A 57,671-nucleotide genomic window follows, 5' to 3' on the forward strand; every position below is an offset into this window, starting at 1 on the left:
AATCCAACCTTTTTTGCCGTCCCAGCTTTAGAGATTGCTTACACATGTTGCGATGACTGGCTAAACAGTCTAAAAAGCTATATCGATGATAATCTTTCTTTTACAAAGGAGTTTTTCAAGGGGAATTTTCCAAAAATCAAACTAATTGAACCTGAAGGAACTTATTTAGTATGGATGGACTGCAGGGACTGGAGTCCAAATGAAAACGTTTTAAAACATTGGATATTAGAAGAGGCAAAGGTAAATGTAAGCTTTGGTTCTTCATTTGGAAAGAAATACGAGGGCTTTATCCGTTTGAATCTTGCAACACCTAGAACGCTCTTACATGAAGGATTAAACCGTATTGCACAAGTATACAAAAAGATTGCACAATAAAAATATAAATAAGGGTGAATAAGATGGTGAAATCAAAAGTAATTAAGGAACCAACAATGTTCTTAGCTTTATTACCGATTTTTGCAATGGTTATATTTTTGTCCTTCGGTTATATCTTTTTTCAATTGCCTCCAGAGCCTTTAATCATTATGTCCGCCATTGTTGCTGGAGCCATTGCGATTTATTTAGGCCACTCGTATCAAGATATTATGGATTCCATTTCTGAAAAAATTGCTAAAACCATGCCAGCCATCCTGATCTTAATTGTTGTCGGTTTTATGATAGGGGCTTGGATGGTTGGCGGAACGATTCCAATGATGATTTACTATGGCCTAAAGATTATTGATCCGCAATTTTTATTAATTACAGCTTTCCTTGTCACTTCCGTCGTATCTCTTTGTACAGGGACCTCTTGGGGTTCTGCTGGTACAATCGGGGTTGCATTTATGGGCGTTGCAGCTGGAATGGATGCCAACTTAGCAGCTGTAGCAGGTGCAGTAGTGGCAGGTGCCTATTTTGGAGATAAGTTATCACCATTATCGGATACCACTAATATTGCATCCATTGCAACGGGTGTAAATCTATATACGCATATAGGACATCTACTTTATACAACAGTTCCTTCTTTTATTGTTGCCGGTATTGTTTATATTGTTGTCGGTTTAAATTCAGGTTCAGCAACTGCAGAAATTCCTGAAAAGGTTTCCACTATTATGAGTACATTGGATCTAGCTTTTAACTGGAATCTTCTTTTAGTTGTTCCAATTCTGATTGTGCTTGTTGGTTCTGTCTGGAAAAAACCTACGATTCCGGTCATGCTGATTTCGTCGATTTTCGCAATGGCCAATGCATTGGTTTTTCAAGGATTTACTTTGAATGATGCTGTCTCTTCAGTTGTGGGTGGCTTTAATATTTCGATGATCAAAGCACCAGGATTCGATCCGAACACCGTGATTGCAGATATTCCTAGATTGTTAAACCGCGGTGGTATGAATTCAATGATGGGAACACTATTAATCTGTTTCTCTGCCATTTCCTTCGCCGGGACTTATTCAGTAACGAAATCTCTAGATTTAATCATTAACAAAATGATGAGTAAGGTTAAATCGACAGGCAGTCTTATTGTTACAACCATTATTACGGGACTGACAATGATTGGTGTAACAAGCAATGGTCAAATTTCTATTCTCATGCCAGGTGAAATGTTACGAGATAGTTATATTAAAAGAGGACTCCATCCTAAAAACCTTGGACGTACGGTAGAAGATTCGGCTACAATTATTGAACCTATCTTACCATGGACTGCGGCAGGGGCTTATATGGCTGGAACATTAGGAGTTGCCACCTTATCCTATTTGCCTTGGGCTGTATTATGTTGGACAGGAATTATTTTTGCTACTATTTGGGGCTTTACGGGCTTTGGAATTGCAAAGTTATCGCCTGAAGAGCATAAACAAATGCTTGCGGAGATTGAAGGTAATCAGGAAAATCTTTCATCTAAAGCTGCGGGATAATCTGAAGAAAAAAGGATTAGTTGATGGGGTAGAAAAATCAGCTAATAAGGAGTAAAGGAAATCTATGAAGGTTGTTAAAGAGGAATTTGGAAGATTGTTAGATCAACCCATTTCCGCTTACACGTTGAAAAACGACAATGGTATTGAAATTACCTGTCTAGATTATGGTTGTATTATTTCTGCTATTAAGGCTCCTGACCGCAATGGTCATATCGAAAATATTGTTCTTGGATTTGATCAATTGGATGACTATCTCAAATGGTCACCTTATTTTGGAGCCGTTATCGGAAGAGTAGCAGGAAGAATAAAAGGAGCCCAGTTTGAATTAAATTCAAAGACTTATGTATTGAGCAATAACGAGAACAGGAATCATCTTCATGGCGGAGAACGTGGATTTCATAATGTCTGTTGGAAGACAAAGATGATTCAAAGTGAGGGGACAGTTGGCGTACAATTTTCGTATTTCAGCCCCGACGCTGAAGAAGGGTATCCAGGTAACTTACATGTAAATGTAAGTTACTTGCTAACTAATCAGAATGAATTGGTCATTTCCTACCATGGAACGACAGATGAAGATACCCTTCTAAATCTAACCAATCATTCCTACTTTAATTTAAGTGGAAATATGAAGCGGGATATTCTAGAACATTTTCTTAAATTAAATAGTTCTAGTTTCCTAGAACTTGATTCTGAATTCATTCCTACTGGAACTATTTTAAATGTTGATCGGACACCTTTTGATTTCCGGAATGGAAGAGCATTGAAGGAGGGTGTTCTATCAAGTCATCTGCAAAATAAACTGGTTGGAACTGGTTATGATCATCCCTTTATATTAAATGACAATCATCCTATTTATTTGATGGATTATGAGAGTGGTAGATGCTTAACAGTTGCAACTGACCAAGCTGCGGTTGTTCTGTATACAGGTAACCAAATCCCAAGTGGTTTTTCCATTCAAGGTGTAAAATCTCGAAAATATCTTGGTGTTTGCTTGGAAACACAAGGATTGCCAGATGCGATTCACCATTCCCATTTTCCATCTATTGTGCTTAAAAAGGGTGATGAATATCATGCTAAAACAACCTATACCTTTAGTGTTTTTAAATAAAATCATTGGAGATGTGATCTAAAATGAATACCATTTATACAGAAAATGCACCTAAGGCAATTGGTCCTTATTCACAAGGAGTTAAAGTGGGAAATCTTCTTTTTCTTTCAGGACAAATTCCCATTGACCCTGAAACAGGTAATGTCGTAGAAAATGATATCATTCTTCAAACACAACAAGTGATGAAGAACATCAAAGCAATCTTGGAAAGTGAAGGACTCACACTAAATCATATTGTGAAATCAACTATTTTTTTAAAAGATATGAGTCAATTTGCAACGATAAATGAAGAATATGGTAAGGCATTGGGAGACCATCGTCCGGCTCGATCCACAGTCGAAATCAGCCGACTTCCTAAAGATGTATTGATTGAAATTGAGGTCATTGCAAATACAGAAAAATAATGTTCTTAATACTTATTTTGGTTCTCGCAAAAATTCATAAATGGACAGCGCCACTCAAACCCAAACAGTGGTGGCTACAATGAGAAGTGTTCACAGCACTTCTCTTTTTTATTATTTTGAAGCATGGGGACGGTTCTTATGCATCAATTTTTAACTGATTACCTTCTTGTTAGATTGAAAGGTTCGATGATTTAAAGCCTGAAACAGATTTTAAATCATGAGAACCGTCCCTGTGCATCTTCCCTTAGATCCAGAAAATGAGGGTCATACCCCTACCCACGGTTTATTTCTTCTATAACTAACATCTTTATATGATAATACTTCGGTTAATTCTGAAACTTCCCTTATAAATAATCGTATAACTTTATAGAAGCGCTAAATGATCAATCCTCCAAGGGTTGTTTGAACCTAGAAAAACTCAACACATATAAATGCTTGAAATTGAGAAGTAGATTTATTGTCAAAGTAAAAAAGCGAAACAAGAAGGAGGTTTTCATGATTCCAGATTGGAAACTGGCGGATGAAGCACTCAGGAACATTGAAGTGCAAGGTAATGAAAATAATCAACCTGTTACCATTATTGGGTTTGCTGAAGGTCTGAAATGTATCGGAATCGGAACGGATGCTGCCGTTTTTCAGTATCATATGACACCGAACTATGTATTTAAAGTATATTCCCATCAAGCATTAAAGAAAAAAGAAGTGGAGAAACATGTCTACGAACATTTAAAGGGGTCCCGTTATTTTCCACAACTTTATGGGAGCGGAATCAACTACATCGTTTTAAGTTTCGAAGAGGGAGTAACTTTTTATGATTGCCTATTGCAAGGCATTCCAATCACCGAGCAAGCGATTCAGGACGTAGAGGAGGCTCGGGAGTATGTCCGTAGTCAAGGATTGAATCCGAGAGATATTCATCTAAAAAACATCCTTTTGCAAAATGGAAGAGGAAAAGTTTTAGACGTATCGGAATATGTCAAAAAGGGAAACGACCGCCGCTGGGAACACCTTGTATGGGCATATAAAAACTTTTATTCCTTCATTTCTGGCATCCAAGTGCCTTTATGGATTCTGAAAACAATAAAACATTGGTATCTCCGGATTAACTTAGCAAGTTTTGTGTTGGAAAAATTTACTCAGCGAGTAAGCCAGCTTTTATGCAAACAGCGTAAGTAACCCGTGATTGGTTCTATCACAGGCTTTTCACGGTTGCAATAAAAAAACAGAATAAAAGAAAGAGATAAAAACTCTTGCTTTTTATGATTTTTAATGGCTAGTGTTAGGGTTCTTTGCCATCATCAAGTCATTCTTATATGCCGCCATCGCAAGTTCATACCTCACCTTTTTGCCCGCTTCCACGTAATCCGCTTCCTTCACAAGACCTGATAATGAATACCGGTGTCCACTGAACTCCACGTTCAGCTCAGTGATTTGCTTGAATTGGAACCTCTCCACAGGAACGCCGTTCCCATCCTTCAAAAGGTATTCACCGTACTTCTCGTTGCATGTTTGTGCCACTTCCTCCATCACCTTAAAGGCATCGTCCGGATTTTGCTTATAATCGAGGACAAGACTTTCGTTCACCCGGCGCCTTCCCCGGCTCCCGTTCTGAAGTTCTGTGATGTTGCTATAGGAGACTGTATAGAGGTAACCGTCATACTGGCGGATATTCAAGTGACGCATGCTGATTCCCTCGATTTCCCCCTGATGGTTTCCGTTGATGATGACATAATCGCCGAGCTGGATTTGGCGCTCAAACAAATAAGTCAGCCCCATAATGTAATCACGGATGATATGCTGAAAGATCAATGCCAAGGCACCTGCCACCACGACCGAACCAGTGACAAGCTTTTCCAGTTTGAAGAAATGGCTAAGGACATAAATGAAGAAAAACACCAGTCCCAATACCTTTGTCACCTGGTTGGCGAAATGCATCAATGTCTCTTCCCGCTTTTCATCCAAGAAGCTCGTTTTGTCAAAGAAAAGTCTGATGGATTTGCGGATCAAATAAACTGTAAATATAATCAGCAGTGCCACCGTTAAAATTTTTATGGGCAACTGCTGGAATAATCCCAAGAAAGACATCCTATCAACCCCTGTTTTTTTTACACTATACCATAGGAATGCGGATAAGGAGAAAAAATTCGGGTGCCACTGTTTCCGCCCGAATTTTGTCATAAGATTGATAGAGTTTTTTATGTCAGCAGTCCAATATTTGATGCAAAAGAACCGTCCCCGTGCTTCATCTAACAATTTTTGATGCATGAGAACCGTCCCCATGCATCACCCGACTTCTTCCACGTGTTCGAGCTGTTCGATGATTTCAATGAATGGTTCGACGAATTGAGGGTCGAATTGTTTGCCGGAGCAGGCTCTTAGTTCGGCGATGCCTTCTTTAAATGTTTTTGTTTTTTGATAAGGACGTTCGGTTGTCATGGCGTCGAAGGAGTCAATGATGCATAAAATCCGTGCTAGTTTAGGGATCGATACTCCTTTTAGGCCATAAGGATAGCCGTTCCCGTCATACCGTTCGTGATGGAGTTCGACTAACGGAATTAAATCTTCCAGTTTCTTATTGGTCGAGATAATTTCCTTGCCCCAGGTCACATGCTTTTTCATCATTTCCCATTCATGGGGCTCAAGCTTTCCTTTTTTATTTAAAATATCCCGTGGAATTTCGAGCTTGCCAATATCATGAATGAGAGCGCCAAGGATCAGATTCTTACGCTCACTATCCGATAAGTTTAACTTGCGGGAAAAATCAACGGCATACTGGTACACCCGTTTACTGTGACGATAGGTATAGACATCTTTCGAAAGGAAGATTTTCAGCTGCTGCTCCGCTTCTTCGAGCTCTTTGTCCATCGAAAGGGAGTGCTGCACCGTATATTCGGAATGCTCATTAAAGAGCTGGACCAGGTTTTTCCCTTGGTTCTTTGCGGAATACATGGCCTGGTCCGCTTGATTTAACAGCTGCGAAATACTATAGGTTTCCTTCGAGCATTCCGCGATTCCAGCTGAAAAGGATAGGCAGCCATAGGCTAGTTTTTCAACCCCTTTAAAATGGGTATCATTTGTTTTCTTTCTAAGTTCATTGATAAAAGAATGGGCCCGATGAAGACTTGTCCTCGGCATGAGAAGGGAGAATTCTTCTCCACCATAGCGAGCAACTGTATAGCTATTCAATTTTGCTTCATTTTCTAAAAGAGCACCGAACTCCTTCAGAAGCTGGTCTCCTTGGATGTGCCCAAAAATATCGTTATATTTTTTAAAATCATCAAGGTCAAGCAAGGCGACACTTAAAGGCTGCTCCAAGTCCTTGGCAATCGAGACTTCTTTTTCCAAAAGTTCTTTAAAATATCCATGATTATTTAGACCTGTTAAGTAATCTCTGTTAGCTTTTTCAGAAATCTTTTTAAACAAGCTAAAATGCTGTTGAAATGCTACCGATAGTAAAACGGTAATGCAGGTAAATAGAAACAGGCCAAAGATGGGATTGGAACTCATTAAAGTAGCCAGAACTAGCGAAAGCATTAGAGTACTAAAATAAGGGGCAATCGCCTCTTTAATCATTCCTGTTAACACATTCATTAGATTTTCATCGGCGACTAATAAAAAATAGATCCCTAGTAAAAGGATATTTACTGCAAAATAGACACTTAAAGAAACAGCATATGGAATTAAATTACTTGGTTGAATCGAACCTGTTGTTCCACCTAAGTAAAGAAAGACATAATGAGCCGTTATAATCATTAAAGTGTAAATTGAAAAATTATAAACATGTTTCCACCATACCATTTTTCGCAGGGAGAAAAGAAAAATCACAGAAAAAATCAATAAAACATAGAGTGTTATATTTAAGCCGAATAAAAACAGGCTTGCCAAAAATACGGAAGAATCCATCGAAAGGGCATTACCCTTAGGCGGAAGGAGAATATTATAATGATTAAGCAGCAGGATGGCGCCAACTAACGCATAAATGACAGTCCAATCATGACTGCTGTAGTTTCTAAAGTCAATTGAGACTAAAAATACGATGATGCTGCCTATGGAAACTAGGGAAATGTATCGATTAGCTGGAGTTTTAAACAGTCTCATTATTTTTCACTTCTCATATCGATAAATTTTTAAAAGAGAAGTTATGCAACATAACTTCCCTTCGGTAATCATTATTCACCAAATTTGAATCCTGATGTTAATGCAATTATAACAGAACCAATAATGATTGCATTATAAAGTAAACCTGTGATCTTAAGGCCTTGAGCTTTTTTCATCGTGTTTCACCTCCTTTCAATGAAAGGGAGGTATCTTCATTATTTTTTTTATTTGGCTGGAGCATTAAATATTGGATAAACAGAAACGCGCCAATATTCATCACCACATCGCCAATGCTAATGACTTGTGTCCGTGGATATGGGGGGCCCAATGGTATTATATCGCCCAAAAATCCAAGTATCGTAGAGTCCGTTAATAGAACATGTTTCGCGTATAAACCGTCCTTAAGGGCCTGGATATACATGGGATCGAGCACAGCTGCGGCTTCCTCCGAGACCGGCATTCTTCCCCCGTTTACCACCATCACCAAAAAGTTTAAAAACACACCGATAAAAATAATCATAAACCCTTTATGATGTCTGTTTAAGTACAAAAATAGCAAACCAATGATATATACTGCCATATAAATAGATTCACTGGCTTTTCCAAGCAGCTTGATATCATTCTGATAGACAAAGGTAATAATTTGAACAATCAACAATAAAGGAAAAACCCAGCCCCACTTCAGCTTTAACTGGGCCAGCCCCCTCAGATTCCCTTTCCGGATAAACCCAACAACCAAAGCCAACAAAATCCCATCATACACCATCTCTACTTGCCCACCTATATTCAATTTTTTATATCAATTAATTACACAATCTATGAAACTTAGGTAATATTTACAATTATTATAGTAAAATATTCCCCCAACAAATTACAACAATTTTTTATAAATTTCAACAATAAATGTTGAATCATGGGTGAAGCATGGGGACGGTTCTTGTGTACTTGGTGGCACGAGTGTGTGTATAACTAGCCCCTTGGGTATCCATGATAAATTTACATAAAAAACCTTCCAATTATTGAAAACGGAAGGTTTTTGGGGGGCTCTTTTTTAGAATTTTAAATTACAAGTAAAAAGGAGATCTTCCCTTGTTACTTCTTCCAGCCTATTTTGAACAATGGTTTCTACTCTTTCTGCCATATTCGTGATGATAATTGGTGTAACGATTTCTTTATTATTACTCTTTATAAACGGAATATCGAAGTTTACCAACAAATCTCCGACTTTAACAGATTGACCTTGTTCTACATAAACTTGAAAACCTTCTCCGTTTAGTTGAACAGTATCTAAGCCAATATGGATTAACAATTCTAATCCATTGACTGATTTAATTCCAATGGCATGTTTCGTAGGGAAAACCTGAATGACTTCCCCGTCAACGGGTGCGACAAGTTTCCCGGCACTTGGTATGACGGCTACACCATCACCCATCATTTTCTCTGAGAAGACTGGATCGGGTACTTCTTCTAATGAAACAACTTTTCCATCGAGTGGAGAATAAATTTCTACTTCGGGTTTTCCCTTTTTCTTAAACAATTTTTCGAACATGATTATCTCTCCCTTTTTCCATTTCCGACATAATGCGTGTATCATTTACAGATACGAAGAGTTCTATTTGTCTACCCAATGCTGGATACTTTTCATCAAATAGACTCCAAAGCTTTTAACGTCCTATCCCGAATCTGAATCCGGTTAATATAGTCTTTTGCCACAAGTTCTGTGTAGATTAAGTCAAAAAGTAAAAACAAAGGCAGAGTCGGCGAGATGTTTTGACCCATATGCATATTACTCTTACTCATCATGAGAAGGGGTAAATGAGCTAATTGATATAGGTCAGATGTTTTGTCACTCGTGATGGCAAGAATCTTTGCACCTTGTTGCTTGGCAATTTTAATCGCATCAATGACTTCTTTTGTTTTTCCTGAAACGGAAATGCCAATTACTAGGCTACTGTCTGTGCATAATGCTGAATCCATCACCGCTTGATGTGGATCTGTGATGGAATCGACCTCAATGCCAATTCGGAAAAATTTCCATTTAAATTCTTGGGCTGCGATACCTGAGTTGCCAATTCCGTAAACATGAACTTTCTTAGCATTATTTAAAAGAGAAACTGCGTGCTGAATATCGGTATAACTCATTTTCTGAAAGGTCGTATCGATGATTTGTATATGGTTTTGATAGAGATTAGAAAAATAATCAATCTCTTTTATGTCGCTTGCCGGGGCAGGCTTGTTTCTTAAATCGATATATCGTTTTAATTCGTGTTTAAATTCATTAAACCCTGAAAATGAAATTTTTTGACAAAAACGTGTAATGGTTGCAGGAGATATATGAATTTTCTTGGCAATTTGACTGATTGATAATTGACTAATTTCGTCAGGATTTTCAATAATATATTTTGCTAACTCTGCCTCAGAGCTCGTAAATTTATCCATCGTACAGGTTATACCATGAAGAAGGTTCTCACCAAGATATTCCATATGCTTTCTCCTCATTTAGATAATCCATTCGTTCATTTTAAAAGATCATAACCTTATTGTTAGTTAAGTCTTTGAAAACTATGAATGAACTAGCCCCAGTAAAACTAAATAGAGAAAATAACCAGGCGACTGCCTGAGTTATTTTCGCTGCAACTTATTTTTGCAAAGATTCGACAAATCTTTTCGTGATGATCTGGGGTCTTGTAATTGCTCCGCCTACCACTACGGAGTGGACATGAATATCTAGCACGGAACGGGCAATTTCAGGTGTTGAAACATTACCTTCTGCGATCACCTTTGCGTTTTTCACTTCTTTAACAATTTGTTTAATGACGGCATAGTCATGATCATCGATTTTCAAGCCTTTTGTCTCTTCTGTATATCCGTATAATGTCGGGGCCACAATATCAAAACCTAACTCATCGGCGAAAACGGCTTCTTCAACCGAAGAGACATCAGCCATCAACAAAATATGAGGATACTTTGCTCGTACTTCCCGATAAAACGATTCTAAATTTCTGCGATCCGGCCGGATTCGATCTGTTGCATCTGTCGCAATGATTTCTGCCCCTGTCTCAGCCAAGGCATCTATTTCTTTCATCGTTGGCGTAATAAAGACAGGATGGTTTCCGTATACTTGTTTGATGATGCCGATGACCGGGAGATCTACTTGCTTTTTGATTTCTACAATATCTGAGACGGAGTTTGCCCTAATGCCAACTGCTCCGCCCTCTTTTGCAGCTAGTGCCATTCGCCCCATAATAAACGAACTATGCAGTGGTTCCCCATCTAAAGCTTGGCAGGAAACAATTAATCCATTTTTTATCTGCTCTAACACTTGATGCATAACAAAACACGTCCTTATCTTATTACTGACCTAAATACTCTTCTACTTCGTTTTTGACAATGGTTACTTGAGGTCCATAAATGATTTGAATTCCCGTTCCCTTTTTCACAATCCCTTTAGATCCAGTCTGTTTAAGGACATCGTCCTTCACCAAGGTTTCATCCTTAATCGTTACACGCAGACGAGTTGCGCAACAATCGACAACCTCAATATTATTCGATCCGCCCAAGCCTTCAACAATCGTTTTAGCACGGTCTGTAACAGATACTTGCTCGGTAACTTGTTCGTCGTCTTCACGTCCAATGACTTTGAAGTTCTTTTTTATGATTAAAAATTTAAATGTAAAGTAGTATAAGAAGAACCAAGGAATACCTACCAGTAAAACATATGGCCAATTTGTCTTACCAACACCTTGAAGAATTCCAAATAAAATGAAATCAATAAATCCACCTGAGAAGGTTTGTCCGACAGTAATATTGAAAATATCAGCCATCATAAAAGCAAGACCATCAAAAATGGCATGAACTACATAAAGAAGTGGTGCCACGAACAAGAAACTAAATTCAAGTGGCTCTGTGATTCCGGTTAAGAAAGAAGTTAACGCTGCAGATAACAAAATCCCTGCCACTACTTTTCTATTTTTCTTTTTAGAGCAATGGTAGATGGCCAATGCGGCACCAGGTAAACCAAACATCATCGTAATAAAACGGCCTGACATGAATCTAGATACCCCTTCATAATAGTGTTTGGTCGAAGGGTCGCCCAATTGGGCAAAAAAGATGTTTTGTGTACCGCTAACAATTTTCCCGCCAATTTCCATCGTTCCACCAAGAGCTGTTTGCCAGAATGGAAGATAGAAGATATGGTGCAAACCAAGCGGTCCAAGCATACGTAATATAAATCCGTAGAAAAAGGTTCCGATTACCCCTGTGCTTGTCACGATGGATCCTAGCTGATTGATTAAAGCTTGGAAATATGGCCAGATGACAAATAGAATCGCTCCTACAAAAATCGACGCAAACGAGACGACGATCGGAATAAACCGAGAGCCTCCAAAGAAACCTAATACTTGAGGCAACTGAATTTTATTGTATTTATTGTGCAATCCAGCTGCTACAATCCCAACGATAATACCGCCAAATACACCGGTTTCTAACGTCTGTATCCCAACAGCCATCCCTTGCCCAGCACCTGCCAAATTATCCTTTACCAGGTCACCGGTTAAAGAAAGTAGCGCATGAATGGTACTATTCATTACAAAGTAACCAATCATGGCAGCTAATCCTGCCGTCCCTTTATCTGAACGAGCTAAACCGATGGCTACCCCGACCGCAAAGATGATGGGCAAATTGCCAAATACGATCGAACCTGCGGCACTCATGATTGTAAAAATGGCCTGTAGCCAGCTGATATCTAAAAATGGATAAGCTGAAACCGTATTTGGGTTAGACAGCGCTCCACCAATTCCCAATAAAAGACCTGCTGCTGGCAAAACCGCTATAGGAAGCATAAACGATTTACCAAATTGTTGAGCTTTCTCAAACGCTTTCTTCATTGCTATTGACCTCCTTAATCTTGGATGGAACATCTTGATGTAAAGCCTTGCATACGTATCATAAATCGACAATAAATCGATTTCAACGGGTTTAAAATCGTTTTCAACCATTTTCATGATTCTCTCCCGAACAGTGAAAACCTATTCAAACTGGTGCGCAATTATATATTTCTATCATCTCTAGTAGTAGAATCACTACTGAAAGGAAACCTTGTTCAATCTTTTCATGGCTTTTCTTATTTGTTTGTGGAATTTAATAAAAACGAATAAACAACACATAATCTAACAGTTTTTCTATGAAGTTATAAGTATGAACCGAAAGGGGTCGCGTTGGCGGGCAAGCGGTTACTGTTTCAACGGGGAGGAGAACATAATGAGAATATTAAACGTAGCGAATTATGATGAGATGAGTCAAAAAGCGGCAGAGCTTGTAATAGAAAGGATCCGTCGTAACCCTCATATAAGCCTTGGATTAGCAACAGGCGGAACTCCGGTAGGATTATATGCTCAATTAGTGAGAGATCATCAACTAAACCATACAACTTATCAACACGTGACAACGTTTAATTTAGATGAATACCTGGGACTGTCTAGTGACGACCCCAATAGTTACCGTTATTTTATGGACAAGCATTTATTTGATCACATTGATATTCAGAAAACGAATACCTATATTCCGTCAGGCGATTTTAAGAATCCAGAGCAACAATCTAAGGACTATGAGGATCTTTTAAGAAGTAAAGGCGGTGTAGATCTTCAGATTCTGGGTATTGGCAGTAACGGTCATATTGGCTTTAATGAGCCAGGTACACCCTTTCAGTCTGAAACACACATCGTTGAATTAACACCTTCTACACGTGAGGCTAATGCAAGATTTTTTAATAGTCTTCATGAGGTGCCTACTCATGCTATTACAATGGGGATTGGGAGCATTATGCGCAGCAAAGAAATTTTATTACTGATATCAGGAGATCAAAAAAGAGACGCTTTGATGCAGCTGTTACGAGGCGAAATTACCGAAAATTTCCCTGCTTCTATGTTAAAAACACACCCTAATGTGACCATCATTGCAGACGAAGCTGCCACCGGATCACATCCCCACTCAACTAAACTTTAAAACGGTAAAGTATAACAGCTATGCTAAGGGCATGGCTCTTTTTTTTGTGAAAAATGGGACATGGGGACGGTTCTTGTGCCTCACAAAATGAGGCAAGAGAACCGTCCCCATGTCTCATTCCACAACATGTTTATTGCTGTCAAAAATGGGTTCGCTGGTATTGGGCAAATACCAAAGTGTCTTTAGTTTGATGCCCTTTTCCGCAAACATGGCGGTCAATTCTTCCATGAAGATGCCGCGCGTGGGGTCACAGGAAGGGCTGCTTTGGATGCCAAGAATTCCTGCAATCTCATAGCCGTTTTTTAAGTAATCTTCGGCTTGAAACAAGACGGGCTTCAGGATTTCACGGCAATGCTTTCGGTATTCCGGCGTATTATATTGCTCGTATGTCATCGACGGGCGGTCCAGTCCTAGAAAAGTAAATTCCGGACAGGGAAGCTGCAGCAATCCATAGCCTTGTTTCATGGCCCATTCTACAGCTGAAATAATTGCTCCCGCTGCTCTGGCCTCATCTGGAATGACGGTATTCTGGTTTAAAATACAATGGGAAACAATGAGTATCTGTTTGCTACGCTGCATTTCGGTTCTCCTTTTTTATCAGTTTTGCAAAATACGGCAGCCTGGTGACCATGAACATCACGAGCAGGCAGGTAATGATTTTATCGACAAAGTTCCCGGTAATTCTCGAAATAAACGTGGAAGCAAATACACTATCACCGGCAGCCCGGAGCCAGAGCACCACAACATCCATCCCGCTGCCATTCAAGCCACCGAAAATGGCCACAGCAATGGGCGTGCCGATTAATGGGGCCACAACCGATAAAATCAGTCCTGTTATAAGTGCAACATACCATTTGGTGAAATCAAATCTTTTTGCAATATATCCTACCACTAATGCAATCGCTACATTCACAAGGCCGAAGAAAATAGCGGAACCCCCGGTTGTCACGCCGAGCACGACATTCGTTAAGGCGCCTGCCAGCGCTCCCCACCAAGGCCCGAATAAAACGGCAATTAACACGGTGCCGATTGTATCCAGGAATAAAAGCGGAATTTTTAAAGATGAAACGACGGTACCTAAAATCACATTTAAGGCAATACCCATCGCCGAATAGGTTAAAATCATCGTTTTGCTAGTTTTCATGGTTTCCTCTCCCTTTAAAACTATTTAAATAATAAATTGGCAAACTCTTTGATTAACGGCCGATTTTCTGCTTCCTTAAAGGTGGTAAAGTAAAAGCTGCGCTGAATTGGATTGATATTCTCCACCATTTGGACGCGGCCAGCCTTAACTGCGGGTAGCGCAGCCAGTTTTGAAATAAAGCTGATCCCAAGTCCTGCTTCGACTGCGGCAATCACCCCCTCTGTGCTTCCAATCGATAAGCCAATTTTTAAATCAGTTATTTCCAAACCGTGACCAGCGAGAAATTCTTCCATTCTCTTTCTGGTGCCCGAACCGCTTTCCCTGACGACAAATTCATATTGGTGCAGCTGGCTGAAATCCGCCTCCGCCGTATGAACGAGCGGGTGATCATTCGGAGTGATTAACACGAGAGAATCATCTGTAAGCCGGCGGGAGCTTAGTTTGGGAGAAGCAGGTTTCATCCCGACGATGGCAATATCCACTTGCTGGTCGAGCAGCTTCTTAAGGGAATCCTCAGAATCGTTGATATCGATGGATACCTCGACGTTTGGAAAAAGATCGCGAAAAGCTTTTACCAAACCGGGAACTAGGTAGGTACCTGGAATCGTGCTGGCCCCGATAGTTAGGTTTCCAGTTACGGTGTCTTGAAGTCCATGCAGATCATCCTCAAGTTTCTGCCACCTTCGTCGCAATTCCTTCGCAGCCTGGTAAACCAGGGTGCCTGCAGCCGTTGGCTGAATCCCTGACATCCCCCTGTCAAGCAGGGGAATTCCAAGTTCCTCTTCTAAGCTTTTAATCTTAAGGCTAATCGCTGGCTGGGAACTATTAAGAGCAGCTGCCGCCTCGGAAAAGCTCCCTTTCTCCACAACCAAAATTAACGCATCAAGTTTATTTAAATTCATATGCTCGCTCCATCCGTATTAGCATTTTTTATATTTAATATTTAAAAATTTTATAGGGATTATATACTAATTGTAACCAATTCAAATAAGGATTTATGGGCAATATATCTAATTTTTGTGAAACCATAAGTGATGCATGGGGACGGTTCTCGTGCATCATATCGTGCATCATAGCCCGAGGCAAAGGGAGCATACCAATGTAATTTCACCAACACCTGAAACAAAAGAACCTAATCCCTAATATTTTACTTTTTAAAACTTTCTTAACATAGCACATACATCAACTTAATAATTAATTGATAGTATATATTCTGACATGTTTAGGAGGGTGATAGTTTTGGTTACTCTAAGCGGCAGAAAAATCATTGGCTTATTATCATTAATAATCCTTTCTGTGAATCTGTTTTGCGGTATTCCCCAAGGGGTAGAAGCACACATGAATACAGTTGGTTACTCCGATATTGAGATACATGACAAGACAATCGATTACCGGTTATACCTTGATCCAAGTGAAGTAGCTCAATGGGTAGATGCGCAATCGAAAAGAGTTTTTGTTATTGGCGAAGCATCACAAAATGAAGCTTCTAAACCGGAGGTAAGCTGGACGGCGGAGGACCTCAAGCCTTTCATCCATGAATTCTTAACTGTAACTAACAATGGAGAAACTGCAGAACCCAGCATTAAGGGAATATCCATGGCCGAGCGAAAAGATGCCCCAGCTGTTCTCATTGATATGAATTATGTATTTTCGAAGCCCGTTGATACATATGAAATAGATTACAAGTTCTTTTTTGATCAGTTTGACGCTCTTCATCAAAACTTTGCGACTGTACATATAGGCGATACGGAAGTAGAGAAGATTTTTAACAAAGATGACCGTTCTTTATCCGGTCATGTGGCGAGTGTATCTTCGGGGACCATTACAACGGAAATAACCGTTCCAATCTGGCTTAATACGATGTGGGAGTATGTCAAGCTGGGAGTAGAACATATTTGGACAGGGTATGATCATTTATTGTTTGTAGCCGCTCTTGTCATTTTAAAACAACCATTGAAGAACTATATCAAAATCCTAACGGCATTTACGGTCGGTCACAGTATTACCCTTGCGATTGCAGCGCTGGATATTATCAGGATACCGGCAAACATCATTGAACCATTAATCGCACTAAGTATCGTTTACATTGCCATTGAAAATATTTGGATCAAGAAGCTTAAGTGGCGCTGGCTTTTAGCTCTTGGTTTTGGGCTTATTCATGGTTTTGGTTTTGCCCAGATTCTTCAAGGCACACTGGGTGATCATTATATTTTATCCTTATTCTCCTTTAACCTCGGGGTTGAAATCGGCCAGATCATTGTCGCAGCGGTTCTGCTGCCGCTTTTAATCCTTGCCAGCCGGCGGAAATGGTATCGTCAAGCCGCCTTTTGTGTGTCAGGAGGTATTGCCATAATCGGTCTGTATTGGTTGATTGAGCGAACATTGTTTTAGACTATTGATAGAGAAACCAGGATGTCATATATTCTATAAAGCAAATGTACCACCCGCCTTCTAGCAACATCAGAGGGATTGGGTGGTATTTTGCATTCAATTAGCAGTTTGTTCATCATTGAGGTTTCCAATTGTTAGGAGTTGTGGATAAAACAAGCTTAGACATTATTCGACAAAACTAAACGAAAAGTCCTGGATAAATTTTACTAGTTTTACAACAAAGTTACAATTAATTAAAGAATCATTACACTTTTCCTACAATTCCCTTAATCTTCGATTGATATGTTTTATTGGGGTGTCAAAATTGTCACCAAATTGGTTTTTTAGAAGAAAAGGAGGGAATTTTATCGTAATCTGACTTTTATCGTTTTAAAGATTCGTAGTTTTTAAAAACGTAAGGGATTGAGGGGAGAGGCATTGAAGAAAAAGATGAAGAAGATGAGGAAGAAGCAAAATCGTGTGCTTTCATCGCTATCCGTCATGGCGATGTCTATTAGTTTGTTTTCACCACAAGCATTGGCGATCGAAACAACTAACCAGGTACCGGGAGAAACTGGGACACCGACAGATCAAGCGCCAGGAGAAAGTAAGACGTCAACTGAACAGGTACCAGGAGGAACAGGGGCAGCAACTGAACAAGTACCAGGTGAAAGTGGAGCACCAGCAGAACCCGTGCTAGGAGAAAGCGGTGCACCAACTGAGCAAAAGCCAGCAGAACAAGAGGTACAATCAAATTCTGCCCCACAAATCAATCATACGCCAGTGACGAGCTTGGAACAACCGGAAGATATCAGTATCTCAGCAAAAATTGCTGACGATGAAGCCATCACGGAAGCAAATGTTTTTTACAAAACGAATAAGGATACAGATTTTAAAAAGATGGCTATGACGGCTGGAAACATTGATGGGAATGGATTTACGGACTATGCGGTCAATATTCCGCAATCTGCCATAGAGGGGGCGGCTAGCCTTCAGTATTATATTGAGGCATCGGATGGGGTGAATGTTACCCGTAATCCTGCTGAACCAAGTGAAATATATACGATTCAAATTGGTGAAGAAGTGGGTGGCGAGGGGCCTTATTTGCAAATCACAGAGGTCTTGTTTAATTCCTTGGATTATAGTTCAACAATGGGCGAGTCCTACGAATACATTGAACTTTATAATAACAGCAATCGCCCCATCCCTTTGAATCAATATAAGCTTAGATACGGAAATTGGGCGAATCCTTCGCTTAATGAGTTTGAGATTCCAGGTGATCGCATTCTGCAGCCGGGTGAAACGATTGTCCTTTGGAACCAAAAAACAAACCAAGGTGCGACTATTCAAGATTTCATCGCCAACTATGGTGGAGTCATTTCCGAGAATCAGATTGCTATTTTAGAACCTTTTTATGGATTTGTTAATACCGGTGGACACCATTTTACCTTAATGACCAAAACAGGAGAAATTGTTTCGAAGGTTACTTATAATATGCAAGGAAGTTCTACTGATAAATCGGATGATCAAAATGGCAAAAGTGCTATTTATAAAGCCGAACCTACTGGTGATCCACTTATGACGAAGATGGCTAGCAAAGTCTCTCCAACACCAGGAACGGTTTTGCCTGAGCAAATGCCTAATAAGAAAGTGCAGCTTCCAGAGGACTTTTTAAAGCCAATCATTCAACATATGATTCCAACGGGATCTACTAAGGTGCAGGATCTACCTATTACTGCCTATGTGACAGATGACCAAAATGTAAAGGGAGCAAATTTATTTTATAAGAAAAAAGAAGATGAAACCTTCCAATCCATTCCGATGTCTTCCGGTACGGATGGTCAATATCATGCCGTCATTCCAAAAGAGGCGCTGGAAGGGACAACCAAGCTCCAATACTATATTGAAGCGACAGATGGTCTGAATGTGGGAACTACATTGGATACAGAAGGAAAATTGTTCGAGATTCAGATTTTTAAGTCGGACAAGCAGGTTGAATCCAGTCTGTTGATTACCGAGATTGTTCCTGCGAATGTTGGTACGGAGAAGTACGAGTATGTAGAGGTTTACAACAATACAAACAAAGAGCTCAATCTAGAAGATTATAAACTTCTTTTTGAAAATCGAGGCGGTGCTTCAACGCTGATCGATATTCCAACTGATTTTACTTTACCAGCTCAAGAAACAGCTGTTGTCTGGCTTCAATCCTATGACAGTAAGAAGGAAAGTATTGCCCAATTCAAAGCTCACTATGGTGCAAAACTTGATGAGAGCAAGGTACTGCCTGTTTATTGGAATGGTCTTGGCCTGCCGGATGCCGAAGAGGGCAGAATTCTGATTGCTGCCGATGCCGCTTATCCTGTTTCACATGCGGATAAGGGGATCATTTCACAAGCATGGTTCAGTGTCACACAGGATGATGCCATTGATGGAAAAAGTGTTGTCTATGAGTATCCAAAGGATGGAAGTAACCGGATGTTCTTAAGAGGCTCTGGTCAACAGCCAACACCAGGTGTGCTGGTAAATGCCCAAGTACCGGATGTGCCGGTGGAAGTGGCGGCAGACGAAGTGAGTCCAGTCATCTCCCATCAGCCTTCAACAGCTCCTCAGGAGATAAAGGATTTTACTTTGGAAACAAAAGTAACCGATAACCAATCTATTAAGCAAGTGAACTTGTATTTTAAACGGAATGGGGCAGAGGAGTATACACGTGTGAATATGCTCCGTTCAGATGATGGAAAGTATATTTCTGAACTCATTCCGCGTTACCAAATTCTGAATGCAGAATCTATTGAATACTATTTCACGGCGACGGACGGCTTCAATGCTGTATCTACTCTGGATGATGGAGGTAAGCCTTATCAACTTACCTTTGCTGGTCAGACCGAGCCACTGGTGTTGAACGTTAAGGATGGTGAATACCTGCGTGGAACTGAGGCTTTGGAGGGGCGCAGCAAGACAGCTGATCATCAGTTAAGTATGTCGATCGATGGTCAAGTGCTTGAAACGCAGCCGTCTATGCCGGAAGATGCTTATATTTCCTTTGAAGCACAAGATATGCAAGCCTCCTTTAATAACGGGCTATTCGTTAACGATGAACTTGCATCGATCATGCCGGGTGTGACCAATTATAAATCTGCTATGCTGCCATTACCAAAGGAAATGATCAAACCTGGAGTAAACAAAATAACCTTGACCTCAGGGAATAAAATTGATCCTAAAGGGCTGGAAGGTAATAACGATGATTACCATCTGCAAAACGTAGAAATCCTGCTTTGGAATGGGGACAAACCAGCGATCACTGCCCAAATTCAGTCAGATACCGGGAAATTAACACCAGTTGCGGATCCGAAAGCAAGAATCACCATTAAAGATACATTGCCGCAGATCCACTATACGATTGATATTCCGGCAGCTGCATTCCCGGCTGTTGCAAAAAAAATCGATACGACAACGTTAACAGATGGAGAGCATCAGCTGCAGCTTACCAGTGCAAATGGTGAATCGATTTCGAAAACGGTGGTGGTAGATAACACAGCACCTACTATTGAAACTCTTTCTATTGAAGACGGAAAATCTTATAAAGAGCAAGTGAGCTTAAGTGTGACGGCAACAGATGCTGGTTCCGGAGTAGAGACCATCACTGCCTTATTGGATGGAAAACCGGTAGAGCTTCCGTTCTCTCCAATTTTAGAAGCTGGTACACATACGTTAGAAGTGAGTGTAACAGATAAAGCAGGAAATGTAACAACGAAAAAAGTATCTTTTACGATGATTAACCATAATCCGGATCAGCCAAGTGAAGCAAAGCCTTCCGGTGATTCGAAGGTAAATGGCAAAGCGGATCTTAGTGTCAAAGTGACCGACCCAGATGGTGATGCACTGGATGTTGGTTTTTACAAAGCGTATAAATACGACTTTGCTGGAGGATCACAGATCACTGCCTATTCCAACAAGACTGACCGCGAGCCGCCATTAGAATTAGTTCCTTCCGGAGAGGAAGCTTTCTCTAATGATGCCATTGCAAAGGTAAAAGAGAAAGATGGCCAGTATTTCGTGAACGATACGAATGGTGAATTTCCCTATCACCGATTCGATTTTACAATCGATAAAGAACTCTCGCCAAATGATGAAGTCGAGGTCGTATGGAATGGCCATTCCCTTGAAGGCCGCCAAGTAACGATGTATACGTGGAACTATAATACTCTAAAATGGGAAAGGGCGACATCCGGAATTGGCAATGAGGACTTTGAATTACGAGCGAAAGTGAATGCAGGGGACATGGTGCGCGATAATACGGTGCATGTGTTAATTCAAGATTTATTCCCATCACCAGAAGATGTAGATTTCACCTTTGCATGGGTAAGTGATACCCAATATTATACAGACGCCTATCCAGACATTTATCGAACCATGATGAAATATTTGGTTGATCAAAAGGATGAAAAGAAAATCATCTATTCGATTCATACTGGGGATATCGTTGACGATTGGTACCGTCCTGACGAATGGGCTGTTGCCGATGAAAGTATGAAACTGCTTGATGATGCAGGTATGAACTACGGGGTAGTGGCTGGAAACCATGACGTCAACTTCTCTGAAGCGGATTACTCCGAGTACTACAAGTATTTCGGCAGAGATCGTTTTGAGAAGCAGCCAACCTATGGCGGTGACAACCACAACAACCGTGACCATTATGATCTTGTTTCCCAGAATGGCCAGGATTTCATCGTTATGTATTTAGGCTGGGATGTTCAAGGGGAAACCATTAAGTGGGCGAATGAGGTTCTGCAAAAATATCCTGATCGTCAAGCCATTATCGCCACTCATTCTTACATTACGCCAAGCGGTGCCTATGGAGGGGACGGTCAGAAGATTTGGACTGACATCGTCGCTCAAAATAAGAATGTATTTATGGTCCTTTGCGGGCACTATCATGGAGTTGCCTATAATGTAAAACATACGGATGATGGCAGAACAGTAGTTGAAATGTTGTCTGATTATCAGTCTGGATTAGAAGGCGGCAGCGGATATATGCGTTTCCTTCAATTTGACCTTGATAATCAAAAAATCCATGTCAATACGTATTCGCCATACAAGGATGACGAAAACTTCTTTGACGAACCAGGCAAAGATGAATTTGACATTGATTACCAAGTAAGACCTACTGCTAAACAAGTGGCCACTGATTATATTGGTGTCAATGTTTATACAGATGAACAAATCGGTACAAGCGAGAACGTCCAGAGTGGATCAGCGGCTAGTGTGGAGTGGAAGAAACTTCCTGGTAATAGCTTCAGCAGCTGGTATACAAAGGTGAAAGATAAATTCGGTGGTACAGCCGTGTCGGATGTTTGGAGATTTAAGACAGGGGCACCGGTGGATAGACCCGGAAATGAGAGGAAGAATAATTAGGGGGTCAGACCCACTCGGTTAAAGTGTTAAAGTGTGAGGGCTGTGCGAAAGGCATAGCCCTATTTTTTTGTTGTTGAAATTCATCGAACTATCATGTGATGACTGGGGACGGTTCGAGACCACTGAAAAACACTCCTTTCCGTGCCTTCTTAAAGACCAACTGCCTAGGGGAAGGCAAAAATGTCTTTAATAAGCCTTCTATTTTGCCCGTGAGTGCAAAAAAGTTTCGCACCGGTAAAAATAAGCGGTCTATTCTGCCCGTGAGTGCAAAAAAAGTTTCGCACCGGTAAAAACAGGTGGTCTATTCTGCCCGTGAGCCCAAGAAAAGATGCGTACCGGTAAAAATAAGCGGTCTATTTTGCCCGTAAGCCCAAGAAAAGAGGAGCACCGGTAAAAATAAGTGGTCTATTTTGCCCGTGAGCCCAAGAAAAGAGGAGCACCGGTAAAAATAAGCGGTCTATATTGCCCGTGAGCCCAAGAAAAGATGAGCACCGGTAAAAATAAGCGGTCTATATTGCCCGTGAGCCCAAGAAAAGAGGAGCACCGGTAAAAATAAGCAGTCTATATTGCCCGTGAGCTCAAGAAAAGATGAGCACTGGTAAAAATAAGCGGTCTATTTTACCCGGGATAAACCAAGGTTCCTTTTTCAAAAAAAGGTTAGCTTCCACTGATGATATCATTCAGCAGAACTCTAACCTGAAATTATTTGATTCTTTCTGTTATCTTGTATTGTTTGATTTTACTATATAGGCTTACCCTCGAAATCCCCAATAGTTTGGCCGCTGCACTTTTGTTACAATAGGTTTCTTTCAGCACTTCCTCAATCCGTTCCTTCTCTTTTTTAAAAGGAAGGAACGTAAAAGATGCCCTGGTTTTACGAGCCACAGCTGCTTATGAACAAGCCAATCTATGGAGAAACAGTTGGCCTGAAATAGTTAAAAATCTCTAGGAACGGTGCCTAGTCACCGCCCGGAAAAATCTTGTTTTATAGAATGTTTTATGATTATTGTGAATGAAGAGAGTTGATCATTTAAGGAATGGTTGGCTCTTTTTATTTTTAGAACAGGTGCGAAGGTCAACACCCGAATGCAGACATTTGGATTTAAAGTTGGTTTATAAGATTCGACATTCCTCTGTTACCAATACAAATAGAAATTCAGTTTCAGAAAAGGCGCTTGCCAATACTAAACAATCGTTTGAGTAAATGACAAAATTTTTGGAAGAAGGTGTATGGAAAGCTGAATATATCTATATTTCCACCCATGTATTGCCTGCAGTGAGGGCTGCATTGGACGGGTCTATATTCAGGAATGCCGATGCTTTGCACCGTCAATCGTGCGATTACTGACGATTCTCTCTATGAAATTACAGCAGCCAAGATCCGGCGCGTCCACTTAGTCAATAACGATCCGATTCATCTGGAAACAAGCTATTATTCCTTAACCAAGTTTCCTTATTTGGATCAGTATATAGAAGAATCTAGCTCCATTTATAGCATCATAAAAGACAGGTATTTGACCAAAGCTGTTAAAAACCATAAAACACTGAATGTCGTCTACCCGACAGTAGAGCAGGACAAACTGCTTCAGCTGACTCAAGACAATATTTTATATGAAATTGAGAAGCTGGCATACGACGAGAAGGGTGAGGTCATTCACTTTGCCAAATCGTATTTGCCAACGGATAAGGTCTCGTTTACCATTACTACTGAATAGGTTGAAACAGGATTGTCTCCAGTTCCTTGGGGTTCAATCCTTAATTTTTGAATGCCAACAGTGACTAAGGCCGGGTTCTTCTTAAGCCCGGCCTTTGTTTTATTTGTATGATTCTTGCAGACCATATTTTTTCAGTTTGTTATAAAGTGTCACGCGGGAAATTCCTAGCAATTTGGCAGCGGCCATTTTGTTTCCATAGGTTTTTTTCAGGGCTTGGATTAACTTTGACCGTTCATCTGCGGGAACGTTGTCCCTTTCTTGGAGTGGCGTTTGATAATCCCGCATGATAAGGTCATTTGGCAGCTGGGCTGATGTGATGCGATTATCATCTGCCAGGATTACCAGTCTTTCAATCGTATTTTTCAGCTGGCGGATATTGCCTCTCCAAGGAGAATGCATGAAGGTTACCATCACCTCTGGGGCGATGTCAGGGATTGGCTTTCTATATTTATAGGCAGACTCTTTTAAAAATAATTGGACGAGTTCAGGCAAATCTTCTATTCGCTCACGGAGCGGCGGAATTGGAATCGTCACGACATTGAGGCGATAGTATAAATCCTCGCGAAACATTCCATCCTTGATTAGGATTTCCAAATCCCGGTTGGTGGCAGAGATAATCCGGACGTCGACGGGAATCGGCTGGGTGCCGCCAACCCGGTAATATTGTTTTTCTTGGAGAACGCGCAACAGTTTTACTTGAAGTTCCAGCGGCAGCTCTCCGATTTCGTCCAGGAACAAGGTGCCGTTTTTGGCCGTGTCAATTTTTCCTCGTTTGCCTTCCTTGACCGCTCCCGTAAATGCCCCTTTCTCATAGCCAAATAATTCGCTTTCAAACAGTGCTGCGGGGATGGCGCCGCAGTTGATCGCCACAAAAGGCCCATCGGAACGGGCACTCGCTTTATGAATGCCCTGGGCAAACAGTTCTTTTCCGACCCCGCTTTCCCCTGTAATCATCACAGTCGCATCGGTTTGCGCCACTTTTTTAGCCAGCGTAATCGCATCATTTATTGCCCGGCTTCTTCCTTTAATTTTATGAAAAGCATCCTCGATTTCTTTCGGCTCGATTTTACTTTCGAGGTCCTGAATATAGGCAGTGGTTGTGATTAATTCATCATTCAGCCTTACTATTTCGGTAATGTTACGTTCGACAGAAATGCCGCCGATCACTTTTTCCTCTGCCATGATCGGGAGTGTATTGATTAGTACGTGAACGCCTTCCTTGGGCTGGTTGTATTGTTGGAAGACTCCTTTGCCTTCTTTTAACGTGGACATTAATACCACTGATTCCTTTTTAAAAAATTCGGTTATTTGGGCGCCAATGATTTTTTCGGCAGTGGTTTCATACAATTCCTCAGCCTTAGGATTCCAGGCAATGACTTTTCCAGCGGCGTCCACGACGGTAATGGCGTCATCAACGGTACGGAGGAAGGTTTGATATACCTTCGTGAGATTCTTCCATTCTTGAAAAATCGTTCTTATTAAAATTGCAATAGGTATGATACCTGCTGGATTCCCAGCCTCATCGATTAACACAATATCCTGGTTGAGCGCAAGAGACCCTAGATCAAGTTCGGAAAGTAAAGTATGGGCAGGAATTCTTTTCACTTCATCACTGACTTTATCCTGCTCGAACGGAATGGAGAGAGAGTTTAGTGAGACTTTTTCTTTTAACATACCATCACCTTATACATTATTTAATAGTTTACAAAAGTGTTTACCTCTTTACACTTAGTTTACACTTTTGTACAAGATAATTGTACATAACTTTTAGAAGATGCAGTTTTTTTGAGGGGATTCTGCATTGGCATGATACTTGCATTATAAATAGGTACAAAAAAAAACGGACTTTTTGTTGAAATAGCATGTTTGATGACAATCGGAAAATTGGAGGATCACACAATGGGACTAACTAGAGACTTTTTTATCTACCTTTCGCAAAATAAAGCTTTAAACAGCGGAGCTAAACGCTGGGGCTTGAAAATGGGGGCACAGTCGGTTGTTGCCGGTACAAACATTAAGGAAATGGTTGAAAGTGTCAAGGCTTTGAATGCTCATGGGATTTCCGCCACCATTGACAATTTGGGTGAATTTGTTTTTCAGAAAGAAGAGGCACTAGAGGCAAAGGAACAAATCCTAGCGGTTATTAAAGCTATACATGAAAATAACTTAGATGCTCATATTTCTCTAAAGCCTACCCAGCTTGGCTTGGATATTGAATACACGTTTTGCGTTGATAATCTAAGGGAGATTGTAGCGCTGGCCCATGAGTATAACATCTTTATCAACTTTGATATGGAGGATTATGGCCATCTTAAACCATCCTTTGACATCATTGATGAACTATCCGTGGACTATGATAATATTGGGACGGTCATTCAGGCCTACTTCTATGAATCTGACGAAAATATCAAAAGATACAAGGACTATCGGTTAAGAATTGTAAAAGGGGCCTATAAAGAACCTGAGAATTTAGCGTATCAGGATAAAAAGGAAATTGACAAGAACTATATCCGGCTCATCGAATACCACTTGCTGAACGGAAAGTTTACGTCCATCGCCACACATGATCATCGGATTATTGATCATGTAAAAGCATTTGCAAAGAAACATCAAATTCCAAAGGATAAATATGAATTTCAAATGCTCTATGGTTTCAGGAAAGACTTACAGTTGGAGCTTGCGAAAGAAGGATTCAACTTCTGTACCTATGTGCCATTCGGAAAGGATTGGTACGGCTATTTCATGCGCCGTCTGGCTGAGCGTCCACAGAATTTAAATCTTGTGTTTAAACAAGTGTTTAATAAGAGAACCAACACCCTATTGGGAATTGGTGCAGGTGCGTTTATAGCTGGAAGAGTCAGCAAAAAAAATTAACCAAGTCATTCGTTCTATTAATATACTTATATAATTTTCTATTTCATTAAAAGGAAGGAACGTGAAAGAATGAGTAACGGAATTTTCAAAATCCCAACACCTACAAATGAGCCTGGCAATGCCTATACCCCAGGTACAAAAGAGCGGGAAACATTAAAAGCAGAATTACAGCGTCAATCTGAAATTGTAGTCGATATACCTGTGATTATTAATGGCGAAAATATTAAGACAGATACGGTGAAGCAAGTGGTTATGCCACATGACCATCAACATATTTTAGCAAACTATTCACAAGCTGGAGAAAAAGAGCTGCGTGATGCGGTTGAAGCAGCGATGGCTGCCAAAGAAGCATGGGCAAATATGGCCTGGGAACATCGCGCCGCTATTTTCTTAAAAGCTGCTGATTTAATCTCTGGACCATATCGTGATGTCATGAATGCTGCGACAATGTTAGGACAGTCCAAAACAGCTGTTCAAGCTGAAATTGATTCAGCCCAAGAATTAATAGACTTCTTACGTTTTGGCGTTGATTATGCAAATCAGGTTTATCAAATTCAGCCAAGCAGCATGAAGAATGTATGGAATCGTACAGATTATCGTCCATTAGACGGTTTTGTATTGGCGATTTCTCCATTTAACTTCACAGCCATTGGCGGAAATCTGCCAGCAGCTCCTGCGATGATGGGGAACGTAGTCGTTTGGAAACCAGCAACAACTTCTATTCTAGCAAACTACTACTTTATGCGTATTTTAGAAGAAGCCGGATTACCAAAAGGCGTCATCAACTTCGTACCTTCTCGTGGTTCACAGGTATCTGAAGTGGTATTAACAGACCCTCGTATGTCTGGATTCCACTTTACTGGATCAACAAGTACGTTCCAGACGATTTGGAAAACAGTTGGAGAAAACATTGCAAACTATAAATCTTATCCTCGTTTGATTGGGGAAACAGGTGGTAAGGACTTTGTATTTGCTCACGAAACGGCACAAGCAGACAAAGTAGTAGCGAACCTTGTTCGTGGTGCTTTTGAATACCAAGGTCAAAAATGTTCAGCAGCTTCTCGCGCCTACATTCCTGCAAGCTTGTGGGAAGAGGTAAAGGCTGGTTTAGTAGAAGAGACTGCAAAGCTTAAAGTTGGGGATGTCCGCGACTTTAGGAATTTCATGGGTGCTGTTATTGATAAGGCGGCCTTTGATTCGATTACGAGCTATATCGATTACGCAGCAGCTTCTGAAGAAGCAGAAATTATTGCTGGCGGTACTTATAATGATTCTGTTGGATATTTCGTTCAACCGACCATTATTGTGACAAAGAATCCAAACTTTAAGACAATGGTAGAAGAAATTTTTGGACCAGTCTTAACCATCTATGTTTATGAAAATGATAAATTGGAAGAAACATTGGAGGCAGTTGATACAGCTTCTATGTATGCCTTAACAGGTTCTATTTTTGCACAAGACCGCGGAGCCATTCTTCATTTAGAACGCCGCTTATCGGGTGCAGCCGGGAACTTCTATATCAACGATAAACCAACTGGTGCCATGATTAACCAACAGCCTTTTGGCGGTTCTCGTGGTTCTGGCACAAACGATAAAGCAGGTTCTGTCTTTAACATGATCCGCTGGACAAGCCCTCGAGTGATCAAAGAAAACTTTGTGCCAACTTCAGTAGTGGCCTATCCATTTATGGATGAAGAATAATTTAATATGTAAAAAAAGAGGTTGAACTGATTCAACCTCTTTTTTATTTTACTAGATTTGCGAAGCGGAATTATCTTATATGCCCACTTTAGTTGAATATCTGACGGTGTTGATGTAATATTCAGATTATTATAAAGCATAGGGACGGTTCTTCTGCCTCACAATGAGGCAAGAGAACCGTCCCCATGCATCACTTTAATATTAGTATAAAAAGAGAGGCAAGTGTGTGAGCAAATGGGGTTACCAGGCAAAATAGATGAAAGTGTTCGTTTACAGTCCAATAGAAAAAGAAAATCTTTTCTTCACGATATTAATAGTCAAAATCTATCGTCAGGTCTGATTTCCAGCACATTGCTAATGACAGGTCCGGCGTTAATTATTTTGCAGGCTGCAGCGGCCGGCCATTTTACGAATGAGCAAACGATTACCTGGATGTTTGCCGCTAATTTTTTCCCCGGTGTAGTTGGCGTTTTGATGGCTCTTCTTTTTCGAAAGCCGATCACCGGAGGCCATTCCATCACGGGAGTGGCTTTCCTAGCAACGGTTACGGCCCATTTTACCTTTCCGGAACTCATCGGCGGATATGTGTTGTCTGGGCTTACGATCATGATCATTGGCGTGTCGGGACTTTTTACAAAAATCATCAAGTGGGTGCCGAAGGAAGTGATATCGGCGATGCTGGCAGGATTGGTGACTGGATATGTGGTGAAACTGATTCCGGCCATTCAAGAAATGCCGGTGGTCGGGGTGGCGGCCTTAGGCAGCTTTTTTGTATGCACCAAATACAGCAAGCGGATTCCTGCCGTCATGGCAGCGGTCGTCGTGGCGTTTGTGGCGCTTTTTTTCACACAGGATCTCGACTTGAGTTCACAGGGAATTCCTTTTTCCTTGCCATCACTGCATGCTCCGGAATTCTCGTGGATGGGAGTCTTGACCTTGGCGCTCCCGCTTGCGATGTTAGTCCTTAGCAATGATGCGGCACCGGGAATAGGCGCCTTGGAAAGCGAGGATTTTGACCCACCCATCCGTAAAATTGTCACCATTAGCGGTGTGTTTTCAAGCATCACGGGTTTTTTTGGCGGCCATTGCGCGAACATCGCCGGTATGATGACAGCGATATGTGCAGGACCTGATTCCGGCGAAAAGTCAAAACGATATGCAGGTTCTGTTTTGTCAGGGATTTTTGTGATGTTGTTTGGTATCTTTGCCTGGAAAATCGTGCCCTTCATCCAATCCTTGCCTCAGGCATTTGTCTCGTTGCTGGCGGGCTTTGCCTTAATTGGGGTGCTGCATTCCAGTTTGCAGCAAGGGTTTTCCGGAAGCCGCTATCGCCTAAGTGCATTAGCTGCCTTTCTAATCGCTCTGTCGCAAGTATCCTTTCTCCACATCAGCGCACCTGTTTGGGCGCTCATAGTCGGGGCTGTGATTGCGAAGATTGTTGAGAAATAATGAAGCATGGGGACGGTTCTCGTGCTTCAAAATTTAGGGTGAGGCAGAGGGCGGTTCTCGTGCCTCATTTCTATTTGAATTCCAAAAGAATGATGCATTAGAACCGTCCCCGTGCCTCCAAAAATCTAGGCGGAGAGCCTAGCCTAGGTAATTTTTTTATGGCCTTTTTAAATTAATTACCATTTATTTGGATATACTTTCCGGCTTGATGTGGTTACTTTCCATTTTGATGATTTTACTTTCACTTTCTAACCGAATACTTTCCGTTTTCCCACTTTTACTTTCCAAAATCCCCAATATACTTTCCACCCCTTTTTATCGCTCTTTGGAAGTACCCGATAATGGGCTTCTTATCTAAACTTTCCCCATTTTTCAAGATTTGGGGAATGTTTTCAGGTAATATGATTATTAAGAATAGAAGCTATATGGTTAAAATGAAGTGGGTATGATGATACGGGGAAGGAAGTGCAAAAACAATGGATTTTGAAACGGTTATGCAGGAACTTGAGGCGCTCGGCAAAGAACGATTGAAAAAGATGTACATAGGCAATGGTGCACACGAGCCGGTATTTGGCGTGGCAACAGGTGCCATGAAGCCACTCTCAAAGAAAATCAAGAAGGATCAGGCTTTGGCCGAGCAGCTTTACGCCACCGGGAACTACGATGCCATGTATTTTGCCGGCATCATTGCGGACCCAAAGGCCATGACGGAGGAGGATTTTGACCGTTGGATGGATGGGGCGTATTTTTATATGCTTTCCGATTATGTGGTGGCGGTCACATTGGCAGAAGCCGATATTGCGCAGGCTGTTGCTGATAAATGGATTGCCAGCGGGGAAGAACTGAGAATGTCGGCAGGGTGGAGCTGTTACTGCTGGCTATTGGGGAATCGAAAGGACAATGAATTTGATGCAAGTAAGCTTGCCGATATGCTGGATCAGGTGGAAAAGACGATTCACGATGCTCCCGATCGAGCAAAATCTGCTATGAATAATTTTATCTACACCGTTGCGATTTCCTATGTGCTGCTCCACGATAAGGCGGTTGAAACCGCAAAAGCAGTAGGTCTAGTCGAGATCAAGCGGGATAAGAAAAAGAGCAGTATCCTGAATGCTTCCGAAAATATTCAAAAGGAGATTGATAGAGGGAAGCTTGGGTTTAAACGTAAATATGTTAGGTGCTAGCACTACACGGGAACGAAGCTCAATACAACATTGGAAGGTCGCTAACAAACTAGGATAAGTGGCTATTTCGCGATCAGGCGCAATTCTGCAGAAAGAATTGTGCTTTTTTTCATGTTAACGGCCTGATAATTGCATAACACTTTTTAAAAAAAACGTATCAGCAAGGCGGAATGCAGTTTATAAAGGAGGCATTTTTATGGCAGAACAAAGCAAAAGGACAGGATACCATAAATCATTAAGGATAAATTTCCCCATAAAGAGAATCTTAACTATATATATTCCATTTTTATGTCTGGATACTAAGTGTTTATTTATGAAGGAAATGATCATGAATATTGCCGACGTTATAATTCGTACGAACGGAGAAGCAGCATCCAATTCTTCGTAATCCATTGTAAAGGGTGTTTAATAGTGAAGGCAGCTGAATTATTAGTAAAGTGTTTAGAAGAAGAAGGCGTAAAATATATCTTTGGGATACCAGGTGAGGAAAATATCGATCTTATGGATGCTCTTCTGGATTCAACGATTAATTTTATCGTAACCAGACATGAAACGAGTGCAGCTTTTATGGCAGGGACCTACGGAAGGTTAACGGGAAAACCGGGTGTGTGCTTAGCCACATTAGGTCCGGGAGCAACAAATCTTTTAACAGGTGTGGCGAATGCAAACATGGATTTGAATCCAATTGTTGCGATTACTGGCCAAGCTAGTTTAGACAGGCAGCATAAAATTAGTCATCAGTATTATGATTTGATCCATATCTATGAACCTGTAACAAAATGGAATGCACAAATTAAAAAGGGAGAGATCATCCCTGAAGCAGTTCGTAAAGCATTTCAGGTATCTACTCAAGATAAACCTGGTGCTGTCCACATCGATCTCCCAAATGATGTTGCTGGAATGGAGGTTCAGGGAACTCCCTTAAAGGGAATTGTCCATACTTTAACAGAAGCAGGGGATCAGGTCATTAAACAAGCAGCCCAACTTATTGAGCAGGCTGAGCACCCACTTATTTTAGCTGGTAACGGGATAACTAGGGGACATGCTGCTGATCAATTAAGGGCTCTAGTGGAAAAGGTCAATATCCCTGTCGTCCATACTTTCATGGGAAAAGGAGCTCTTCCATGGACCCATGACTTAAGTTTATTTACAGCAGGCATTGGCGGGAATGATTACATTACTTGTGGATTTAATCACTCCGATTTAATTATCGCGATTGGTTTTGATATTTCAGAATATGCTCCATCTAAATGGAATCCTAATGGTACCACCTCCATTTTACACATTGATACAGAAGAAGCTGAGACCGATCAATATTATCCTGTCAAACTAAATGTAGTAGGAGATATTAAACAGAATTTAGATAAGATACATATGGTTCTGTCCCCAAAAGAAAGGAATAATTCGTGGGTATTGAACGTTAGGAATAAGGCACTGGCTGAGCTGCAGCAATTTAGTGACGATACGAGCTTCCCGCTCAAACCTCAGAAAATTATTTCCGATTTAAGAGCTGTTTTAAAAGAAGAGGATATTGTGATTTCAGATGTGGGGGCACATAAAGTATGGATGGGGAGAATGTTCCATACCTATCAACCGAATACCTGTCTAATTTCTAATGGCCTGGCATCAATGGGGATCGCTGTCCCTGGAGCGATAGGGGCGAAACTTGCCCAGCCGAATCGTACCGTGGTAGCGGTATGCGGGGATGGTTCTTTTCAAATGACCGGCGCTGAGTTAGAAACAGCCAAACGACTGAATCTCCCTATTATTGTTTTATTATGGAGAGATGAAGGATATGGCTTAATCGAATGGCATCAATTGAAAAAGTTTAACCGTCCTTCCCATATTAAATTTGGAAATCCTGACTTTGTTCAGCTTGCATCATCTTACGGATTTGAAGCTTTGCAAATTAACAGGGCAGAGGAACTTAAACCAGCATTAGAGAAGGCCATTGCCATGAACAAACCAGTCTTTATTGATTGCCCAGTTGATTATAGTGAAAACATGAAATTAACCGAGAAATTAAGTCATCTTCAATGCTAAGAGAGGGAGGGTCAACATGCGGCTCGGTTCGATTATCAATGGTCAAGAGCGAAATGAACATAATCGAGAAACACTTGAGGTAAAAAATCCATATAATCAAGAAATTGTAGCGGAATTAGCTTTAGCAACAGAAGCTGATCTGAATGAGGCAGTAGAAAATGCCTTTGAAACTTTTCATTCCACGATGAAGATGATGCCTGCTCATCAACGAAGTGATATTTTGCGAAAAGCTGCCGACCTTTTAGAGGAAAAGCCTGAGGATTTTATAGACACGATTGTCCGAGAGGCTGGTAAACCAATCAAATATAGCAGGGATGAAATCAATCGTTCCGTTCAAGTTCTAAGGTTTGCTTCTGAACTTGCCAAAAATATTACCGGAGAAGTCCTGCCAATGGATGCAGCCATTGGAGGGGAAAATCGATTGGGGTTAGTGAAACGAATCCCATTAGGTGTGGTAGGAGCCATCACTCCCTTTAACTTTCCGCTAAATTTGTCATTGCATAAAATTGCACCAGCGATTGCTGCGGGTAATACAATTGTTTTCAAACCTGCCGAGAAAACACCGGTGTCGGGTTATAAATTAGTCAAGTTATTTCAGGAAGCCGGCCTTCCAGATGGGGCTTTAAATTTGTTAATGGGAACGGGAGAAGTAGGTGCATCTCTTGTCACGCATGAAAAAGTCCATAAAATATCCTTTACAGGAAGCTTAGCCGTTGGAAAGAAAATTCGTGAAACCGCCGGCTTTAAAAAAGTTACCCTTGAATTAGGCTCCAATTCCCCTAACATCATATTCGACGATGGAGACATACAAACGGCTGTAACAAGATTAGTAACTGGGGCTTTTTCTTTTTCAGGACAAGTTTGTATCCATGCTCAACGAATCTTTGTACAAAAAAATGTTTATCAGCCATTTTTGGAACAGTTCATTAAAGAAACTAGGGCTTTGAAAATTGGGGATCCAATGGAGGAGGCCACAGATATCGGGCCCATGATCACGGAGAAAGAAGCGGAGCGGGCAAAGCTTTGGATTGATGATGCCGTCAAAAATGGCGCGAAAATAGAAGTTGGCGGCGATCGAAAGGGGAACATTCTTTCCCCGACCATCATGACTGATGTCGATCGTAATATGAAAATCATCGCAGAGGAGGTTTTTGCACCGATTGTATCAGTTATTCCGTTTGATACAGAAGAGGAAGTTATCGGATATGCTAATGACTCCATTTACGGTTTGCAAGCTGGTGTCTTCACCCAGGATATTGACCGAGCAATCAGGGTAGCCGACCAATTAGAAATAGGCGGTGTTTGGATTAACGATATCTCTACCTACCGGCAGGATAATATCCCTTACGGCGGTGTAAAACAAAGCGGTGTAGGCAGAGAAGGAATAAAATATGCCATAGAAGAAATGACGGAACTGAAATTTATTGGCATTAAATTAAAGTAGGGACGTGGGGACGGTTCTCATGCATCAAAGAATTTGTATGTGTTGTGGATCAATATTAGTACTGGAAAAGCAAACGGCTCACAAAACTGAGCCGTTTATTTTTGTCTATTCAAGTTTCTTTTCTAACTAATCAAGCATGTTGATTTGGTAATGTTGCCATCATCGGATAAATTGAGAATCGTACCAGTGGAACCTTATTTGACATTCTTCTGCTTACAAAATAATTGTAAACCCAGTTACGGGAAGGGCTCAGTCTAATACTACACAATCGTTTGATTAAATGACAAAATTTTTGGAGGAATTGTGATGGAAAGTCGATTAAATCAATAGTTATTTAGCTTTTATCCAAACGTTTAAGTAGGGTAATTGGTAGTAGAATTTGTTGCAAATTAGCGGATTTCCGAATTTGTGTATTACCTGCAAGAAATGACTCGCCTTAATCTGGCAGCATTCATCAAAATTTCCACGGAAATAGGGAGCAGAACGTTAATTTATCAACGTTTTGGCGGAATTTACTCAAACGTTTGTCTGACCGACAAGCATTTTCGTAAAAGTGGAAGAAAAAATCCTTCAGTATCAAGGCATTGAATCCATTTAATTAAACGTTTGATTGGGTTGCACATGGGCAACACTTTGTTGGAATAGCTCGAACAATGTGAAGCATGGGGACGGTTCTGCTGCCTCATTCTTATTTAATTATATGAAATAATGATGCATGAGAACCGTCCCTATGCCTCATCCTTATTAGATACACAATGACAACAATGTAGGCTATTTTTCATACTATATTTTGGGGGTGGAAAAATGCCAAGAGCAAATTACCGAAGTTCAGACGTTAGTTTAATGGCGAGGATGATGAGGGCAGAAGCTGAAGGTGAAGGAAAACTAGGAATGTTATATGTTGGAAATGTAATTGTAAATCGTCTTGTAGCAAATTGCTTAGACTTTAAAGGGTTAAGATCAATTAACTCAGTTATTTTTCAAGTACAAGGGGGAAATTTTTCCTTTGAAGCTGTTCAAAAAGGGAACGTATTTTATCAAAGGGCAAGAACTTCTGAAAAAAGATTAGCCAAACAAAATTTGGATTATTGGAGACAACACCCTGGAAAATACGCCCTTTGGTACTTTAATCCACATGCTCCATGCCCTCCTACATGGTATGATCAACCTCAATCTGGTCAATTTAAAAATCATTGTTATTATGAACCAAAAGCTGGAACATGTGATAGTGTGTATCAAGGGTAGGCCAGGGCATTGACCCGGTTTAATTAAACGTTTGATTAGGTTGGACATGGGCAACAATTTGCTGAATTACATCGAACAATATCGAGTGTTGGGACGGTTCTTATGCCTCACAAAGTGAGGCATAAGAACCGTCCCCATGCATCATTTCACCCCGCTCAAATCAATAAACGGGGTTGCCCCGCCGGTTACGCTTGGGAGGCGTCCGTCCCATTTTTCCAAGGCTTTTTCTTGTACTTCGATTTGTTTCAGTTGGATTAGCTCGGGTGTGACTTCTTCTTTTTTCAATTTTAATGACTCTGCTTCGGCTTGCGCTTGTGTAACTTGTTGTTCGGCTTCAATTTTGATTCGATCTAAATCCCTTTGGGCCTTTAACGCATTTTGTTCGGCTGTTTGCTTCAATTCAATCGCTTTGTTGAATTCCTCGCTAAAAGCAAATTCTTTAATATTGATATCTTCTAGGAGCATATAATACTTGGTTAATTTCTTGTCCAGCATTTCCTTCACTTTAGCCGATACTTCCGGGCGTTTTGAAATCAGCTCTTCCGCTGTATATTGAGCGGTAATCGCCTTTAAGGATTCGGCGATGGCGGGATCCACGATGCGGGTACGATAATCAAGACCGATTTCCTGAAATAGCTTATTGACCGCTCCTGGATCGACCGAGTAATTGACGGCCACCTTGGTTGTAACCATTTGTAAATCCTTTGAAGCAGCACTTTGCGAGCTTTCTTCTTTTTGGACCCGGACCTCTATCTGTTCCACATTTTGAATGAATGGAATTTTAAAATGAAAGCCCTCCGTCAAAATCGTTGGCTTCACTGCTCCTAATTGCAACAAAACTCCTCGATGTCCAGACTCCACCTTCGTGCTAGAAAAAATAAACAGCACGATAACCAAGACTAAAATCACGCCACTGACGATATATTTCCCGTAATGCAAGGCGCTCCTCCTCTCCTTCTCATTAAAATATATGAATGAGAGGGTTGGTCTCATGCGGAAGCATGGGTATAAGTTCCCGTCTTACTTGAATATAAATAGGTGAAAACTATAGATGGAGGACTGTGTATGGCTTTCGTTGCAATCTATACGGTTGGCAGGCTCAATCACCCGTACAACCACCCGGCATCAAGTGAATTTTTTGAAGTGGGTAATGAAATCATTCATCAGGCAGCTAAAACTGGACAACTTATAGAGGTGTTTTCACCTGAAGGAGTCCCTATACCTGAAGAAGCTAAAAAGGGGAGTGGATTCCCTGTTCTTACTTTAACAATATGGAAAAACCTCGAAGGCTTATATCGTTTTACCTATTCAGGTCTGCATAAGCAAGCGTTGCGAGATCGAAGCAAATGGATGGAGCCTTATCCGGATAAACACCTTTCCTATGTAGTGTGGTGGGCGGAGAAACAGAAGGATGTCTCATGGAAGGAGGCATTCAAAAGATACAACTTTTATATTCAGAATGGACCCACTCCTTTTGCGTTCGATTTTAAGGCTGCGTTTGATGAAAAAGGGGAGACGTGCTTGGTAAAGTGATGCATGGGGACGGTTCTTCTGCCTCAATTATTGAATTTGGGAGAATGATTGGTGCCTGCCACAATGGGAAATTTTATTATTTCCAAGCCTGATTGGTGTGATGGGGGAAGGTCTCTTCTGCCTCAGTCTTATTTGATTATTGGAAAAAATGATGCATGAGAACCGTCCCCATGCATCATCAAACGTTCAATAACATCGCTGTTTCATCACAGGAATGCAGTTTGGGGCAGTTTATGCAATCTTTCCACATCTTTTGAGGTAATTCATTTTTATCTACCACATTAAAACCTAACTTTGAAAAAAATTCAATTTGATAGGTTAATGATATTAGTTTAGTAATTTCCAAGTTTGCTGTTTCTTTCATAATTTGTTGTACCAGTGCTTTTCCTATTCCTTTTCCAACATAAGCAGGGCTGACGGCTAATGACCTTACCTCAGCTAAATTCCGGTCAAGGATTGTCAAACTGCAAATCCCAACAACTTCGTCATTTAAAACTGCAACAACGAAACTTTGCAGATTTTCATAGATAGAAGGATAAGTTCTCGCCAACAGCTTTCCCTCTTTGGCATACTTTGATAATAATTTATAGATACTTTCTGTATCGCTCATTATCGCTTTTCGAATGATCATAGAAAATCCCCCAGAAGAATATATCAAATTAAAAATATCTAACTTTGGTTAGATATTAATAAATATACATCAGTTCGGATTTTTATACAATGGTATATTCGCTGATTTTCCCGTTTTAGATATTTTTTCTCTTCGGGGAAGTAAAAAGGCCCGACTAGTACCTAACCGGTTGTCGGGCAATTTATGTGCGGGATTCTAATTGTACCTTGTCACACCCTTGCACCACTCCTCTAAGAAGTTCCCATTACTTTTTGGCCCTGCGGTTGTGTGTTGTTTGGGTTCGGCTCTAAAGTGATTCCAATAGCATCAAACGATAGGGCTTGGGGGAGGCGGTAGGTAATTAGCCCGTTGCCGTTTTGATCAGGCTTTAAAGTCCCCGCATTTTGCCGAGTGCCGTTTTTTAACAGCCACACTTGGTATACTTCCTTATCATTGGTACGCGGCATATTATTTAATTCGATGACGAGATTGGTGGTGCCGCCTTCTTGAAGAAGGTAAGCATTGCCGTTTGCCGAAGCGGCTAAACCCTGTCCTTTTAGGAATATGTCGAAACAATGTGAGGTGGGACCGCTTCTTTCGTTTTTATGGCTGTAATCGTATCTATTAATTGAAGATTCAAAAATAAAGTTCATGACTTCTGCTTTCAGTGTTACAGGAAGGTACACCTTCAGAGGCAAAGGGACGGTTCTTCTGCCTCGTTATTTGATTTTCTTTTGGATAAAATGGGGCATTAGAACCGTCCCCATGCATCCTACTGCAAAGCTCCGGCCATTGCTATTAGGCTTCGAATGTATCGAAATGCAGTGATAAAATCGTTCGTTTCAAAACGGTGGGTTTTTGGATTTGTCTTCTCTACAACCGGCAAAATTCCTGCAGCATCTGCTAATCCTGAATTTAGGTAGGAAATTTCAACTACAAATGGACCTTGCATTAATACAGGTTTGATTTCTGGAATGCGTGAAAGAGATGCCATGGTCTTTTCTCTTATTAAATCCCGTGCTCTTTGCGGACTTAAGTTTCGTGCGGATTGTCGATTAATAGTACGTTTTACGATGGCAGTTTCAATTCCTGGAATGAGGTCTGTAGCCTCACTAGCTATATGTTGACATCCCGAAACAAGGACAACAGGTACACCAAAATGTCCAGCAATCCCTGCATTTATTGCGAACTCCCCCATGTCTTTATTATTAATTTTTATGTTTTCGATGACACCTCCATGAAAGGTATGATTCAATATACCGTCATTTCCCATTTTTGAATGGTACCCTAAAAAAATGGCAGCATCATAATTTGAACTAATTCCTTCCATCATCGCAAGAGGTTTTGGAGAACCAGTAATATATTCAGCAGATTGGTGTATAGCCTCTGGAATTAGATTACGCATCGTCCCATGTGAATCATTTACGACAACTTCTGTTGCACCTCTGGCTAATGCTCCGTCTATACACGCATTTACTTCTTCCGTCATTAACATTCTGGCTCGGTCGTGTTCTCGTCCGTCGCGGGAAGTATGCTCGCGGTGAACAACTCCAGCAACACCTTCAATATCCGCAGAAATAAAAACTTTCAAACTTAATCCCTCCTAATAAAACCTATTAAACTAAATTTCCTTATTTATACTACGTTTCCTATTTTTATAAAAATAGGTTGAAATAGGTTTTTGGCTGTAATATACTATAACAAAAGATTCAGAAAAGTTCAACAAATAGAAGGGGTGATCGATTTTGTATCCTATGAAACTAGTAGATGTATATCGTGGAGACAGAGTGGAAAGTTCTCATTTTGGGCATATAGCCGTAGTGGATTCAGAGGGTAAATTACTTTATTCAGTTGGCAATCCGAAGCGGGCAACTTATGCCAGGTCTTCTGTTAAACCGCTTCAAGCAATACCAGTAGTAGAAACAGGAGCTGCAGACCATTACGAACTAAGTGAACAGGATTTATCGTTATGCTGTGCTTCACATAGTGGGGAAGCACAACATACTGATCGGGTACTAACAATTCTTGGAAGGGCTGGTATTGAAGACTCTTCATTAAAGTGCGGCACACATATTCCTCACGCACATGATACATATAAGAACTTAATTGCCGCAGGAAAAGACCTCACGCCTTTATATAATAATTGCTCCGGGAAACATACCGGGATGCTGATTACTGCCAAACACAATGGTGAGACTTTGGAAGACTATTATTTACTTAGCCACCCTGTACAACAAAGAATATTAAAAGCGATATCCGAAGTGACTGATTTCCCAATTGAAAAGATTGAAATGGGAGTAGACGGATGCGGCGTTCCCGTGCATGCCTTGCCATTGGAACGATTGGCTTATGGATTTGCAAGAATGGCACGGCCGGATTCATTAGGGGAAGACCGAGCTAAGGTGGCTAACCGGATTACTACTGCCATGATGAAGTATCCAGAAATGGTCGGAGGAACAGGGCGTTTCTGTACTGATTTTATGAAGGCAGCGAATGGCCGTTTATTTGGCAAGGCCGGGGCCGAAGGAGTCTATTTAATAGGGGATCGGGAAACCGGACTTGGAATTGCGATAAAAATAGAAGATGGGAATGGACGTGCCGTCTATCCAGCAGTTCTTGAAACACTAAGCCAGCTTGGTTTCTTGGATGAGGAACAGATTAACAGCCTCATGCATCACTATCGTCCTGTATTAAAAAATGCCCGCCAAGAGAATATTGGCGAACTGGTTCCATCATTTACGTTGCAAACGTGCTAAAGCACTATTGTAAAAAAATTTTTAGTAAGGGGGAAACGATTTGTTAAAGAAAAAATATCTATCTGCTTTTCTAACCGCTTTTATTGCATTAATTTTGGTACTAGCAGGATGCTCCGGAAAATCTAGTACGGATGCAGACAAAAAGACCAAGACAGAGAATAATCCTAAAGAACAGCCGCTTGCGAAAAAGGAGGGTAATTCCCTTACCATTGCAGTTTCGGCTAACCTTATCAGCATGGATCCGCAAGATACAAATGACACATTGTCAGGATCCATCCAATCCACTATGTTAGAAGGACTTGTTGGTTTTGACAAGGATATGAAAATGATTCCTGTATTAGCAGAAAGCTACGAAGCTAGCGATGATGCAAAGGTATTCACTTTCAAGCTAAGACAGGGGGTCAAGTTCCATGACGGCACCCCGTTTAATGCAGAGGCTGTAAAAGTAAATATTGACCGGGTAGCAAATCCGGAGAACAAATTAAAACGTTACAGTATGTTTGAGCTTGTTGAAAAAACAGAAGCAGTTGATGAGTACACATTCAGAGTTACATTAAAGGAACCATTTGGTGCCATGCTGAATAACTTTGCTCACCCAGCTGCAAGACTCATGAGCCCTGCGGCTATTGAAAAGTATGGAAAAGATGTAGCTACTCACCCAGTCGGAACGGGTCCGTTCAAATTTGCTGAGTGGGATCAAAGTGATCACTTATCGGTTGAAAAGAACCCAGACTATTGGCAGAAAGGATTGCCAAAAGTGGACGGTATCAAATTCAAGCCTGTACCTGAAAACGGTGCCCGTGTAGCCATGCTGCAAACAGGTGAAGCTGATTATATTTACCCGATCCCTACTGAACAAGCGGAATCGATAAATGGAAAAGATGGAATCGTAGTAGAAAATAAGCAATCCATTGTGGCGCGCTATATGACGATGAATACTACGAAGAAGCCTTATAATGATGTGAAGGTACGTCAAGCTATTAACTATGCCATAAATAAAGAAGCATTTTTAAAGGTAGTTTATAGTGGATACGGCAGCCAATTGGATTCTATTATTCCGGAAAAGCTTCAATTCTATTCTAAACAGACGCCATATCCTTATGATCCCGAAAAGGCTAAAAAGTTGTTGAAAGAAGCAGGATATGAAAATGGTTTTGAAACGACGATATGGGGCGCAAATAGCTCGACTACAATGAAGGCTATGGAGTTCATCCAACAGCAGCTATCACAGGTAGGCATCAAAGTAAGTGTTGTTCCAATGGAGTCCGGTACACTCTCAGATAAAATTTGGAATGTTCAAAATCCAAAAGACGCTGAAGTGGAACTCTATTATGGCGGCTGGTCTTCTTCCACAGGGGATGCGGACTGGGGAATCCGTCCATTGTTAGCTGGACAATCTGCACCTCCAAAATCCTATAACACTGCCTATTATGAAAATAAAAAAGTAGATGAATTGATTAAGGCAGCACTACAGACAGCGGATTCAGGAAAACGCAAAGAGGCCTATGCTGAAATTCAAAAACTCGTTTGGGAAGATGCACCTTGGGCTTATTTGGTTGTCGATGATACGATTTCAGGGAAAAAGAATTACGTAGATGGTATTTACTTGCTTCCTGATGGGGCGATGAACGCAAACAACGCTGAAATAAAAAAATAGAAAATAGTAGTGGGCGCTAATGATGAATTAGCGCTCACTATATATCGGAAGGAGGAGGGTTATGTTTCGTTATATTGTAAAACGCTTGTTGGGGGTTATCCCTACTCTATTCATTGTTTCGATTTTCATATTTATGTTTGTCCATATGATACCGGGCGATCCGGCACGGCTCGTAGCAGGACCTGATGCAAGCCATAAGGATATTGAACTTGTCCGTCAAGAACTTGGTTTGGATAAACCTGTCGTGACACAATACTTTACATATGTAGGAAACCTCTTTCAGGGAGATTTGGGTACATCTATGAAAACAAAGCGCCCTGTATACGATGAGATTGCCGTCAGATTCATGCCGACATTTTGGTTAACAGTTTGGAGCATGGTCTGGGCAATTGTATTTGGGCTGTTAATTGGTGTTATATCCGCAACAAAGAGGAATAAGTGGCAGGACTATACGGGTATGTTTGGTGCGGTATCCGGAATTTCGCTGCCATCTTTTTGGCTCGGTTTGATGCTGATTCAATTATTTTCGGTCATGTTAGGCTGGTTCCCGACAGGAGGAAATGACTCTTGGAAGAGCTATATTTTGCCGTCACTCACTTTGGGGGCAGGGGTAGCAGCTGTTATTGCTCGTTTTACTCGTTCTTCCTTGATGGATATTTTAAGAGAGGATTATATCCGTACTGGGAGGGCCAAAGGCCTTAAGGAAAATGCAGTAGTTTGGAAGCATGCTTTAAAAAATGCAATGATTCCTGTTGTGACCATGACGGGATTGCAGTTTGGGTTTTTATTAGGAGGATCCATTGTGGTTGAGACTGTATTCAGCTGGCCCGGCCTTGGCCGCTTGTTAATTGATTCGGTATCTTTCCGCGATTATCCATTAATTCAAGGTGAAATGTTGCTTTTTGCCTTAGAGTTTATTTTGATTAATCTGATTGTAGATGTTTTATACGGGGTCATGAATCCGCAAATTCGTTATGAGTAATGAGAGGGGGAAGAAAATTGGAAAATGGAACGATAGTTGTTCAATCGACTGAACAAGTTACCCATCAAGAAGTTGAAAAGGTACGAACCCCGTTTAAGGAGTTTTGGCGGAAATTTAAAAAACAGCGGCTGGCATTGGTTGCCGGATGTTTTGTTGGATTCCTCTTTATTATAGCTATTTTTGGCCCGATTATTACTCCCTATTCTTCGGTAGAGCCAGACTATGAAAAAATTTTAAGTCCGCCATCAATGGAGCATTTTGCTGGAACGGATGCTTTTGGCAGGGATATATTCAGCCGGATTATTGAAGGAACAAGAATTTCTCTTTTTGTTGGTTTAAGTTCCGTACTTGTGGGAGCTTTGGGAGGAACGGTCCTTGGTCTCATAAGTGGATTCTATGGTGGATGGATCGATAGTTTAATCATGCGATTTTGTGATGTGTTATTCGCCTTCCCGGGTATTTTGCTGGCAATTGGTATTATTGCCATTTTAGGACCAGGTCTGGGGAATGTTATCATTGCCGTAGCCATATTTGGCATCCCAACATTTGCAAGGATTGTTAGAAGCAGCACTCTTTCTATTAAAGCCACTGTATACGTTGAATCAGCAAGATCTATAGGGGCACCTGCTAAACGGATTATTTGGAAACATATTTTCCCAGGTACTGTTTCAAGTATTATTGTGTATTTTACTATGAGAATCGGAACATCGATTCTAACGGCTGCCAGTCTTAGCTTTTTAGGGTTGGGTGCCCAGCCCCCATCTCCGGAATGGGGTGCGATGCTTAGTTCCGGCAGGGATTTCTTAAATACAGCCCCGCATGTCACCATTTTTCCTGGCTTAGCTATTTTTATAACGGTACTAGCATTCAATCTGTTGGGCGATGGGTTACGAGATGCCCTTGATCCAAAGATGAAAGATTAAGAGACAGGGAGCGATTATATGAACAATAAGCTGTTAGAAATATCAAACTTAAAAACTTATTTTTTCGTGGATAATCGTCAGATACCTGCAGTTAACGGGGTCGATCTATATATAAAAGAGGGGGAAACACTGGGTGTTGTAGGGGAATCCGGGTGTGGAAAGAGCGTGACATCCCTTTCGGTAATGGGGTTACTTGAGCATACTCCAGGAAGAGTGGTAGATGGCTCCATTCGTTTCAAAGGGAAAGATATTTTGTCTTTGTCGGGAGATGAAATGAGAGAAATACGCGGCAATGAAATAGCGATGATCTTTCAGGAACCGATGACTTCACTGAATCCGGTCTATAAAATCGGCGAGCAAATTGGTGAGGCTGTTAAGCTCCATTTAAAATATGACAAAAAAAAGGCTAGAGAACATGTGATTAATATGTTAAAGCTTGTCGGAATCCCTCGTGCTGAGGAAATAATAGATGAATATCCCCATCAGCTGTCCGGAGGTATGAGGCAAAGGGTCATGATTGCCATGGCAATGGCATGCAACCCAACACTATTGATTGCAGATGAGCCAACGACTGCACTAGATGTAACGATTCAAGCTCAAATCTTAGAGCTTATGAAAAAATTAAAAAATGAAAAAGGGACAGCGATCATGCTCATTACGCATGATTTAGGTGTCGTAGCAGAAATGTGTGATCGCGTAGTAGTGATGTATGCCGGGAAAGTGGTAGAGGAAGCTGATGTCATAGAGATCTTTGAGAACCCAAAACATCCTTATACGAAAGGATTACTTAACTCTGTTCCAAAGCTTGGGCAAAAGACGAATAGACTTGATCCTATTCCTGGAAATGTTCCCAACCCTGCTAATATGCCGAAAGGCTGCAAATTTGCTCCCCGCTGTTCAGAAGCAATGGATATTTGTAAAGAAAACGAACCAGATTTGCGGCAAATTTCAAACGGGCATCAATGTCGCTGTTTCTTATATCAGAAGGAACTGACAAAGGGGGCAAAATAAATGGCGGAACTGTTGGTAGAGGCAAAAAATTTAAAGAAACACTTTCCTATTAGAAAAGGATTGTTTGGGCAAAAAAAGTCATACGTTCGGGCTGTAGATGGAGTTTCACTTTCCATTCAAAAAGGCGAAACAATGGGATTAGTTGGAGAAAGCGGCTGCGGTAAGTCTACAACAGGCCGGATGATCATGAGGCTGCTTGCGCCAACTGAAGGAGAAATTTGGTTTAATGGAAGAGATATTAGCAAGTTAAATGACAAACAATTACAAGAAACAAGAAAAGAATTACAAATGATATTTCAAGATCCTTATGCCTCCTTAAATCCACGTATGAATATTGGGGATATTATTGGTGAGCCTTTAGTCATTCATGGCATGATGACAAAAAAAGAAAGAGAAAAAAGAGTGCACGAACTATTAGAATATGTTGGTCTTAGTTCGTATCAAGCAAACCGTTATGCCCATGAATTTAGTGGAGGACAGCGACAAAGAATTGGGATTGCACGTGCACTGGCCGTAAATCCAAAACTAATCGTAGCAGATGAACCAGTTTCGGCATTAGATGTTTCCATTCAATCCCAAGTATTAAACCTAATGCAGGATCTACAGAAGGAATTTGGATTAACCTATCTCTTTATTTCTCATGATCTGAGTGTTGTAGAGCATATTAGTGACCGTGTAGGCGTAATGTACCTTGGAAGAATCGTGGAAATTGCCAGTAAAGAGTCCATATACGCGAATCCATTACACCCGTACACTAAAGCATTAATGTCTGCAGTACCTATTGCCAATCCGCGTATAAAAAGAGAACGAATTGTTTTGCAAGGAGATATTCCAAGTCCATCGAAACCTCCGACAGGATGTACCTTCCATCCCCGTTGCAGTGCTTGTATGGAAATCTGTAAAACTGTAGTTCCTGAGTTGATAGAAATTGAGCCAGGGCACTTTTCCGCCTGCCATTTATATAATCAATAAACGATAATTGGCGCTTAAGGATAAAGGAGTGAAAGTGATGTGGCCAAAAAAGTATTAACTATTATTTCCATTCAGGATGAATATCTGTCAATGATTTCAAAACAACTGATAGAAATTGCTGGAGATTTAATCAGGATTCGTCCAATTTCGATTAAGAATTTATCCAGAGAGGAAATTTCAAAAGATGATATTGTTCTATTAGGATCAAACTTTATTTTTCCGCTTGTTCGTCCCTTTTTGCCAGATGGAGCTAAATATGTAATAGCCGAACGAGGATTTAATTATGTAAATATGGCTAAGCTGCTTTCATCTCCTAAAGGAAAAAATATTTTAATTGTAAACGACACAAAGCAAAACACAGATGAAACAGTTCAAGCACTTCAAGAGGCAGTGTTTGAGCATAACTATTTTGGCTATAATCCGGATTCTGATATTCCTTTAAATATTGATTATGTAGTTACTCTAGGGGAGATACAACTAGTTCCAGAAGGTGGATTTGAAGTAATCGATATAGGCTACCGAGTTCTTGCCTTGGAAACGGTTTTTGAAGTATTTAAATTGCTTGGATTAGATTGTTCTCACTTCTTTTTAACCAATCGTTATATGAAATCCCTAGTCGCGGTATCTAATGAAAACAATAATTTAAAGACTTCTGCCTCCTATAGTAAATGGACGGGGGAGGGGGAGGGAAAAACAGCCAAGTATTTTTTTGATGATGTGATAGCAAATAGTAAGGCGATGAACGATACTTTATACATTGCAAAAAAGCTTGCTAAAATGAGTGACCCTGTACATATTTTTGGGGAAACTGGCACCGGAAAAAGAATGCTCGCACAGGCCATTCATAACGATTCTTTAATGAAAGATGGACCGTATCTTAGCATCAATTGTGCAGGATGGCCTACAGATGTACTGGAAAGAGACTTTTATGGAACAGAATTTGATGGGCAGATTACTCCGGGCCTTTTTGAAATGGCAAATGGCGGGACGCTATGCATTGAAGAAATTGATGAACTGCCTATTTCCTTGCAAGGCAGACTTCTTCAAACGCTTGAGGAAGGCCAAGTTATTAGGTTAGGAGGGAAACAGCCAATTTCCGTACAGGTAAGGATAATTACGATTAGTACTAATGATCTTTCATTGTTAATGGATGAGAATAAATTTCGTAAGGATCTATTTTATTATTTGGCTGTATTAACCTGTAAAGTTCCTTCTTTGTCAGAGAGAAAGGAAGATTTTGAATCGCTCATTCAGACTTATCTTCAATCCCATTTATTTCATGAAAAATTGGTTATACCCCCTGATATGATTAACCTTCTGAAACACTATTCTTGGCCAGGAAATGTAAAAGAATTATTCAATGCTGTTTCATACATGGCTTGCTTGGTGGAAAAGGAATTAACGTTAGAGTCATTGCCGTTTTATATTAAGGGCAGGCTTCAAAAAAATATAAAGGAATCCATTCCTTTGCAAGAAATGACTGAGAGTGAATTAAATGAACTTATTTTAAATATTGAAGAACACGGATTCTTAGAAGAGAGCCTTGCAATACTTGAGATTTTTGAACTAGGTAAGAAACAGTGTGAATCATTTGGCCGTACGGTTGTTAAGGGAAGGCTTCAGGAAAATGGACTTACTCTTTCGGAACAGCAATTGCGATTACGACTAGAAGTCCTTAACCAATTGGAATTGTTGAATGTTCGTCAAGGTCGTTCAGGAACAACCATATCTAGAAAAGGTGAGTTATTTTTACAAATGATTCGTTTAAAAACAACTTGATTACACAACATGAGCTCAGAATCTTCTTAAGGAGGGGTTAGAAATGATTTCAGCCTATTTTAACGGTAAATTTGTTGATGCAGATGATCCGGTTATACCAATTGATGAAAGAGGCCATCAATTTGGTGATGGTGTATACGAGGTTATCAGAATTTATAACGGAAAACCCTTTATGCTAGAAAAACATGTAGAAAGATTATATCAAAGTGCATATGCCATAAAGTTACAGATTGATCCCGACCGCGATGCTCTTAAAGATACTATGTTGGAACTCATTCAAAAAAGTGGCTTGATAAATCTTGATCTTTACGTACAGGTGACAAGGGGTATAGCACCAAGAAATCATCTGTTTCCAGAGTGCCCCGTATCCGTCTCAATGACCGTTAAACCTTTTCGAACAATTCAGATTGGAGAAAAGGGGGCCGGTGTCACTCTCCTCCCGGATGACCGTTGGCAAAACTGCTACATAAAATCACTAAACTTGTTACCGAATATTTTGGCTAAACAATCTGCTTATGAGAAAGGATTTCTGGAAGCAATTCTAATACGAGATGGGAAAGTAACTGAAGGAACGAGTTCTAATGTATATATCGTAAAAAATTCAACCATCATTACAGCGCCACTTTCAAAACATATTTTATCCGGAATTACAAGAATGGCCGTAAAGGACATCACAATAGAGACTGGAATTCCGTTTATCGAAAAACAGTTCACCCCAGATGAAATGATCCAAGCAGACGAAATATTCATTACAAGCACAACAATGGAAATTATGCCGATTGTTCGAGTTGAAGATCATGAAATCAATGGAGGGGAAGTAGGGACTATTACAAGGACCTTGCAAGAACGATTCAAGGAGAGAATATTTCATTCTATTCCAGTCTGATTTAGAGCATGGGTAGAGCATGGGGACGGTTCTTGTGCCTCACAAAGTGAGGCATGAGAACCGTCCGAGACCACTGAAAAATACTTATTTCGCCTTATTAAAGACAAAATCGACCTTACCGATAGTCAAAATGTCTTTTATACGCCTTATTAAAGACAAAATCGACCTTGCGGATAGTCAAAATGTCTTTTATACGCCCTATCAAAGACAAAATCGACCTTGCGGATAGTCAAAATGTCTTTTATACGCCTTATCAAAGACAAAATCGACCTTGTGGATAGTCAAAATGTCTTTTATACACCTTATCAAAGACAAAATCGACCTTGCGGATAGTCAAAATGTCTTTTATACACCTTATCAAAGCAAAATCGACCTTGCGAAAATGGCTCTAGTCTGTCGCCTTGATAGCCTTTTTTCAGTAGTCTCGAACCGTCCCCGTGTCACACCTAAGACGTTCCCATCACTTTTTGGCCTTGCGGCTGGGTGCTGTTTTGGTTCGGCTCTAGGGTGATTCCAATAGCATCAAACGAGTGGGCTTGAGGCAGACGGTAGGTGATTAGGCCGTTGCCGTTTTGATCAGGTTTTAACGTCCCCGCATTTTGCCGAGTGCCGTTTTTTAACAGCCACACTTGGTATACTTCCTCATCTTTGGTACGCGGCATATTATTTAACTCGATGACAAGATTGGTGGCGCCACCTTCTTGAAGAAGGTAAGCATTACCGTTTGCCGAAGCGGCTAAACCCTGCCCTTTTAGGACAAATGTCGAAACAATTTGGGGTGGTTTCGCTTCTTTCGTTTCCAAGGCTGTAATAGTATCTTTTAATTGAAGGTTATTCCAATATAGTCCAACTAAGCCGATGATCAAAACGGCAGCAACAGTAGCGGATAATGGCGAGAAGTGCTTTTTGAAATTGAGTTTAAATTGTTCGATCAAGCTTTTCTTCGCTGGTTCTACTTTCTGTTCCTGCAGCGGTGCATCTTTCTCTTCAAAAATAAAGTTCATGACGTCTGCTTTCAGTGTGTCAGGAACGTCCACTTCTTCTATTTCATAAGAAAGGTTCTGCCATAATCCTTGCAGTGATTCTAATTCGTGCTGACATTGGGTACATGTTTTCAAATGGCGTTCAAATTCTTCTTTTTCACGCGGAGTCAATTCATTAATCATATATAAAGACAGGTTTTCGCATTTATTTTCCATGCCGAACCCCTCCTTTTTCCTCACTGAAATAATTCCGAAGTTTTTTTAAGGTTTGATGCAGTCTGCTTTTAATGGTACCGAGCGGCTTGTTTTCTATTTCTGCAATTTCGCTTAAAGAGTACCCTTCCCAGTAAAGAAGGTTGATGAGGCGTTGCTGTGGTTCAGAGAGATGGCGTTTGGCTTCTTGAATTTGCTGTTTTAATAGATTTCTTGAAACCTGCTGAAGGACATCCTCCGACTGCTGCCCTTGAATTTGCACCATGTCATTGGGTTCTAACGGGATGGTTCCATTATGTTTTTGCTCTTTACGAATGAGATCAATCGCAATATTTCGGGTAATAGTAAGAAGCCAGTTCGCCAATTGCCCTTTTGCCGGATTATAGGTGCTTTTTGTTGTCCAAAGCCGGAGAAATACATGTTGGACTATTTCCTTCGTTTTATCTGTATCGCCCTTTGCTATTTTATAAGAGAAGCTATAGATAAGCTTTGCGTAACGGTCGTATAGCTCTTCAAGTGCCGGACGATGCTTTTGGACAATTAGTCCAATCAGTTCTTCGTCTGTCTTTGATTTCATTGCCGAATTCTCTCCCTTACATTGCAGCGTTTTTAATAGTATAAATCATTGTGAAAGCGGAAGGGGGAAAACTTTTCATAATGAGAAAAAAGAACTGCCTGGCGGCAATTCTTCTAAAAGTTGTTATTGAGGAAATGTTGTCTCGCTGTTTACAATAAACCAAACATCTTTAACGCCCTGTCCGTTTACGTCTCCAGCTGCCTTGTCATTGACAAAGTAGTAAAGCGGAAAGCCTTTGTAAGTTGTCTGTTTCACACCCGTGTCTGCTCGGGTAATGGTGCTGAAGTCTTCTTTGTTAATTCCTTCTGGAACTTCAAGGTTTTCAGAAAAGAAGACAGGCCAGTTTTGGAGACATTCGCCACTGCAGTTTGATGTGTTTGGCTTATCTTTGGCAAAATAGTAAAGTGTCATCCCTTTCGCATCTGCAAGATAGTTACCGACCTTTTCATTTTCCTTCAGCTGCAGGGCTGTATCCGATTTGTCAGCCGCTTTTTCGGCATCTTTGTTAACCACTACGGCTGTCTCTTTTGCTTGATTACTTGTATCCTTGTCCTTTGCGCCTTCTTTTGCACTGCACCCCACAAGAAGTACTCCTGCTAAAAGGAATATAAATAGCCAACTCCACTTTTTCATCATGAACTCCTCCTTAAATGTTCTGTTCAATAAAGGTAACGAAGAAACAAATAAAACGGTTCGAACTAAATAAAAAAATGATGCATGGGGACGGTTCTCATGCATCATTTTACTGGAAAATTGGAAGGTACCCGGTACTGCAATTGTGAACGTTATCTCCATCCCCACTTTTGAAAGACCTGGTGGGATGCGTCGGTTTTTAGATAGTCAATGAATTGTTGAGCTTCTTTTTTATTATCTGTGCTGGTTGTTAGCGCAATCGGAGTTCCTCTGTAAAGCTTTTCTGCTTCTGGGAGTTCCACTAAATCGGTGACATCCTTAAGTCTATAGTGCCAGGATTCATATGTAATCCACGCATCGTGTTTTGAATTGGATTTCCATATTTCAATTGCTTCGGCACTGGATTTTACGGAGATGTCAATATTTTGGCTAATCCCTCCGATTAGTCCCTTTCTTCCAGCTAAATCCTCCCATAATCCAAGCTGTCCGGCACCATTGACATCGATTATTTTCACCCCGCTTTTTGTTAAATCTTCGAGCGATTGGATGTTCTTGGGATTCCCTTTTCGTACTAAAATCCCTGCTGCTCGTGGGTATAATTCTGTCAATGATTTTTCATTAATCATCTCGGGATTGCTTAGCATGAAGCTGCGAAGCATGTATTCCGAACCACCATAAACGATATCCGCATCTTGTTTGGCTTGGTTAATCCAGTTGGATTCAGGGCCAGCCGTTACGACAACCTTTATTCCTGTTTCCGCTGTGAAATTTTCTGCTGCTTCCTTCATGGGTCCCAGTGGTCCGCCTGGGCCGTACACCCGGATCACGCCATCGTTCGACTGTTGAGACTTTGTTGAATCCTCCATGTTAGCGTAGACCGAAAATCCAGCGGCCGTGAACAGCAGTAAAAAGATTGCACCCAGTACCAAATTTTTTTTCATCCTCATTCCTCCATTTGTTTAAGTAATCAATTAAGGAAACGAATAAGGGGTTAAAACGGTTCGAATGAAATTGAAAAAATTGATGCATGGGGACGGTTCTCATGTCCCATTTTTGGAAGGTCGGGAAGGATTGCGATCTCCGGATTAAGGTGTAACAGTCGCTTTTAATCATTCCCATTCTTTCCTTTCAAAAATCAAGAAGGTCAACGGCACCATCCTTTAAGAATGAAGTTCTGTGAAGTCATACAAATCATCAATTACGCTTTTGGTAACTTCTAGAAACTTATCTGTAGCCGCTTTATGAATTCTATCTTTAAATGTAACCAAACCTATTTTTATTATTAAACTAGAATCTTCTACTTCAACTATAGGTGGAAAACGAAAATTTTCTAGTTTAAGGAAGGATTTTGGGAAAAATGCAATTCCTAGACCTAATTGGACCATATTCAACATTGGCAAGGTTTCTGTACCCCAATAGATAACATTTGGAAAGAAACCATTCGCTTGACATTCCTCAATAATTATTTCTGAAATTCCATGACCGAAAGTAGTAGATTGTAATAGGAATTTCTCGTCCTTTAGATCTTCTATCCTTACATTCCCTTTCTTTCGTAATAATCTATGATTAGGAGGTAGGGCCAGCATTAATGGTTCAGAGAATAGTATTTCATTATGCAAATCATCTCTTTTAAACACATTCCTAACGATGCCAACATCTAACCGATGGTTTCTTAATTCATCTAAAATGTAGGATGTATTGCCTTCTTTTACCTTAATGACAATATTGGACGTATCATTTATTCTTTGTACCACCTTTGGAATGATCGTTAGATTGGCATTAGTTGAACAACCAACAACAACCTGTCCTTTTAAGCCTTTATCTAGTTCGACCAGCTCATTCATAATGATATCAGCGGAAGCGATAAGATTTTTTGCACGATTGTAAAGTAACCGCCCCGTATCTGTAAGAATTAACTTTTTCCCTCTTCTGTCGAATAATTGAACATCTAATTCTGACTCTAGCTTTTTAATGACAGAACTTAAAGGAGGCTGTGTCATATTTAGTGCAATTGCAGCTTGTGATAAAGAGCCTTTTTCGACAATTTCAATGAAATAACGAAGTTTTTGTATATCCACCGTTGCAAAAACCCTCCCCTTAATTTCAAAGTTAGTCAGTTTCAATAATTAATTCTACCATATACACGTTATGTATAAATAATAGATAATATATATATTTTACATTTATAAAAAACCAAGTTAATATAAAAACACAAAGTTTTGAATTGATGTATTATTCTGAAGTTTTATGAATCGATGGCGATTTTCAATTCATAGAACAGAAGAGCAGCCGACTCACCCTTGAAAAGAGGATTGTTTTGGCGAAGCATAAAAATCGCCATTCATTCTTAACTTTGAAAACGCTCACAAATCTTGATTTTTAAAATTTCGGTGAATGCCAAGTGACTATTAAAAAGGAGGACAAGGTGATGACGAGTTCGATCTCATTAACAAAAGCGGTTACGCTATTGACCATTTCGATTTTGATTATCTTCGCAGGTTTACTATTTGTTAAAGCTCCTGCAGCAATTGTACTAATCACAGCAGGAATAGCGGCTATTATTATTTCACTATTGTGGGGAATTAAATGGGAGGATATCGAAAATGATATTGTCGATACTCTTCGAAAGGTGCTTCTTCCTATTTTGATTATGTTTGGTGTCGGAATGTTAATTGGAGCCTGGATGTTAGCAGGCACGATTCCTGTCATCATTTACTATGGGCTGTTAATTTTAAAGCCATCGATATTTTTAGTTGCGGCTGCTCTAGCATGCGCCTTAATGTCTTTGATGACTGGGACTTCTTGGGGGACAATTGGTACCATTGGTGTCGCCCTTATGGGTGTCTCAATCGGCTTTGGAATTCCCCCTCATTATAGTGCTGCAGCTATTGTGGCAGGATCTTACTTTGGAGATAAACTGTCACCGCTTTCTGATGGGACGATTATGGCAGCAGCTTTAACGGAAGTGAACATTGTTGAACACATTAAACATTTGTTATATACGACCGTACCAGTTTTTATTATTTCCTTAATTCTTTATATATTCCTAGGTTTCCAGTTAGACGAACAAGTTCAAAATACTAAAAATATAGAATTAATCATGTCTACACTAGATGCGCATTTTAACTTAAATCCAATCCTTTTATTGCCTCCACTGGTCGTCCTGTTCTTAATTTTCAAGCAGAAGCCAACTTTACCCGTTTTTGGAATTGGAATTTTGCTCGGTTGTATATTGGCGATATTCTTTCAAGGTAGAAGTTTGTTGGAAATCGCTCAAACACTTAACAATGGTTTTACGGATACAACAAATGTGAAAGTCGTGAATGAAATGTTACAGCAAGGCGGTCTATCGAGCATGTATAGTACAGTGGCTGTCATATTTGCTGCAGCTTTGTTTGGTGCCCCGCTGAGGACATCGGGAGCGTTTCATGTCATCTTGGAAAAAATCATAAAAGTGGCTAAAACGGGAAAAACCATGATGGCGTCTTGTCTATCCATCCACGGCCTCTTTTATACCATAACTGGCAGTTGGTATGTATCTTTTTCGGTATTTGGGCCAATGCTTGCACCATTGTATGATAAATACGGACTTCATCGAAAAAACTTATCGAGAACACTAGAAGATTCAGGTTCGGCTTTTGGACCAGCGATTCCTTGGAGTACAACAGGGGTATTTATCGCGAGTACCTTGAAAGTTCCAACTAGTGAATTTATCCTCTATACCCCTGTCGTCTATCTAGCCGTTGTATTTGCCCTTATTTACATTTTTACAGGGTACGGCATTGCAAAGGCTGATACTAAGCATTTGCCTGAAGAAATGAAGGACAATGTGAAGAAGGCAGCAGCCTTCAACTAATGAAATGAAGAAATGATCCATTACCTTATTTACCGGTGGGAGGCTGGTAAATAAGGTAATTCTAATCATCACTTTCTCGTGATTAAAATATTGTTTTGAATGAAGTTAGGAGTGTTAAACATGGAAATGCTTCTTAAAGAAGAAAATGCTATGCTGCAAAAAATCAATAACTACTTGGATAGTCAAAAAGAAAACGCGCTAAAATCCCTTGAAGAAATTGTTAATATTGATAGTTTCTCATACGATAAAGATGGAGTTAATAGAGTTGGGGCGGTAATCCGCCAACAACTAGAAAATGCCGGAATCCCTTATGAAATCCGTGAGAATGAGGAATTTGGGAACCATATTATTGCTGTGATTAAAGGGAAAAAGCAAGGTAAAATCTTATTAATGGGGCATCAAGATACTCCTCATCCACCAGGCACAACATTACAACGTCCTTTCAAAGTTGAAGGAAATCTATTGCGTGGGCCAGGTGTATCTGATATGAAATCAGGTCTTATCTCCATGATTCATACCGCCATTGCATTACAAAGGTTTGCAAACGAAGAAATGTGTGATATTGAATTACTTTTTACACCCGAAGAAGAGCTTGGTTCCCCTATATCAAGAAATATCATTGTAGAAAGAGCCAAAGATGCCCTTGCTGTTTTTAACTTAGAAGCAGCCCGGCCGGATGGCTCAATCGTTACATCAAGGAAAGGCTCTGCACACATGAAGATTGAAATAGAGGGACGGGCATCTCATTCCGGAGCTTTCATAGAAGATGGTATTAGTGCTAACGATGAACTCGCTATAAAAATGACGAAAATTAAACAGCTTATGGATCTGGATAAAGGAACAACTGTAAACTTTGGAAAAATCGAAGGAGGAATAAGCAATAATGTAGTGTCTCCTTACGCTTTTGCTACCATTCACTCTTCTTTTTGGTCAGAAAAGGATTTTAATGAACTATATCAACAAATTAACAAAGTTGTGGAAACTCCCTATATAACAGGAACAAAAAGTAAACTAACAGGCGGAATCGGCATACTTCCAATGGAAAAGCATGAAGGTGTTTCAAAATTGTTCAAAATTGTTCAAAAAGCAGCTGAAGGCTTACATTTAAACATAACTGAACAGCAGACGAAAGGTGCTGCAGATGCAGGTTTCACTGCTTCATTGGGTGTCCCGACCATATGTGGGATGGGCCCTGTCGGCGGGAACTGGCACGCGTTAGATGAATATATGGTGCTTGATACTTTTATTCCAAGAATGAAACTATTAGCTGCTTCGATCTTACTTTTTGTTAAGGAGTCAAAATTATAAAACCTAAGGAAGAAAGCATGATGAGAAAAACGTTTAAAGATTTAATTTTGATCCTGCTAGGCGGGATCATTTTTTCGATTGGCATTAACTTCTTTACAATCCCGAATTTGCTCTCAGAGGGCGGGATTCTCGGTCTTACCGTCGTAGCGCATTATTTATTTGAATGGTCCCCAGGAGTAGTGAATTTCGTTCTTAATATGACACTAGTTCTGGTTGGTTATAAATTTCTTGAAAAAAGGACTATTATCTATACGATTATTACCATTTTTTCTAGCTCGGTTATCTTATTTTTAACAGAGAATGTGGGGAGAAGGCTGACAAATGATACACTCTTGGCAGCCATTTTTGCGGGACTATTAGTAGGCATAGGATTAGGGCTTATTTTTCGTGCAGGCGGGACGAACGGCGGGACCACGATTATAGCACGGATGTTAAACCAATTCCTAGGCTGGAGCATAGGAAAAGGAATGTTGATCATTGATGTTATCGTTGTAGGCGGGTCTGTTCTTATTATTGGGTTAGATAAATCCATGTATACACTCATTTCAGTCTACCTTGGTGCTAAGGCTATTGACTTTATTGTCGAGGATCTGGACGAAAGAGTCGCTGTGCTAATCATTTCAAATTCCTCCGATCAGATTCTAAATGAAATTACCACGGTTATGTCAAGAGGTTTAACTGTCCTAGAAGGACGGGGCGGCTACACAGGTGCCAATAAGAATGTACTGTACATTGTTATCAACAAACAAGAAACTGTCCGCTTGAAAAGTATCATAAGCGTGCTCGACAGAAACGCTTATGTAACCGTGCATAATGTCCATGAAATGATAGGGAAGGGATATAATGCGGCGTAGGTTTGGAGTGGTTTCTCGGAAATAAATAGTTAAAGGGCAGCGTTTGTCAGGG

The 57,671-nt window shown here is 40.5% G+C and carries 50 protein-coding genes (1 of these 50 only partly in view); 29 read left to right on the top strand and 21 right to left on the bottom strand.

Annotated elements, in window-relative coordinates:
- The 5 genes from ACFPA1_RS18185 to ACFPA1_RS18205 form a co-directional block, all read left to right on the top strand.
- Positions 1–375, top strand: partial view of a MalY/PatB family protein gene (locus ACFPA1_RS18185; protein WP_378584517.1) — the final stretch only. Its footprint begins 801 nt before the window's first position; 375 of the gene's 1,176 nt are visible here — the last part of the coding sequence; its start codon lies off the left edge, out of view; its stop codon occupies positions 373–375.
- Between the two features lie 23 nt (positions 376–398).
- A complete protein-coding gene (nhaC, locus tag ACFPA1_RS18190; protein ID WP_378584519.1) occupies positions 399–1,889 on the top strand; it encodes a Na+/H+ antiporter NhaC in 1,491 nt (496 codons plus the stop codon).
- 64 nt (positions 1,890–1,953) lie between these two features.
- Positions 1,954–2,997 (top strand): aldose epimerase family protein, encoded by a 1,044-nt coding sequence (locus tag ACFPA1_RS18195; protein WP_378584520.1) that lies wholly within the window; start codon positions 1,954–1,956, stop codon positions 2,995–2,997.
- 23 nt (positions 2,998–3,020) lie between these two features.
- Positions 3,021–3,401: a RidA family protein gene (locus tag ACFPA1_RS18200; protein WP_378584521.1), complete on the top strand. Its 381-nt coding sequence runs from the start codon at positions 3,021–3,023 to the stop codon at positions 3,399–3,401.
- Between the two features lie 495 nt (positions 3,402–3,896).
- Positions 3,897–4,577 (top strand): serine/threonine protein kinase, encoded by a 681-nt coding sequence (locus ACFPA1_RS18205; protein ID WP_378584523.1) that lies wholly within the window; start codon positions 3,897–3,899, stop codon positions 4,575–4,577.
- Positions 4,578–4,667: 90 nt separating this feature from the next.
- Here ACFPA1_RS18205 and ACFPA1_RS18210 read toward each other — a convergent pair whose 3' ends face one another.
- The 7 genes from ACFPA1_RS18210 to ACFPA1_RS18240 form a co-directional block, all read right to left on the bottom strand.
- Positions 4,668–5,486 (bottom strand): mechanosensitive ion channel family protein, encoded by an 819-nt coding sequence (locus ACFPA1_RS18210; protein WP_378584525.1) that lies wholly within the window; start codon positions 5,484–5,486, stop codon positions 4,668–4,670.
- A 198-nt stretch (positions 5,487–5,684) separates the two neighbouring features.
- Positions 5,685–7,499, bottom strand: coding sequence for a diguanylate cyclase (locus tag ACFPA1_RS18215; protein ID WP_378584527.1), 1,815 nt, complete (start codon positions 7,497–7,499; stop codon positions 5,685–5,687).
- A 172-nt stretch (positions 7,500–7,671) separates the two neighbouring features.
- Complete coding sequence (locus tag ACFPA1_RS18220) at positions 7,672–8,265, bottom strand: DUF5317 domain-containing protein (RefSeq protein ID WP_378584529.1); 594 nt, start codon at positions 8,263–8,265, stop codon at positions 7,672–7,674.
- Between the two features lie 285 nt (positions 8,266–8,550).
- Positions 8,551–9,048, bottom strand: coding sequence for a PTS sugar transporter subunit IIA (locus ACFPA1_RS18225; protein WP_213143782.1), 498 nt, complete (start codon positions 9,046–9,048; stop codon positions 8,551–8,553).
- 95 nt (positions 9,049–9,143) lie between these two features.
- Entirely contained in the window at positions 9,144–9,983 is an 840-nt protein-coding gene (locus ACFPA1_RS18230) for a MurR/RpiR family transcriptional regulator (RefSeq protein ID WP_378584530.1), read from the bottom strand.
- A gap of 154 nt (positions 9,984–10,137) precedes the next feature.
- Positions 10,138–10,830, bottom strand: a complete 693-nt coding sequence (locus tag ACFPA1_RS18235; RefSeq protein WP_378584532.1) for an N-acetylmannosamine-6-phosphate 2-epimerase — start codon at positions 10,828–10,830, stop codon at positions 10,138–10,140.
- A gap of 22 nt (positions 10,831–10,852) precedes the next feature.
- Positions 10,853–12,385: a maltose/glucose-specific PTS transporter subunit IIC gene (locus ACFPA1_RS18240; RefSeq protein ID WP_213144464.1), complete on the bottom strand. Its 1,533-nt coding sequence runs from the start codon at positions 12,383–12,385 to the stop codon at positions 10,853–10,855.
- A gap of 373 nt (positions 12,386–12,758) precedes the next feature.
- Here ACFPA1_RS18240 and nagB point away from each other — a divergent pair, with 373 nt between their 5' ends.
- Entirely contained in the window at positions 12,759–13,502 is a 744-nt protein-coding gene (nagB, locus tag ACFPA1_RS18245) for a glucosamine-6-phosphate deaminase (protein ID WP_213143785.1), read from the top strand.
- 114 nt (positions 13,503–13,616) lie between these two features.
- Here the strand turns inward: nagB and ACFPA1_RS18250 are convergent, their stop codons facing one another.
- From ACFPA1_RS18250 to ACFPA1_RS18260, 3 genes are read right to left on the bottom strand one after another with little or no spacing between them, the layout of a single operon-like run.
- On the bottom strand, positions 13,617–14,081 hold the full coding sequence (locus ACFPA1_RS18250; protein WP_378584534.1) for a CD3072 family TudS-related putative desulfidase: 465 nt from the start codon (positions 14,079–14,081) through the stop codon (positions 13,617–13,619).
- A complete protein-coding gene (locus tag ACFPA1_RS18255) occupies positions 14,071–14,646 on the bottom strand; it encodes a CD3073 family putative ECF transporter S component (RefSeq protein WP_378584535.1) in 576 nt (191 codons plus the stop codon). The genes ACFPA1_RS18250 and ACFPA1_RS18255 overlap by 11 nt, the downstream gene beginning before the upstream one ends.
- 20 nt (positions 14,647–14,666) lie before the next feature.
- The gene (locus ACFPA1_RS18260) at positions 14,667–15,548 is read right to left on the bottom strand and encodes a selenium metabolism-associated LysR family transcriptional regulator (protein ID WP_378584537.1); all 882 of its coding nucleotides are present in this window, start codon (positions 15,546–15,548) and stop codon (positions 14,667–14,669) included.
- A gap of 337 nt (positions 15,549–15,885) precedes the next feature.
- Between ACFPA1_RS18260 and ACFPA1_RS18265 the strand changes: the two genes are divergently transcribed.
- Positions 15,886–17,037, top strand: coding sequence for a HupE/UreJ family protein (locus tag ACFPA1_RS18265; protein ID WP_378584539.1), 1,152 nt, complete (start codon positions 15,886–15,888; stop codon positions 17,035–17,037).
- Positions 17,038–17,454: 417 nt separating this feature from the next.
- Positions 17,455–22,431 carry a lamin tail domain-containing protein gene (locus tag ACFPA1_RS18270; RefSeq protein ID WP_378584540.1) on the top strand — a complete coding sequence of 1,659 codons (4,977 nt, stop codon included), beginning with the start codon at positions 17,455–17,457 and terminating at the stop codon, positions 22,429–22,431.
- Positions 22,432–23,133: 702 nt separating this feature from the next.
- On the opposite strand, the gene ACFPA1_RS18275 is transcribed toward ACFPA1_RS18270, so the two are convergent.
- Positions 23,134–23,316, bottom strand: coding sequence for a helix-turn-helix domain-containing protein (locus ACFPA1_RS18275; RefSeq protein ID WP_378584542.1), 183 nt, complete (start codon positions 23,314–23,316; stop codon positions 23,134–23,136).
- Between the two features lie 425 nt (positions 23,317–23,741).
- Here ACFPA1_RS18275 and ACFPA1_RS18280 point away from each other — a divergent pair, with 425 nt between their 5' ends.
- Complete coding sequence (locus ACFPA1_RS18280; protein WP_378584544.1) at positions 23,742–24,146, top strand: UTRA domain-containing protein; 405 nt, start codon at positions 23,742–23,744, stop codon at positions 24,144–24,146.
- Positions 24,147–24,245: 99 nt separating this feature from the next.
- Here the strand turns inward: ACFPA1_RS18280 and ACFPA1_RS18285 are convergent, their stop codons facing one another.
- On the bottom strand, positions 24,246–25,820 hold the full coding sequence (locus tag ACFPA1_RS18285) for a sigma-54 interaction domain-containing protein (protein ID WP_378584546.1): 1,575 nt from the start codon (positions 25,818–25,820) through the stop codon (positions 24,246–24,248).
- A gap of 225 nt (positions 25,821–26,045) precedes the next feature.
- On the opposite strand from ACFPA1_RS18285, the gene ACFPA1_RS18290 reads away from it, so the two are divergent.
- The 8 genes from ACFPA1_RS18290 to ACFPA1_RS18325 all read left to right on the top strand — a co-directional run bounded on the left by ACFPA1_RS18290 (position 26,046) and on the right by ACFPA1_RS18325 (position 36,086).
- Entirely contained in the window at positions 26,046–27,020 is a 975-nt protein-coding gene (locus ACFPA1_RS18290; RefSeq protein WP_378584548.1) for a proline dehydrogenase family protein, read from the top strand.
- A gap of 69 nt (positions 27,021–27,089) precedes the next feature.
- Positions 27,090–28,721 (top strand): L-glutamate gamma-semialdehyde dehydrogenase, encoded by a 1,632-nt coding sequence (pruA, locus tag ACFPA1_RS18295; RefSeq protein WP_378584550.1) that lies wholly within the window; start codon positions 27,090–27,092, stop codon positions 28,719–28,721.
- Between the two features lie 234 nt (positions 28,722–28,955).
- Entirely contained in the window at positions 28,956–30,170 is a 1,215-nt protein-coding gene (locus tag ACFPA1_RS18300) for a benzoate/H(+) symporter BenE family transporter (protein ID WP_378584552.1), read from the top strand.
- Between the two features lie 476 nt (positions 30,171–30,646).
- The gene (locus ACFPA1_RS18305) at positions 30,647–31,354 is read left to right on the top strand and encodes a DNA alkylation repair protein (protein ID WP_378584554.1); all 708 of its coding nucleotides are present in this window, start codon (positions 30,647–30,649) and stop codon (positions 31,352–31,354) included.
- Positions 31,355–31,550: 196 nt separating this feature from the next.
- The gene (locus tag ACFPA1_RS18310) at positions 31,551–31,742 is read left to right on the top strand and encodes a hypothetical protein (RefSeq protein WP_378584556.1); all 192 of its coding nucleotides are present in this window, start codon (positions 31,551–31,553) and stop codon (positions 31,740–31,742) included.
- Between the two features lie 23 nt (positions 31,743–31,765).
- A complete protein-coding gene (locus ACFPA1_RS18315; protein ID WP_378584558.1) occupies positions 31,766–33,397 on the top strand; it encodes an acetolactate synthase large subunit in 1,632 nt (543 codons plus the stop codon).
- A gap of 16 nt (positions 33,398–33,413) precedes the next feature.
- A complete protein-coding gene (locus ACFPA1_RS18320; protein WP_378584560.1) occupies positions 33,414–34,841 on the top strand; it encodes an aldehyde dehydrogenase family protein in 1,428 nt (475 codons plus the stop codon).
- An 804-nt stretch (positions 34,842–35,645) separates the two neighbouring features.
- Positions 35,646–36,086, top strand: coding sequence for a cell wall hydrolase (locus tag ACFPA1_RS18325; protein WP_213143810.1), 441 nt, complete (start codon positions 35,646–35,648; stop codon positions 36,084–36,086).
- 141 nt (positions 36,087–36,227) lie between these two features.
- Here ACFPA1_RS18325 and ACFPA1_RS18330 read toward each other — a convergent pair whose 3' ends face one another.
- A complete protein-coding gene (locus ACFPA1_RS18330) occupies positions 36,228–37,025 on the bottom strand; it encodes a prohibitin family protein (RefSeq protein ID WP_378584561.1) in 798 nt (265 codons plus the stop codon).
- A gap of 126 nt (positions 37,026–37,151) precedes the next feature.
- Here ACFPA1_RS18330 and ACFPA1_RS18335 point away from each other — a divergent pair, with 126 nt between their 5' ends.
- A complete protein-coding gene (locus ACFPA1_RS18335; protein WP_378584563.1) occupies positions 37,152–37,619 on the top strand; it encodes a DUF3291 domain-containing protein in 468 nt (155 codons plus the stop codon).
- A gap of 178 nt (positions 37,620–37,797) precedes the next feature.
- On the opposite strand, the gene ACFPA1_RS18340 is transcribed toward ACFPA1_RS18335, so the two are convergent.
- The 3 genes from ACFPA1_RS18340 to ACFPA1_RS18350 form a co-directional block, all read right to left on the bottom strand.
- Positions 37,798–38,250 carry an N-acetyltransferase gene (locus ACFPA1_RS18340; protein WP_378584564.1) on the bottom strand — a complete coding sequence of 151 codons (453 nt, stop codon included), beginning with the start codon at positions 38,248–38,250 and terminating at the stop codon, positions 37,798–37,800.
- 230 nt (positions 38,251–38,480) lie between these two features.
- On the bottom strand, positions 38,481–38,927 hold the full coding sequence (locus ACFPA1_RS18345; RefSeq protein WP_378584566.1) for an anti-sigma factor: 447 nt from the start codon (positions 38,925–38,927) through the stop codon (positions 38,481–38,483).
- Positions 38,928–39,001: 74 nt separating this feature from the next.
- A complete protein-coding gene (locus ACFPA1_RS18350; RefSeq protein WP_378584568.1) occupies positions 39,002–39,820 on the bottom strand; it encodes a M55 family metallopeptidase in 819 nt (272 codons plus the stop codon).
- A 163-nt stretch (positions 39,821–39,983) separates the two neighbouring features.
- Here ACFPA1_RS18350 and ACFPA1_RS18355 point away from each other — a divergent pair, with 163 nt between their 5' ends.
- The 8 genes from ACFPA1_RS18355 to dat all read left to right on the top strand — a co-directional run bounded on the left by ACFPA1_RS18355 (position 39,984) and on the right by dat (position 49,195).
- Positions 39,984–40,985 (top strand): asparaginase, encoded by a 1,002-nt coding sequence (locus tag ACFPA1_RS18355; protein WP_378584656.1) that lies wholly within the window; start codon positions 39,984–39,986, stop codon positions 40,983–40,985.
- A gap of 40 nt (positions 40,986–41,025) precedes the next feature.
- The gene (locus ACFPA1_RS18360; RefSeq protein WP_378584570.1) at positions 41,026–42,642 is read left to right on the top strand and encodes a glutathione ABC transporter substrate-binding protein; all 1,617 of its coding nucleotides are present in this window, start codon (positions 41,026–41,028) and stop codon (positions 42,640–42,642) included.
- 61 nt (positions 42,643–42,703) lie between these two features.
- A complete protein-coding gene (gene gsiC / locus ACFPA1_RS18365; protein ID WP_378584572.1) occupies positions 42,704–43,624 on the top strand; it encodes a glutathione ABC transporter permease GsiC in 921 nt (306 codons plus the stop codon).
- Positions 43,625–43,641: 17 nt separating this feature from the next.
- Complete coding sequence (locus ACFPA1_RS18370) at positions 43,642–44,547, top strand: ABC transporter permease subunit (RefSeq protein ID WP_378584574.1); 906 nt, start codon at positions 43,642–43,644, stop codon at positions 44,545–44,547.
- A gap of 18 nt (positions 44,548–44,565) precedes the next feature.
- The gene (locus ACFPA1_RS18375; protein WP_378584576.1) at positions 44,566–45,558 is read left to right on the top strand and encodes an ABC transporter ATP-binding protein; all 993 of its coding nucleotides are present in this window, start codon (positions 44,566–44,568) and stop codon (positions 45,556–45,558) included.
- Positions 45,559–46,530 (top strand): ABC transporter ATP-binding protein, encoded by a 972-nt coding sequence (locus ACFPA1_RS18380; protein WP_213143819.1) that lies wholly within the window; start codon positions 45,559–45,561, stop codon positions 46,528–46,530.
- A gap of 39 nt (positions 46,531–46,569) precedes the next feature.
- Positions 46,570–48,309: a sigma 54-interacting transcriptional regulator gene (locus ACFPA1_RS18385; protein ID WP_378584578.1), complete on the top strand. Its 1,740-nt coding sequence runs from the start codon at positions 46,570–46,572 to the stop codon at positions 48,307–48,309.
- A 43-nt stretch (positions 48,310–48,352) separates the two neighbouring features.
- Positions 48,353–49,195 carry a D-amino-acid transaminase gene (dat, locus tag ACFPA1_RS18390; RefSeq protein ID WP_378584580.1) on the top strand — a complete coding sequence of 281 codons (843 nt, stop codon included), beginning with the start codon at positions 48,353–48,355 and terminating at the stop codon, positions 49,193–49,195.
- Positions 49,196–49,641: 446 nt separating this feature from the next.
- Here the strand turns inward: dat and ACFPA1_RS18395 are convergent, their stop codons facing one another.
- The 5 genes from ACFPA1_RS18395 to ACFPA1_RS18415 all read right to left on the bottom strand — a co-directional run bounded on the left by ACFPA1_RS18395 (position 49,642) and on the right by ACFPA1_RS18415 (position 53,679).
- On the bottom strand, positions 49,642–50,394 hold the full coding sequence (locus ACFPA1_RS18395; protein WP_378584582.1) for an anti-sigma factor domain-containing protein: 753 nt from the start codon (positions 50,392–50,394) through the stop codon (positions 49,642–49,644).
- Positions 50,384–50,968: an RNA polymerase sigma factor gene (locus ACFPA1_RS18400; protein WP_378584583.1), complete on the bottom strand. Its 585-nt coding sequence runs from the start codon at positions 50,966–50,968 to the stop codon at positions 50,384–50,386. The genes ACFPA1_RS18395 and ACFPA1_RS18400 overlap by 11 nt, the downstream gene beginning before the upstream one ends.
- Positions 50,969–51,091: 123 nt before the next feature.
- The gene (locus ACFPA1_RS18405; RefSeq protein WP_378584658.1) at positions 51,092–51,601 is read right to left on the bottom strand and encodes a hypothetical protein; all 510 of its coding nucleotides are present in this window, start codon (positions 51,599–51,601) and stop codon (positions 51,092–51,094) included.
- Between the two features lie 152 nt (positions 51,602–51,753).
- Entirely contained in the window at positions 51,754–52,542 is a 789-nt protein-coding gene (locus tag ACFPA1_RS18410; RefSeq protein WP_378584585.1) for an extracellular solute-binding protein, read from the bottom strand.
- A 219-nt stretch (positions 52,543–52,761) separates the two neighbouring features.
- A complete protein-coding gene (locus tag ACFPA1_RS18415; protein ID WP_378584586.1) occupies positions 52,762–53,679 on the bottom strand; it encodes a LysR family transcriptional regulator in 918 nt (305 codons plus the stop codon).
- A 350-nt stretch (positions 53,680–54,029) separates the two neighbouring features.
- On the opposite strand from ACFPA1_RS18415, the gene nhaC (ACFPA1_RS18420) reads away from it, so the two are divergent.
- From nhaC (ACFPA1_RS18420) to ACFPA1_RS18430, 3 genes are all read left to right on the top strand, one after another.
- Positions 54,030–55,457, top strand: coding sequence for a Na+/H+ antiporter NhaC (gene nhaC, locus ACFPA1_RS18420; protein WP_378584588.1), 1,428 nt, complete (start codon positions 54,030–54,032; stop codon positions 55,455–55,457).
- 120 nt (positions 55,458–55,577) lie between these two features.
- A complete protein-coding gene (locus ACFPA1_RS18425) occupies positions 55,578–56,765 on the top strand; it encodes a M20 family metallopeptidase (protein ID WP_378584589.1) in 1,188 nt (395 codons plus the stop codon).
- Positions 56,766–56,782: 17 nt separating this feature from the next.
- Positions 56,783–57,619: a YitT family protein gene (locus ACFPA1_RS18430; protein WP_378584590.1), complete on the top strand. Its 837-nt coding sequence runs from the start codon at positions 56,783–56,785 to the stop codon at positions 57,617–57,619.
- The last annotated feature ends 52 nt before the right edge of the window (positions 57,620–57,671 follow it).

Source organism: Neobacillus sp. GCM10023253 (assembly GCF_042653105.1).
GTDB classification, from domain to species: Bacteria; Bacillota; Bacilli; order Bacillales; family Cytobacillaceae; genus Neobacillus; species Neobacillus citreus.

Bases quoted from the DNA above. Each gene is read 5' to 3' on its own strand.
- ACFPA1_RS18210 (WP_378584525.1), bottom strand. From the start codon at position 5,486: ATGTCTTTCTTGGGATTATTCCAGCAGTTGCCCATAAAAATTTTAACG.
- ACFPA1_RS18280 (WP_378584544.1), top strand. From the start codon at position 23,742: ATGCCGATGCTTTGCACCGTCAATCGTGCGATTACTGACGATTCTCTC.
- ACFPA1_RS18260 (WP_378584537.1), bottom strand. From the start codon at position 15,548: ATGAATTTAAATAAACTTGATGCGTTAATTTTGGTTGTGGAGAAAGGG.
- ACFPA1_RS18215 (WP_378584527.1), bottom strand. From the start codon at position 7,499: ATGAGACTGTTTAAAACTCCAGCTAATCGATACATTTCCCTAGTTTCC.
- ACFPA1_RS18200 (WP_378584521.1), top strand. From the start codon at position 3,021: ATGAATACCATTTATACAGAAAATGCACCTAAGGCAATTGGTCCTTAT.
- ACFPA1_RS18220 (WP_378584529.1), bottom strand. From the start codon at position 8,265: ATGGTGTATGATGGGATTTTGTTGGCTTTGGTTGTTGGGTTTATCCGG.
- ACFPA1_RS18310 (WP_378584556.1), top strand. From the start codon at position 31,551: ATGGCAGAACAAAGCAAAAGGACAGGATACCATAAATCATTAAGGATA.
- ACFPA1_RS18240 (WP_213144464.1), bottom strand. From the start codon at position 12,385: ATGAAGAAAGCGTTTGAGAAAGCTCAACAATTTGGTAAATCGTTTATG.
- ACFPA1_RS18425 (WP_378584589.1), top strand. From the start codon at position 55,578: ATGGAAATGCTTCTTAAAGAAGAAAATGCTATGCTGCAAAAAATCAAT.
- ACFPA1_RS18410 (WP_378584585.1), bottom strand. From the start codon at position 52,542: ATGAAAAAAAATTTGGTACTGGGTGCAATCTTTTTACTGCTGTTCACG.
- ACFPA1_RS18290 (WP_378584548.1), top strand. From the start codon at position 26,046: ATGGGACTAACTAGAGACTTTTTTATCTACCTTTCGCAAAATAAAGCT.
- gsiC (WP_378584572.1), top strand. From the start codon at position 42,704: ATGTTTCGTTATATTGTAAAACGCTTGTTGGGGGTTATCCCTACTCTA.
- nagB (WP_213143785.1), top strand. From the start codon at position 12,759: ATGAGAATATTAAACGTAGCGAATTATGATGAGATGAGTCAAAAAGCG.
- pruA (WP_378584550.1), top strand. From the start codon at position 27,090: ATGAGTAACGGAATTTTCAAAATCCCAACACCTACAAATGAGCCTGGC.
- ACFPA1_RS18205 (WP_378584523.1), top strand. From the start codon at position 3,897: ATGATTCCAGATTGGAAACTGGCGGATGAAGCACTCAGGAACATTGAA.
- ACFPA1_RS18250 (WP_378584534.1), bottom strand. From the start codon at position 14,081: ATGCAGCGTAGCAAACAGATACTCATTGTTTCCCATTGTATTTTAAAC.
- ACFPA1_RS18235 (WP_378584532.1), bottom strand. From the start codon at position 10,830: ATGCATCAAGTGTTAGAGCAGATAAAAAATGGATTAATTGTTTCCTGC.
- ACFPA1_RS18285 (WP_378584546.1), bottom strand. From the start codon at position 25,820: ATGTTAAAAGAAAAAGTCTCACTAAACTCTCTCTCCATTCCGTTCGAG.
- dat (WP_378584580.1), top strand. From the start codon at position 48,353: ATGATTTCAGCCTATTTTAACGGTAAATTTGTTGATGCAGATGATCCG.
- ACFPA1_RS18320 (WP_378584560.1), top strand. From the start codon at position 33,414: ATGCGGCTCGGTTCGATTATCAATGGTCAAGAGCGAAATGAACATAAT.
- ACFPA1_RS18340 (WP_378584564.1), bottom strand. From the start codon at position 38,250: ATGATCATTCGAAAAGCGATAATGAGCGATACAGAAAGTATCTATAAA.
- ACFPA1_RS18355 (WP_378584656.1), top strand. From the start codon at position 39,984: ATGAAACTAGTAGATGTATATCGTGGAGACAGAGTGGAAAGTTCTCAT.
- ACFPA1_RS18325 (WP_213143810.1), top strand. From the start codon at position 35,646: ATGCCAAGAGCAAATTACCGAAGTTCAGACGTTAGTTTAATGGCGAGG.
- ACFPA1_RS18375 (WP_378584576.1), top strand. From the start codon at position 44,566: ATGAACAATAAGCTGTTAGAAATATCAAACTTAAAAACTTATTTTTTC.
- ACFPA1_RS18300 (WP_378584552.1), top strand. From the start codon at position 28,956: ATGGGGTTACCAGGCAAAATAGATGAAAGTGTTCGTTTACAGTCCAAT.
- ACFPA1_RS18395 (WP_378584582.1), bottom strand. From the start codon at position 50,394: ATGGAAAATAAATGCGAAAACCTGTCTTTATATATGATTAATGAATTG.
- ACFPA1_RS18230 (WP_378584530.1), bottom strand. From the start codon at position 9,983: ATGGAATATCTTGGTGAGAACCTTCTTCATGGTATAACCTGTACGATG.
- ACFPA1_RS18405 (WP_378584658.1), bottom strand. From the start codon at position 51,601: ATGAAAAAGTGGAGTTGGCTATTTATATTCCTTTTAGCAGGAGTACTT.
- ACFPA1_RS18335 (WP_378584563.1), top strand. From the start codon at position 37,152: ATGGCTTTCGTTGCAATCTATACGGTTGGCAGGCTCAATCACCCGTAC.
- ACFPA1_RS18400 (WP_378584583.1), bottom strand. From the start codon at position 50,968: ATGAAATCAAAGACAGACGAAGAACTGATTGGACTAATTGTCCAAAAG.
- ACFPA1_RS18305 (WP_378584554.1), top strand. From the start codon at position 30,647: ATGGATTTTGAAACGGTTATGCAGGAACTTGAGGCGCTCGGCAAAGAA.
- ACFPA1_RS18195 (WP_378584520.1), top strand. From the start codon at position 1,954: ATGAAGGTTGTTAAAGAGGAATTTGGAAGATTGTTAGATCAACCCATT.
- ACFPA1_RS18380 (WP_213143819.1), top strand. From the start codon at position 45,559: ATGGCGGAACTGTTGGTAGAGGCAAAAAATTTAAAGAAACACTTTCCT.
- ACFPA1_RS18225 (WP_213143782.1), bottom strand. From the start codon at position 9,048: ATGTTCGAAAAATTGTTTAAGAAAAAGGGAAAACCCGAAGTAGAAATT.
- ACFPA1_RS18255 (WP_378584535.1), bottom strand. From the start codon at position 14,646: ATGAAAACTAGCAAAACGATGATTTTAACCTATTCGGCGATGGGTATT.
- ACFPA1_RS18430 (WP_378584590.1), top strand. From the start codon at position 56,783: ATGATGAGAAAAACGTTTAAAGATTTAATTTTGATCCTGCTAGGCGGG.
- nhaC (WP_378584519.1), top strand. From the start codon at position 399: ATGGTGAAATCAAAAGTAATTAAGGAACCAACAATGTTCTTAGCTTTA.
- nhaC (WP_378584588.1), top strand. From the start codon at position 54,030: ATGACGAGTTCGATCTCATTAACAAAAGCGGTTACGCTATTGACCATT.